This window comes from Brevibacterium salitolerans, assembly GCF_039531405.1.
GTDB lineage: Bacteria > Actinomycetota > Actinomycetes > Actinomycetales > Brevibacteriaceae > Brevibacterium > Brevibacterium salitolerans.
In genome coordinates this window covers 193,635-235,884 of the sequence record NZ_BAAAPZ010000003.1, presented here as the reverse complement: position 1 = coordinate 235,884, position 42,250 = coordinate 193,635, and the positions used below count along the sequence as shown (strand labels likewise).

The window sequence follows — 42,250 nt, the reverse complement described above, 5'->3', positions numbered from 1 at the left end:
GTAGGGGAAGTTCCAGGGCATGATGCCCAGGATCGACCCGACCGGACGCCGGCGCACGAACGCCTGGTCTTCCGGCGCTGTCCCCCGCAGGGGTTCATCGGCCATGAATGCTTCAGCGTGCTCGGCGAAGTACCGGTAGATGAGTTCGCAGAGCTTGAGCTCGCCCTTGGCCTCGGCGATCTTCTTGCCCATCTCGAGGTGGATGATCTCGGCAAGCTCATCAGCACGCTCGGCGTAGATGTCCGCAACCCGGTTGAGGATCGCGGCACGCTCGGCCACGGGGCGTGCTGCCCACGGGCCGAAGGCGTCGTGCGAACGCTGCTGAGCCTCCGCGATCTGCTCATTAGTGGCGGTGGGGTATTCCTCGACGACCTCACCGGTCGCAGGATTGAGAATCTGATAGATCGACATCGAGCTCTCCTTCTCCATAGGTGGCGTCTGCACGGTCGTGAGACCCGCCGTCCAGCCGGCGGCTCTGCCAGCTAGTGTGGTTCCCACGTTATGCGGGTCACAGCCCGCAAGGCAAAGGAGTCCGTCCGCTGTTGAGACTCGTCTCAGGTTGCGTCCCCTGCAGGCTGCCCGGGTCTCTGGACCAGCCAGGTCTCAGGACCAGCCGGGTCTCAGGATCCGCCTGGCCTCCGGTTCCGCCGGGCACCCCGTTCAGCCAAGTACCCCGTTCCGCCAAGCCGCAGCCCCGAGGAGAGAAGCCATGTCCCAGTTCCAGCCCGCCTCCCGCACGGAGGAGCGTGCCCTCCACTACTACGCCACCGTGGACGCCGGAGACGCGGAGGCCACCGTCGCCCTGTTCTCCTCCCATGCCGTCTACGACCGCCCCGGGTACCCCACGCTCACCGGCGAGGAGGTTGCGGAGTTCTACCGCGGCGCGCGCGTCATCTCCTCCGGCCGCCACACCGTCACGGAGATGGTCTCCAGCGGCAACCGGGTGGCCGTCCGCGGCACCTTCGACGGCGTTCTCAAGGACGGGACCGAGGCGCACGAGGGCTTCGCGGACTTCATGCGCTTCGATGAGGCCGGTCTCATCGCCGCACGCACCACCTACTTCTTCCGCGCGGCGGTGTGAACTGAGCACGCCCTGACGCCGGAGGCTCGTTGTGCATCCGGCACCGCGGACGGGCCCGGTGCGGCGCCTCGGCCATTCCGGGGCGTGACCTCATACTTCCCCCGCACTGGGCCTCCGCCGCTCCGCACAGCGCCACCATGCGGCACCGCGCGTCTCCCGCCCGGGCCGTCAGCCCTCCTGCGGCTCGCCTCGGAGGCGGAGCACTCCCTCCTGGAAGCGGTCACGTTCCGCGGCGATCTCCGCACGGGGCGGCATGCCGTAGGCGGCCTCCGTCTGTGCGAACACCGGTTCCATGCCCTCCGCGGACATGTCCGGTTCGTGGAGGTCGATGGCGGCGAAGGACGGCCCGATGTGCTCCATGAGCCCGCGCAGACCCTGCGCCCCGCCGCCCGGGTGCAGGCCCTCCAGAGGTCCGACGGCCGCCCAGCGCAGCCCCAGCGAGTTCTTCACCGCGGTATCCAGGTCTGCCGCGTCCACCACACCACTCTGCACCAGGTGCACGGCCTCGCGGAGCACCGCGTTCTGGAGGCGGTTGCCCACGAATCCCCGCACCTCCTGCTTGAGCACGATCGGCGCGCGCCCGTAGGAGCGGTACATCTGCACGGCGCGCTCCACCGCCTCCGCTGCGGTCCGCTCCCCCGGCACCACCTCCACGAGCGGCATGATGTGGGGCGGGTTGAAGGGATGACCCACGAGCACACGGGCAGCCGCGGCCTCGGGCAGATCCGCGGCGAACCGACTGGCCGGGATCGCCGAGGACGAGGACAGCAGCAGCGCGTCCTCCGGCGCCGCTTCCGCCAGCTGCGCGAACAGCGCGGCCTTGGCGTGCGGCTCCTCCGGCCCGCTCTCCTGCACGAACTCCACACCGTCCACGGCCTCGGCCGCGGTGCTCGCCCGGGTGAGCGCGCCCTCCGGAAGGCCTGCGTCCGCGGTGAGTGCCGCCAGGACCTCTGCGAGGTCGTCCCGCGGATCGAAGACCGTGACCGCGGTGCCCGCCGCCGCGAACAGTCGCGCCCAGGACAGTCCGATGGTGCCCGCACCCACGACGGCGGCACGCGCAGGCACCCCCGCCGAGGCAGCCTCGGGCGGGGCGGGTGTGCTCACCTGTGCGGAGGCAGGGGTTCCGCCCTCCGCGGCGGCTGCGGCAGCCGGGGCACCGGACACGGGACGGGAGGCATGCGGATCGTTCATGCTCGCCACTCTACGACCGCCGACCTGCGCAGACACTCCCCCACCGCCCGCCCGAGTGGCAGAATGTCGCCATGGATGCAGCAGCAGGAATCAGCCCCCAGACCATCGAGGCGGCAGAGCACGAGCTCGAGCTGGCGCAGGAGCGCGCCGGGGTGGAGCTGCGCCTCATCCACGACCCGGCATCCGCCGCCGAGGCCTCGCTCCTCCTCGACGAGGTGTGGAACGTGGGCGCCGCCGGCACCACCGTCATGGAGCCCAGCCTCCTCATGGCGCTGGCGCACGCACAGAACTACGTGGGTGCGGCTGTGGACCCGGAGACGGGCGAGCTCATCGGCGTGACGGTGGGCTTCTTCTCCTCGCCGCCGGAATGGGCGATGCACTCGCACATCGCCGGTGTGCGCCACGACGAGGTGGGCCGCGGCACGGGAGCGGCGATGAAGCTCCACCAGCGCCTGTGGTGCCTGGAGCGCGGCATCACACAGATGACCTGGACGTTCGATCCGCTCATCAGCAGGAACGCGTACTTCAACATCGGCCGTCTGGGGGCACGCGTGGTGGAGTACCACGAGGACTTCTACGGCCAGATGCGCGACGGCGTCAACGAGGGAACCGCCTCGGACAGGCTGCTGGTGTCCTGGGACCTCGAGCGGTCCGCGGGGTGGGGCGGCGTCCGGCTGGGTGAAGGGGCGGCGGAAAGCGTGGACGCGGCAGGAGAGGTTGCCGCGGACCGAGGTGCCGGCGGGGTCGGTTCGGATGGGCGCGCGGATGCGGCGGGCGCTGCCGGCGGGGCGGATGCGGCGGGTGCTGCCGGAGGGGCGGCTGCCGTCACACGCGGACGGGCAGGTGCGGGCGGGCGTCCGCGGCTGGAGGATGCGGTCCCCGCGCTCAGCATCGACGACTCCGGCAGGCCGCTCGAATTCGACGTGCCGCGGGAGGCCGAACTGGTCAGCCTCGCGATCCCCAGCGACATCGAGACGCTGCGCGGTACGGACCCGCAGCTCGCCGACGCCTGGCGGCACGCACTGCGCCGCGGCATCACGGAGCTCATGGCGGACGGCTGGGAAGTCGCGGACTTCCACCGCTCCGGCGCGTATCTCCTCACCCACCCCTGAGCGGGGCTGCGCGCGGTGCGGTGCGCATGGCGCACAGCGCCCGCACCCGGGGCCCCGCACCGGACTCTGCGCACCTCGCACCGGACCCCGCGCCTAGCGCACCACACCCGGCGCACAGCGCACCGCACCCCGGGGCGCCTCGCACCACACCCCGCGCGCCTCACACCGGACTCGGCGCACCTCGGACCACACCCCACAAATCCTCTTTGCCGCCCACGTATAGGTGGGCGGCAAAGAGGATTCGCGGTCTTTCCGAAAACCGCACCCCGTGAATGCTTTGAGCCACCCACGTATAGGTGGGTGGCTCAAAGCATTCGCGGTGCCGGTGCTCCCAGGGACAGCTACCGCTCAGCGCGCCAACACTCGCCGCACCACCGCGGCACCGCGCACAGCGCCTCACCGCGTCAAGTGCGCCGCTTCCGCGCTCACCGCCTCACCGCGCTCACCGCCTCACCGCGCTCACCGCGGCACCGCGCACAGCGCCGCACCGCGGCAAGCACACCAGCACTCTCCTCAGCGCTCCAGGGCGGTGAAGAGGTCGGTGCGCAGCTCGGCCGGGTCCATGTCCGGTCTGGGCTCCGTCACGTAGACCTCCCAGAACGGCACGGCGGGCGTCTCACCCTGCGACTCGAGCGCGGCGACCAGGGTCTGCCATGCCCCGCTCAGACCATCGAACCCGCCCAGGTATGTGGCAGCGGCGATGCGTCCGCCTGGGACAGCGGAGGCCACCGCACGCAGTTCGAACACGCGCCCCTCCGCACCACCGGCCTCGGCACCGGGGCTCGCACCGGCCTCGGCGCCCGTGCCAGCCGGCCCGACCTCGGCACCCACCGGCCCGGCGTCCTCACCGGACGAGGCACCCATCTGCGCGGCACCCACCGGTCCAGCACCCACCGGCACCGTGCCCAGCAGCGCCTCGCCCTCGAACACGCGGTCCACCGGGATCCCCACCTCGATGTCCACCGTCTGCGCGGGAGCGGAGGTGTACAGCGAATACGCGGGGCCTGCCGGCCGCACCCCGGCCTCGGCGAGCGCGGGGAACAGCCCGGTGAACACGGTGTCGAACAGCGCCGGCAGTGCGGCGGTGGGGTATCCGTCCACCCGCACGGCCACCGTCACGGTCTCGTCCGCGGTCACGATGTCCGGATGCTCCGGAGCACCGTAGGGTCCGGGCACCACGGCACCCTCCCCGCTCATCACGCGTCCTCTGCGGCCCGCTGACTGCGGATCGCCTTCTTGTCGAGCTTGCCCACGGAGGTGCGGGGCAGCTCGTCGACGAAGACCACCTCGTCCGGCAGCTGCCACTTGGCGAAGCGCTCGGAGAGGCCGGAGCGCACGTCGTCGGCGGTGAGTGTCTGCCCCTCCGCGGCGACCACGTAGGCCACGGGACGCTCGTCCCACTTCTCGTCCGGCACGCCGATCACGGCGGCCTCCTTCACCCTCGCGTCGTCGAGGATCGCGTTCTCCATGTCGATCGAGGAGATCCACTCGCCGCCGGACTTGATGACGTCCTTGAGGCGGTCGGTGAGCTTGACGTAGCCGTGCGCGTCGATGACGCCCACGTCGCCGGAGCGCCACCAGCCGTCGAGGAACCGGTCCGCATTGTCGTCGAGCTTGTGGTAGGAGGACGTGATCCACGGGCCGCGCATGATGAGCTCGCCCATCGACTTCCCGTCCCGCGGCAGCTCCTCACCGGCCGGATCCACCGCCTTGATCTCCACGCCCAGGAGCGGGAGGCCCTGCGCGCGCTTGAGGTCCCAGCCTGCATCCTCGTCCAGCCCGGCGAGCTCCGGCTTGAGACGCCAGTTCAGCGTGGCGAGCGGGCTCGTCTCCGAGGCGCCGTAGCCGTGGATGATCTCCGCTCCCGTGAGGTCCTTGAAGCCCTTCATGAGGGAGACCGGGGGCTCCGTGGAGCCGCTGACCATGCGGACGTGCGAGAGGTCCGGGATCTCCGGCTGGGCCCTGAGGTACTGCAGCAGGCCGGAGAAGATCACGGGGGCGCCGTTGGCCACCGTCACCTTCTCCTCCACGAACGCCTGCGCGATCGCGCTCATGTCCTCGGCGGAGAACCGGCCCGGCAGCACCAGCTTGGCGCCCACGGAGGTCGCGGCCTGAGGGAAGCCCCAGGAGAGCACGTGGAACATGGGGGTGATGGGCATCGTCACGTCCGTGAACGTGAGGCTCAGCCCCGCGTCCACGCCCAGCGAGTGCAGGTAGGAGGCGCGGTGCGAGTAGTAGACGCCCTTGGGCCGCCCGGTGGTCCCGGTGGTGTAGCCGGCGTACGCCGCGGTCTTCTCGTCCACCTCCTCGAACGGGTAGTCCTCACGGGCCCCGCTCATGAGGTCCTCGAGGAACACCGCACCGGGCAGGCTCGTCTCCACCTCTGCGGCGGGGCGGTCCGAGGCGACGATCCACTGCTTGACGTAGGACTCGCCGGCGAGCTTCTCCGCGATGGGCAGCAGCGACTCGTCGACGATCACGTATTCGGCCTTGGAGTGGTTGACCACGTAGGCCAGGTCCGCCTCGCCCAGGCGCAGGTTGAGCTGCACCATCGTCGCACCCAGGCTGGGGACGGCGAAGTACGCCTCGTAGTGACGACGGGAGTTCCAGTCGAGGACGCCCACGGAGCTGCCCGCCTTCACGCCCAGCGAGGCCAGCGCATCCGCCATGCGTGAGACGCGGGCGAACTCCTCGCCGTAGCTGCTCCGGCCCCAGCTGCCGTCCGAACGCCGGTGGACCACCTCCGTCTCCGCGAAGGTGGTGGCCGCGTAGCGCAGCAGGGAGAGGACGTTGAGCTGATAGTCGTCGCCCATGGTCGAGGGGATTCCGTGGAGCATTCTTCGCCTCCGTCATGTGGCCCGCAGTGGGGCGTCGGTCCTGAGCCGGGCACCGCCGGCCGCTGCGGAAGTCCCCGCTCGGCCGACGGTGCCCGGGTGCGCAGCCCAGTGTGAGCTGCGTCTCGAATCTCAGAATACGGTGTAACCCCCGTCGATGACGAACTGCTGCCCGTTGACGTAGGAGGAGCCCGGAGAGGAGAGGTACACGGCCGCCGCCGCGAAGTCGTCGGGCGTGCCCCACCGGCGCTCCGGCACCCGCGAGATCACCTTGCGGGTGAACACCTCGCTGTCCTGCGAACCCTGCGTCATGTCCGTGGCGATCCAGCCCGGGAGTACCGCATTGGCGCGGATGCGCTCGCGGCCGTACTCCACCGCGATGGCCCGCATGAGCGAGAGCACCGCGCCCTTCGTCGCGCCGTAGAGCGAGTTGCGGCCGGCGCCCTCGATCCCCGCCAGCGAGGCCAGCAGCACGAGCGAGCCGCCCTCGCCCTGGTCGAGGAACTGGCGGAGGGCCGCCTGGCAGCTGGAGATGACGCCCTCCACGTTGACGGCGGAGACCTTCCGCCACGCCTCGAGGTCCAGCTCGTGCAGCCGGCCGTACATGCCGGACACGCCCGCGTTCGCGATGAGCGAGTCCAGCCTGCCGAACCGCTCCAGCGTGCCCTCCATCGCCCGGTTCACCTGCGCGGGGTCCGCCACATCGCAGACGAAGGAGGCGACCCCCGGAACCGGTGCCCCGGCCTCGGCGGATCCCGCACCGGAGGCGCCCGCACCGGCAGCCCCCGCGGCCGAGGCCCGGCTCGCCTCCGCGAGCGCGCTCAGCTCCGCCGCGGCCGCCGCGTTGGTCTCCTCGCTGCGGCCCCAGATGGCCACGTTCGCGCCGGCCTCCACGAGGCCTCGGGCCATGCCCAGGCCGATTCCGCGGTTGCCGCCGGTGACGACCGCCGTGCGGCCGGTGAGATCGAATGCGCTCATGTCAGCCCTCCGCCTTCACTTCGAGGAGCACCTTGCCGCGCACGGAACGCGTCTCCAGTTCGCCGATCGCCTTCGATGCCTGCTCCAGCGGGTAGACGGCGTGGATGACGGGGTCGAGCCGGCCCGCCTCGAGGTGCTCCCACATCGCCTCCCACTGGCGGCGCACCAGATCGCGGTCCTTGGCGAAGGCCGCGCCCCAGCCCACGCCGGCCACGCCCACGTTGTTGAGCAGCAGCCGGTTGACCTTGACCTGCGGGATGGCGCCGGCGGTGAAGCCCAGGACCAGGGCCGTGCCGAACGTCGCGAGGCAGCGCAGCGAGTCCGTGAAGCGGTCGCCGTCCTGCGGGTTGCCCACCGGGTCCGCGACGAGGTCCACGCCGTCCGGGAAGAGCTCCTTGACCGCGTCCTTGAAGCCGTCGCTCAGCACGGCGTGCTGTGCGCCCAGCGCACGGACGGTCTCCGCCTTCTCCTCCGTGGAGACGACGCCCACCACGGTGGCGCCCATCGCCACGGCGATCTGCACGAGGGCGGTGCCGAGGCCGCCCGCGGCACCGTGGACGAGCACGGTCTGTCCGGCCTCCAGCCGGCCCCGCACGCGCAGGGCGAAGTCCGCGGTGAGGAGGTTCATGGGCATGCCCGCGGCCGCTTTGAGGGAGACGGAGTCAGGCAGCTTCACGGTGGCGTTCGCAGGCGCGATCATCGTCTCCGCGTAGCCGCCCTTGTTGGAGATGGTGGCGATCCGGTCGCCCGGTGCGAACCCCTCGACGCCCTCGCCCACCGCCGTCACGATGCCGGAGGCCTCGGCGCCCAGCGTGAACGGCGGCTCGTGCTTGAGCTGGTACAGCCCGCGGGTCTGGAGGAGTTCTGGGAAGGTGACGCCGGAGTAGGCGACGTCGAGCTGGATCTCTCCGGGGCCCGGCTGCGGTGCCTCGACCTCGCGCAGCTCGATGGACTCCGGACCGTCGAGTGTGACTACCTGTACGGCTTTCATGTGTTCCTTTCCTCGCTCCGCGGACGGGGCCGCGGGGCGCTGGGGGTAGGAGTGCTGGGGCTGTGACCGGGAATGAGCGGAAGGCGCGCCCGAGGTGCCGGCTCAGCGACCGGTGAAGGTCGCCGCGCGCTTCTCGCGGAAGGCGGTGGTGCCCTCCACGTAGTCCTCCGAGCTCAGGAGCATGCCCTGGCCCACGGTCTCGCGGTCGAGGACGTTCTGCAGGGTGCCGAGCGTCTCCGCGTTCACCGCCCGGCGGGTGGCCGCCAGCGAGAGCGGGGGGCCCGCGGCGAAGGAGGCGGCCACCTCGGCGGCGCGCTCCAGCGGGGTCTGCTCGGAGACGAGCTCGCTCGCCAGACCCCATTCGAAGGCCCGCTCTCCGTAGACCCGCTCGGCGGTGAGCGCCATGCGCATGGCCCGGTGACGCCCCGCCGAGGCCGCCACGAGGGCGCTCGCGCCGCCGTCCGGCATGAGGCCGATCTTGGTGAAGGCGAGCATGAGGAACGACTTCTCGTTCATGATCACGTAGTCGCATGCCAGCGCCAGGGAGCAGCCCACGCCCGCGGCCGCGCCGGAGACCGCCGCGATGGTGGGCACGGCGGAATCGCGCAGGAGCACCATGATCTGGTTGATCTCCGTGAGGATCGAGCCGGTCTGCGCCGAGTCGCGCTTGGCCTGGAGATCCGCGCCGGAGGAGAACGCCCTGTCCCCGCCGGTGAGGACGATCGCCCGCGAGCCGTCCGTCTGCGCCGTGCGGAGAGCGTCGAGGAGTCCGAGCGCCACCTCCTTGCTCAGCGCGTTGAGGGTCTCCGGGCGGTTGAAGCGGATGGTCGTGATGCCGGCGTCGTCGGTGGTGACGACGAGCGGCTGTGCGTCTGCGGGCTGTGCGTCTGCGGGGGCCTGGTCTGTCATGGTCCTCTTTCTCTGTTCGTCTTCAGGCCCCGGATGTCTTCCGAGACCGGAGGTCTGCCGGAGGGGTCACCGTCCGGCGCGGATCCCTCTGCGGCGGCGACGCCGGCAGATCGCGCGGCGATGCGGCCGCGCAACGGCCCGGCGGTCAGCTCCGCGCGAGCTCCGGATCCAGCTTCCGCTTGACCAGTTTGCCCGTGGGCGTGCGCGGAAGCGCGTCGATCACGCGGATCCGCCGCGGAATCTTGAACTTCGAGATGCGGCCGTCCAGCCATTCGAGCACCTCGGCACCCAGGTCGCGCTCCGGCGAGACATGGTCCTCGGCCTCCACATAGGCCACCGCGATCTCGCCGAGCTCCTCGTGGGGCTCCCCCACCACCGCGACATCGCGCACGTCCGGGTGGAGGGCGAGCGCGTTCTCGATCTCCTGCGGGTAGATGTTCACGCCGCCGGTGATGATGAGGAAGCTCGTACGTTCGGCGAGGTACAGGTAGCGGTCCTCGTCGATGTACCCGAGGTCTCCCGTGGTCGCCCAGCGCGGGTGGTCCGGGTGCCGGGAGGCGGCGGTCTTGGCTTCGTCGTGGAAGTAGCTGAACATCGACTTGGCGGGATCGATCTCGAAGTAGATGGTGCCCACCTCGCCCGCGGGCAGCTCCTCACCGTCCGGGCCGCAGATGTGGACGGTTCCCATGTAGCCGTCCCGCCCCACGGAGCCCGGCTTGGCGAGCGCCTCCTCCGAGTCGATGAGGGTGAGTCCGGGGGCCTCCGTGGACGAGTAGTACTCGTAGACGACGGGGCCGAACCACTCGATCATCTGCCGCTTGACCTCCGCCGGGCACGGAGCCGCGGCATGGATGGCCGCCCGCAGCGAGGAGACGTCGTAGGACTCCCGCACCTCGCGGGGCAGCTTGAGCATCCGGATGAACATGGTGGGCACCCACTGCGAGTGCGTCACGCCGTACTTCTCGATGGTGGCGAGCGCGGCCTCGGCGTCGAACCGCGGCATGATCACGGCGGTGCCGCCCCGGGCGTGCGTCGTCATGACGAAGCGCAGCGGAGCGGCGTGGTAGAGCGGCGCCGGCGAGAGGTAGACGGTGTCCTCGCCGAAGCCGTACACGGAGGTGAACAGCTGGACGAGGGGGACGTTCGGATCGTCGACGGACTGCTCCTTGGGCTCCGGCAGGATGCCCTTGGGACGTCCCGTGGTCCCGGAGGAGTAGAGCATGTCGTCACCGCGCGGCTCGTAGTCCGGCTTCTCCGTCGAGGCGGCGGCGAGCACCTCCTCGTAGGAGTCGAATCCCGGCAGCGGCTCCCCCAGCCAGATCCGGTGCTCCACGTCCGCGCACAGCTGGGCGAGCTGGGCGGCGTTCTCCAGGCTGCCGGAGACGAGCACGACCTTCGCCTCGCAGTCGTGGATGATGTAGGAGCTCTCCTCCGCCGTGAGGTGGGAGTTCACGGCCGTGATGAGAGTGCCGGTCCGCAGCGCCGCCCACATGGCCTCGACGATCTCGAAGCGGTTCTCCGCGACCACTGCGAGGTGGTCCCCCGGCTGCAGGCCGAGGCTGCGGAAGTGGTTGGCCAGCCGCAGCGAGCGCTCCTCCAGCTGCGCGTAGGTGAGGACCGCGCCGGTGTCCGCCATGATGAGCGCGGGTTTGTCGGGGTGCTGGGTGGAATGGGCTCCTGGGTACATCGGATCACTTCCTTGTGACGAGGCGATGCGGGTGCGCAACGGGCGGACAGCGACAGCCTCGCCGCTGCACCGCTCACCTGCGGCGCTACACTGCGGACAGTGGAAGCGCTGACTGAACGTTTGCTAAGGACCCTAACCGGATCCCCTTCCGCAGACAAGATCGCCACCCCGGCGGCACCGCTGCCGGGCAGATTCGGACCAGAGAGGACGCAGAGTGAGCGTCTCCCCCTTCGCAGAGCACACCACCCGACTCACGCGCAGCCTCATCAATGCGCTCGTCTCCGAGCATGACGATGCGGCCCTCGCCTCCCGCGTGCGGGAGATCGCCGCGGATCTGAGCGCCGCGGCGGAGGATCCCTCCGTGGTGGAGATCCGCGACCCCATGCGCCCGCGCAGCCGCTTCCGCCTGGACCTCACCCCGGCGTCCTCGGCGCGCAACCCCATCGCTCCGCCGCTCGAGATCCGCCACCGTGTGCGCGGCGCGGCAGAGGACGACGGGACCGCAGAGTCCTATGCCGACGTGGTGCTCCCGTTGCAGTACCAGGGCCCCCCGGGGCGGGTGCACGGCGGGATCGTCGCGCTCATGCTCGACCAGGTGCTCGGGGATGCCGCGCACGCCTCGGGCCTGCCGCCGGCCTTCACCCGCGAGCTGACCCTCACCTACGATGCGGGCACACCGCTGAACTCCACCGTGCGCGTGAGCGGCCGGATCAGCAGGATCGAAGGCCGCAAGCGCTTCATGGAAGGGGAGATCACAGCGGACGGAGTCGTCACCGCCCGAGCACGCGGCCTGTGGATCTCGCCGCGGGAGCAGAGCGCACCGGCATCGTCCCGGAGCTGACTCCGCACCAGGCGCTCGGCCTCGGCGGCCTCCGCCCGCACCTCTCCCGCACACCATCCCAAGCTGCGTACATGACGCCCCACCCGTCCTGTACGCAGACGCAACTTGCCGGGGAGCAGCTCCGCCCGGCCGCTCCCCGGAGCTGTTTCCGCCGCGCCCTCCGGGTTTCCGGACTCCGCTGAGACGTTTCCCACCTGCGGCGCTCTGCGGTGGGTTCCTCAACCCCTCTTGTGGTTGACTGTTGCGCTGCACATGAGGCGAGCCTGACGGCTGACGGAGACGCTCCGGATCCCGCTCGCCTCGACGCCTCTGAAGCGCCGTGCAGCGCTTCCGCTGCGCCTCAGGCATCCGGCCGAGCGCACAGTGCACCTCAACGTTAGCGAGACCCGATGCCCGAGCGCTCCAGCGCCGCGTCCCCTCAGCCCGTACATCCCTCAGCACCTTCAGCGCACACAGCACCTCCAACACCCCCAGCGCCCTCAGTGCTCGACCGCAAGGTCGCCTTCATCAGCATCGGCATCCTGGCCGTCTTCATCCTCCTGGCACTCGTGTTCCGCGACGCCGTCACTCACAGCATCGACACCGCGTTCGCGGCCTCCTCGCAGTGGTTCGGCGGCTACTGGCAGTACCTGCTGCTCGTCACCTTCCTCGTCGCGATCGTCCTGGCCTTCACCCCCTATGCCCGTGCGCGCATGGGCGGCACCGCCACGGTGGAGTACAGCCGCTTCAAGTGGCTCGCGATGATCATGTCCACGCTGCTGGCCGGCGGCGGCGTGTTCTGGGCGGCCGCCGAGCCGGTGGCTCACTACCTCGACGAGCCGCCCCACTTCGGCACCGCGGCGACCGCGCAGGAGCGGGTCACCAACGCACTCGCGCAGAGCTTCGTGGACTGGGGCTTCCTCGCCTGGGCGATCCTGGGCACCCTGGGCGCCGTCGTGATGTCCTACGCGCACTCCAAGGGCATGCCGCTGCGCCCGCGCACCCTGCTCTACCCGGTGATGGGGAAGAAGATCCTCACCAGCTGGGTGGGCACCGTCGCGGACATCGTCTCCGTCCTCGCCGTCGTCGCGGGCACGGTGGGCCCCATCGGCTTCCTGGGCCTCCAGGTGTCCTACGGGATCTCCGCACTGACCGGGATCCCGGACGGCTACCCCATGCAGCTGACCATCATCGCGGTGCTCACCGGCGTGGCGGCGCTCTCTGTCTCCTCCGGCCTCAGCAAGGGCATCCAGATCCTCAGCCGCGTGAACATCTGGATGGCGCTGATCCTCATGGCCGCGGTCCTGCTCCTGGGCTCCGCCGGCTACGTCCTGCGCGCGTGGGTGGGCGGGTTCGCCACCTACGTCGCCGACTTCTTCAGCCTCTCCCTCTACCAGGGCGACCAGGCGTGGCTCTCCGGCTGGACCGTGTTCTTCTTCGGCTGGTTCGTGGGCTACGCCCCGCTCATGTCCGTCTTCGTCGCCCGGATCTCCCACGGCCGCACCCTCCGCGACCTGCTGCTCAGCAACGCTGTGCTCGCGCCCGTCGTGACCACCGACTGGTTCACGGTGCTGGGCGGCACGGGCCTCGCCATGGAGCTGCAGAATCCGGGCAGCGTCACCGGGGCCTACGCCTCCGACGGCGTCCCCGCCGTCGTCATGTCGATCTCCGCGCAGCTGCCCCTCTCACTGCCCGTGGCCGTGTTCTTCCTGATCCTCACCACCATGTTCGTCACCACGACGACGGACTCCATGTCGTTCGCGATCGCGCAGTCCTGCACCGCCTCGGGCGAACCGTCCACGCGCATGCGGGCGACCTGGGCGGTCATCATGGGCGTCGCCGCGGCGGTGCTCATCTCGATCGGCGACGGCGGGATCGGCGCTCTGCAGTCGTTCATCGTCATCACCGCAGTGCCGGTGGGCTTCCTCATGCTTCCGTCCGTGTTCGCCGCTCCGGTGTTCGCGCGCCGCATGGCAATCGAGCAGGGAGTGGTCACCCCGCGCGGTGGGACCGCGCGTGCGGCTGGGGAGGGTTCGGCAGAGCCCGCGCCCGAGGCCGTGGCGGGCGCTGAAGCCCAGGCCGGGAAGGTGCCCACCGGCGGATCTCCGTACGAGGCAGAGATCGGGCTCGCCACCGCTGATGTGCCGGAGGCAGAGCCTGCGGTCACGTCAGCAGGCCGGTCCGCAGAGCGCGGCTGACTCCCGCAGCCGGCCTCGCTGCAGCGCAGCAGACAGCGAAGCCGTGCCTCCCGGCATCCGGGAGGCACGGCTTCGTGCATTCGTTCAGGTCTCAGCCCCAGCCGCAGAGCCGGGCCGCCGGTTGCAACGTGGTCCCGCTGGATGCAGACACGGGACCCTCGGAGGCATTCGCCAGGGGCTCATCCGCCCGGTGCGGCGATGCACGGTCGTCCGCAACGCTCAGACTTCCACCGCGCTCAGGCTTCAGCAGCACTCAAACGTCCACCGCGCTCAGTCCTCTGCGTCGTCCTCCACGTCCAGCAGCACGCGTGCGGAGGCGAGCCAGGTGGCGCGCATCGGCTCGGTGTCCATCGGCCTGCCGGAGAACGCGTAGGTGAGCGCCATGCCGCGCATGCTGGTGAAGAGCAGGTCCAGCACCTGCGGGAACCGCGGATGCGCACTGAGCTGCGGTCCCGCGAGCACATGGGCGTTGGCCCGCACCCTCCGGAGCACGCTCCGCTCATGGTCGACGATCTGCCCCGCGAGCTCGGCGTCCGTGCGCGCGGCCACCCAGGTCTCCACCGCCGCCCAGAAATTGGGTTCGGAGAAGCTCGACCACAGCCGGTCCAGCATCCAGGCGAGGCGGGCGGCCCGGTCCTCGGCGGCCGGCGCACCGGCGAGCTCACCGAAGGAGCCTCCGCGCGCACCGCTGCCGCCCGCAGCACCCTCCGGCGCCTCCGCGACCGCCCCGCCCCCGGCCTCGGCACCGACACCGGCAGCGTCCTCCTGCAGGTGCACGGCGGCCAGGCGGTCCTCCGTGAGCCTGCGGGTGGCCGCGGCGAGGAGCTCCCGCTTGGACGGGAAGTGGTGGAGCAGCTTGCCGCGCGAGACCCCTGCACGCTGCTGCACGCGCAGGGTGGTCGTCGCCGCGTAGCCGTCCTCGAGCAGGCAGTCGATCGCGGCGGAGAGGATGGCGTCCTTGGCCTCCCTCCCCCGCCGCTGACCGCCCTGCCCGCCCTGCGCCTGCGTCTCCACGTCGCGGCTGCTGATCAGCGCGGCGCCATGCGGATAGAGCCGTCCAGGCGGATGGTCTCGCCGTTGAGCATGGGGTTCTCCACGATCTGCGCAGCCAGGAGGCCGTACTCGGACGGCTCGCCCAGACGCTTGGGGTGCGGAACCTGCTCGCCCAGCGACTTGAGCGTCTCCTCGGAGGCGCCCAGCATGAGCGGGGTCTTGAAGATGCCGGGGGCGATCGTCATGACGCGGATCTTCTGGCTCGCGAGATCGCGGGCGGCGGGCAGAGTGAGACCCACGATGCCGCCCTTGGAGGAGGAGTACGCGGCCTGGCCGATCTGGCCGTCGAAGGCCGCGGCGGAGGCGGTGTTGATGATGACGCCGCGCTCCTCGCCCGCCGGCTCGATCTCCGCCATGAACGCCGCACCCAGGCGGAGCACGTTGAACGTGCCGATGAGGTTGACGCTGATGACCTTCTTGTAGGCGTCGAGCGGGAAGACCCCCTTGCGGCCCACGATGCGGTGCGAACCGCCGATCCCGGCGCAGTTGACGACGACGCGCAGGTCGCCCAGCTCCTTCGTCCGCTCGAGCGCGGCCTGGACGGCGTCCTCGTCCGTGACATCGCCCTCGACGACGATGACGTCGTCGCCCAGCGCATCGGCCTCGGGCGTGGTCCTGAGGTCGAAGACGACGACCTTGGCCCCGCGGCTCAGGAACTCCTTGACCGTGGCGAGGCCGAGTCCGGACGCGCCTCCCGTGACGAATGCGACCTGATCCTTGATCTGCATGTGATGACTCCCCTTCGAGCGAGTGTGTCTGCGAATCTGCGGCGCCTTCCACCGCACCAGTCCATATTGACTGGTTTGAGGCGATATGTGAAGCTGAACGCACGATAAGTACCGTCTCGACAGGTGCGTCGCCAAGCATGCCGGGCGCGGAGGCGTCCGGCCCATTCGAAGGAGAATCCCATGCAGGACGCAGTCATCGTTGCCGCCCGCCGCACCCCCACGGGGAAGCGCGACGGCGTGCTCTCCGGCATCCACCCCGCAGACCTCTCCGCGCTCGTCCTCGAGGACATCGTCGCCACCACGGGCATCGACGCCGGCCTCGTCGAGGACGTGATCTGGGGCTGCGTCACCCAGGCCGGCGAGCAGACCGGCGACATCGCCCGCACCGCAGCGCTGTCCGCCGGCTTCCCCGAGTCCGTCACCGGCGTCACCGTCGACCGCCAGTGCGGCTCCTCGCAGCAGGCAGTGCACTTCGCGGCCGCCGGCATCGTATCCGGCCAGTACGACATCGCGATCGCCGGCGGCGTCGAGTCGATGTCCCGCAATCCCATGGGCTCCTCCTCCCAGGGGAAGAGCCCCTACGGCGAGAAGTTCAGCGCCCGCTACGACGGCGCCCGCCCCAATCAGGGCATCGGCGCGGAGATGATCGCGGAGCAGTGGGGCTTCTCCCGCGAGCAGCTCGACTCCTTCGCCCTCGAATCGCATGCCAAGGCCCAGGCCGCCACGGAGGCAGGCCGCTTCGAGAGCCAGATCATCCCCGTGGAGACGGAGCACGGCACTGTCACGAAGGACGAGGGCATCCGCGCCGGCGGCACCCTGGAGAAGCTCGCCAAGCTGCCCACCGTCTTCAAGGAGGACGGCGTCATCCACGCCGGCAACGCCTCGCAGATCTCCGACGGCTCCGCCGCGCTCCTCATGATGAACGGCGACCGGGCGAAGGAGCTGGGGCTCAAGCCGCTGGCCCGCGTCCACACCGCCGTGCTCGCCGGCGCGGACCCGAAGATCATGCTCACCGCACCCATCCCGGCCACCCAGAAGGCGCTCGAGCGCTCCGGCCTGAGCATCGACGACATCGGCGTGTTCGAGGTCAACGAGGCCTTCGCCCCGGTCCCGCTGGCCTGGCTCAACGACCTGGGCGCGGACGCCTCCCGGCTCAACCCCAACGGCGGTGCCATCGCCATGGGCCACCCGCTGGGCGGTTCCGGCGCGCGCCTCATGACGACGATGCTTCACCACATGCAGGACAACGGCATCCGCTACGGCCTGCAGACCATGTGTGAGGGCGGCGGCCAGGCCAACGCCACCATCCTCGAGCTGCTCTGAGAGAGGACGAGACGTGAAGAGGAATCTCTACACCCAGGACCACGAGGACTTCCGCACCACCGTGGCCGCCTTCCTCGACAAGGAGGTCGTGCCCCACTTCGAGCGGTGGGAGGAGGCCAAGATCGTCGACCGCTCCATGTGGAAGGCGGCCGCCGAGGCCGGTGTCATCGGCTTCTCCCACCCCGAGGAGTACGGCGGCGGGGGCATCGAGGACTTCCGCTTCGAGATGGTCCGCGCGGAGGAGGTCGCCAAGCGGGGCGTGGGCTCCGCGACCGGCGGCTGGGGCGTGTCCGACGGGATCGTGCCCGGCTACCTCACAGCCTTCGGCTCCGACCACCTCAAGGAGAAGTACCTGCCGGGGCTGGCCTCGGGCGACCTGATCTCCGCCATCGCGATGACGGAGCCCGGCGCGGGCTCCGATCTCCAGAACATCCGCACCCGCGCCGTGCGCGACGGTGACGACTGGGTCATCAGCGGCGCCAAGACCTTCATCACCAACGGCCAGAACTGCGACTTCGTCGTCGTGGTCGCCCGCACGGATCCGGACGCCAAGGGCTCGCGCGGCACCTCGCTGTTCATCGTGGACGCGGATGCGCCCGGCTTCACGAAGGGCCGCAACCTCGACAAGGTGGGGCTGGCGGCGCAGGACACCTCGGAGCTGAACTTCGAGGACGTCCGCGTGCCGGAGTCGCAGCTGCTGGGCGAGCTCAACAAGGGCTTCATCCATCTCATGGTGAACCTGCCCTACGAACGGCTCACCATCGCCTCCGGTGCCATCGCGGGAGCGCGCGCCGCACTCGACGGCACGGCGGAGTACGTCTTCAGCCGCGAGGCCTACGGCCGCACCATCGGCGATCTGCAGAACACGCAGTTCGAGCTCGCGGAGATGGAGGCCCGCCTGGATGCGGTCGAGGCCTACGTGGACAAGTGCGCACTCGCCCTCAACGACGGCGACCTCACCGCGGTGGACGCCTCCAAGGCGAAGATGGTCGCCGCGGAGCTCCAGCTGGAGATCATCAACCGGTGCCTCCAGCTGCACGGCGGGTTCGGGTACATGCTCGAGTACCCCATCGGCAGGGCGTTCCGCGACAGCCGCATCCAGACGATCTACGGCGGCGCCACGGAGGTCATGAAGCACATCATCGGCAAGGACATCAAGTCCCGCCACCACTGAGGCCCTCCGCCCACCCGGGCGCAGGAACCGCACCCCCAACTCCCCACGTTACGTCTGCGTAGCGGCCGCCCACCGCGGCCGCTACGCAGACGTAACTTGCATATGGGCGGGTTCCGCGGGGCCTGGATGCAGGCCGCCTGCGGCACAGGCACCGGGCCGCTTCGGTTCCCATGAATTTCCGCGGCACGGTTCCCATGGATGTCCACGGCGCGGGACCCTTCGCCTCCCCGGCACGAGCCCCTTCACAGCCCCGGCTCCAGACCCTTCCGTCGCACTCTAGAGTGTTGCCTGAATCACAAATCGAGAACTTCCTCAGATTCTCCTGACACGGCATTGCAAGTGTGATGATCATTCGATAAGTTCATCCACGTCGTCCGCGGCCTGACCCCTTCGGTCCGCGACAGAACAGTTGAAGGCAAAGGTGGCTTCTCATGCACAACCTGAATCAGCTCATCGACCGGCTGCTGTCCGCCATCACCGGCGTCGCAGTCATCGCGATGATGCTCCATGTGGTCGCGCACGCGCTCATGCGCTTCTTCTTCAACGCCCCTCTCTACGGCACCAACGAGATCGTCGCCTTCTGGTGGCTGCCTGCCGTGGCGCTCCTGGGAATCCCTGCTGCGCATCTGCAGAAGGAGCACATCACGGTGACGATCATGCTCGAGAACCTCAACGCCCGCACAGCGAACGTCTTCCGCATCTTCGCCTGTGCCGTGGGTGCGCTCATCAGCCTGGGCTTCGCCTGGTTCGGGCTGGAAGAAGCCATGAAGAACACCCAGATCGGATCTACGGCCGGCGTCACCGACATCATCACCTGGCCCGTGTACTACCTGGTCCCGCTCGTCTTCCTGATGCTGCTGGTCCTCTACATCCTCGACATCGTCGTCATCGCCCGCACGGGCCGGTCCGATGTCGATCCGCTCACGGGTGAGACCGTGAGCAATGAGCCCACCGAGGCCCCGCTGTGAGCCGCATCCCGACTGACACGGCAGACGAACGGAACACCATGACCGAAACCTCCTCCGCTCCGAGCGCAACGACGCCCTCGCTGTTCCCCTCCGCACGGCGGGGCTCGCAGAAGCTCAGCCTCAAGGCCCTCCTCATCTGCTTCGGCCTGCTGGCCGTGACTCTGGTGGGCTTCTTCACCTCCTCTTCCGGGCCTGCCGCAGGTATGTGGTGCATCGGCATGATGCTCGTCCTCATGTTCATGGGCGTCCCGGTCGCCATCTCCTTGGCGATCCCCAGCCTCGTCGGCGTGTACGGGCTCGCAGGCATCCCGGCGACCGTCAACATCCTCTCCACCGCACCCTTCAACTCGGTGTCCAAGTGGTCCTACTCCGTCCTGCCCATGTTCATCTTCATGGGCATGCTCCTGGCTCAGTCGGGCATGGCCACTCGCATCTACCGTGCCACGGACCGCTGGTTCTCCTGGCTGCCGGGCGGCATCGGCATCGGTACCACAGCCGCCGGCGCGGGCCTGGCCTCCGTCTCCGGTTCGACGATCGGCATGACCTACACCCTGGGCCGGGCGGGCATCCCGGAGATGCTGCGCGCCGGCTACGACAAGCGCGTGGCTGTGGGCACCGTCATCGTCTCCGGTCTGCCCGGCGGCCTCATCCCGCCGTCGATCCTGCTGGTGGTCTATGCGGGCATCGCCTCCGTACCCGTGGGGCCGCAGCTCATGGCCGGCGCAGTCCCCGGCATCCTCATCGCCGTCACATTCGGGCTCTTCATCTTCTGCCTGGGCGTCTTCGCTCCCAAGCTCGTGGGCCGCGGCAAGGATGCCGGAGGCGAGAAGCGGGTCATCACCTGGAAGGAGCGCTTCCAGTCACTCGGCGAGATCTGGGGCTTCCCGGTCATCATGCTCGTGCTGTTCGGCGGCATGTTCTCCGGCGCCTTCACCCCCACCGAGGCCGGCGCCGCCGCTGCTCTCACCGCGCTGCTGCTCACGATCTTCTACACCCGCAAGGACAAGCCCGTCTCCAAGGTGGGGCATGCGGCCATGTCAACGGTGTCCGCAACCGCAGCGATCTTCTTCATCATGATCGGTGCGGAGATGCTCACCCGCCTGCTTGCCATCACCGGCCTCGCTCCGGTGATCACGGACTTCATCGTGGGTCTGGGCCTCAACCGCGTGGGCTTCCTGCTCATCCTGGTGCTGCTCTACCTCGTCATGGGCATGTTCTTCGACACTCTGTCGATGATGCTGCTCACCATCCCGATCCTCCTGCCCACGCTGGCGGAGATGGGAGTGAACCCCCTTTGGTTCGGCGTGTTCGTCGTGCTGCTGGGCGAGCTGGGCATGATCACTCCCCCAGTGGGCATCCTGTCCTTCATCGTCCACAACATCTCGAAGAACCCCGAAGTCAATCTGGGGCAGAACATCACCCTCAAGGACGTGTGGACCGCTCTCGTCTGGTTCCTGCCGGTCGCGGTGCTGTTCCTCATCATCATGATCGCGGTACCGCAGATGACGGAATGGCTGCCGGCACTGCTGGAACGGGCAGCCGGAGCCACAGCGACGGAGTAGCCACCGGCTAATTCCGCCGCGGAACGCGGGCGAGTACGGTGAGTCCGCCCTCGCCCGCGTTCCGCGCGCGGGGCGGCCGTCCTGGCCAGGCCAGGCCGGGCCACCTTCTCCCGAAGACCACCCCCAGACCGCGCGCTGCGCAAGCCGCGGGCACACAGAAACAGAATCCAGAAGGCGAACCCACACCATGTCACTGCACACATCCTCTCCGCGCACTGCCCCGGCCGCCGGCCGTCTGGCAGGCGCCACGGCCGGCATCGCCGTCCTCTCCCTTGCTCTCTCCGCCTGTGCCGGGTCGGCTGGCAATGCCGGCTCCGGCGGAGCCGGCGGCGGGGAAGGCTATGAGGTCGGTGCGGACCAGGCCGAGATCGACGCGGCGCTCGCAGATCTCGATCCCATCGAGATCATCTATCAGCCCTCGGCAGCCTCGCAGGCGTCCGTCCAGTCCCCCTCCGGCACCGTGCTGGCGGAGGCCATCGAAAAGCGCTCGGGCGGAAAGATCAAGGTCGACATGGTCTGGGGACAGGCCATCGCCCCCTACGGCGAGCTCGACTCGGCGCTCGCGGACGGACGAGTGGACCTCGCCTACTCGCTGCCGGTGTACAAGCCGGCGGAGTACCCGGCGGTGAACGCCCTCGGCGACGCCCTGGGCGGCACCAACCCGTCCCCGTTCGTAGGCGAGCTCATCACCAATGCGACGGCACTCGACGTCGCATGGAACACGCCGGAGATCCTTGCCGAGTACGAGGACAAGGGCATCCGCCCCATCGCCCCGCTCACGGCCTCGGGCGGCTACTACTCCGTCTGCAACGACACCGGCATGTCCCAGGAGGACTTCAAGGGCCGTCAGGTGCGGATCGCTTCGAAGACACAGGGCGAGCTCATCTCGCACATGGGGGCCTCACCGGTGTCGATGGAATACACGGAGACCTTCGAAGCGCTCCAGCGCGGCACTGTCGACTGCACTCTCGGCCAGCTCGTGCCGTCCGCGGAATCCGGCATCTTCGAGGTGGCCCCCAACGTGGGCTACATGACGGAGACGAGCTTCTCCCGTGCTCCCGGTGCCCTCGTGGTGGGCTCCAAGTTCGAGAGCATGCCGCTTGCCTACCAGCAGGTCATCTTCGACTCCTACGCCGACTACTTCCAGGGCCAGATGATGACGACCATCGGCGGCAACGCGGACGGCATCCGGCAGGCAAAGGAAGCCGGTGGTGAGATCGAGCAGTTCCCGGAGGAGTTCCAGTCCGAGATCGCCTCGTTCAACGAAGAGAACCTCGCGGCGATCAACGAGGCCGGCCCGATCGAGGGCGATCTGGAGGCCGCTGTCCTGGACGCCCAGGAGAAGTGGACTGCCAAAGCCGAGGAACTGGGCTACGAGGACGGCGGCACCACCGCTGACATGGACGAGTGGTACGACCAGGAGTCCGACTTCCGCCCGATGGGTCAGGCGATCTTCGACGAGGTCTTCCTCCCCCACCGTCCGTCCTGACGCACTGCGCGGACCCGAGACCGAGGCACTCGACGGAGTCCTCGGAACTCCCGGATGTGCGTCGTCGCACACGGCGGCGCACATCCTCCCCACAGCTTCCGGCGCGACGGAGCAGTCGCCCGGCCTCAGCGCGACAGGTTCGCTGAGACCCCGGAGCACCTCGGTGCTCGCACATGATCGACTCAAAGGAGAGCCGAGATGACGACAGTGAAGATGTCCCATTCGATCCTGCCACGTGCCGTGACCGCGGTGGCCGGCGGCGCAGCCCTCGCACTCACGCTGAGCGCCTGCGCCGGATCTGCCGGAAGCGCCGGTGGCGGAGGCGGCGGGGAGTCCGCGGGCTTCGCCTACGACGCACCGCAGGAGGAGGTCGACGAACTCCTCGCCGACCTCGACCCCGTCACGATCAAGTTCCAGCCCTCGTCCGCGTCCCCCGACTCCGTCATGGCACCGGCGGGCACCGTCTTCAAGGAGTTGGTCGAGGAGCGCTCCGGCGGCAAGATCGAGGTCGAGATCGTCTGGGGTCAGGCCATCGCGAGCTACGGTGAGGTCCACGACGCGCTGGCAGACGGCCGCGTCGACGTCGCGTTCACCCTGCCTCCCTACGACCCGGCCGAGTTCCCTGCGATCAACGATCTGGGAACAGCGATGGCTGCGTTGCCTGCTTCCCCTCTCGTGGGTGAACTGGTCGCCAACGCAGTGGGCAACGAACTCGGCTGGTCGAATCAGTCGGCCCTCGACACCTACGAGGAGAAGGGGATCACCCCCCTCACCCCGCTCGCGGCCTCGGGCGGCTACTACACCGTCTGCAACAAGGAGGTCCATGGCACAGACGACTGGAAGGGGCTGCAGGCTCGCGCCGGCTCCAGCGCCCAGGGTGCGATGATCCAGAGTCTGGGCGGCACCCCTGTCTCGATGGAGTACGCCGAGACCTTCGAAGCCCTCCAGCGCGGCACAGTGGACTGCACCGTGGGCCAGCTGGTCCCGTCCGCGGAGTCCGGCATCTTCGAGGTCGCTCCGAACTTGGGCTATACGACTACGGCGAGCATCCCGCGCCTGGCCGGCGCCTACCTGGCCGGTTCCAAGTACAAGGAGCTCCCGCTCGCCTACCAGCAGATCATCTTCGACTCCAACGCGCTCGCAGGCTCCGGTGGTATGCAAGCTGTGATCGGCGGCAACGCCGCCGCGGTCGCGCAGGCCAAGGAGGCTGGCGGAGACGTGTCCGCGTTCGACGACGAGCTCCAGGATGCCATCGGAGAGTTCTCTCAGAAGGCGACCGAGGAAGCCATCGGCAATGGCCACATCGACGAGAACATCCTCGCCACCATTGCGGAGGGAGAAGAGCGCTGGGCCGAGGAATTCGCAGAGCTGGGCTACGAGGACGAGGGTGAGGTCTCCGACTTCGACGAATGGTTCGACCCGGAAACCGACTTCATGCCTTACGCCAAGGCCAGCTACGAGAAGGGTCAGGCGATGGAGCATCGCCCCAGCTGAGCGGTTGACCGTATGAGCCGCTCCCTCACTATCGCGTCCCATGGCTGTCCGGCGCTGGACAGCCATGGGACGCGATCAGGGCGCACTGAACGTGGGCAGCTGCGGGAGCATGCAGAAGCCGCGGGAAGCGCGGGAGCGCAGGAGTGGCACTTCACTTCTCATGCTCCCGCGCTTCTCTCCCGCCACGCTCCTCCCCGCGCCCAGCCAAGTTACGTCTGCGTAGCGGCCGCCCGCCACGGCCGCTACGCAGACGTAACTTCACGGAGGGCGCAGGGGTGACGTGCATGCGAAAGACCCCGGGTATGTGCTTCGCCGCCCATCTGCATGTGGGCGGTCAAGCGCATACCCGGGGTCTCCGTGTCTTCAGCAGCCCAGCTCTCGGCCCCCAGCTCTCAGCTGCCCAGGCCCCAGACGCCCAGGCCTCAGCTGCCCGGGCCTCAGATGCCCAGGTCCGCCACGACTCCGAGCAGATCCTTCGCACGGGTGTCCACGTCCTCGCTCTGCATCTCGTTGGTGAGCAGGGAGAACGCGAGGCCGCGCTCCGGCCAGGCGCCGTGCAGTCCCCCGCCGGCACCGGTGTGGCCGAATGCAGGGCGCACGGGCCCATAGGTGCCGATGGGGTCGTCGAGCTCGTAGCCCAGCCCGAAGCGCAGCGGCCTGTCGTTGACCGCGTCCGTCCCCTCGGACCAGGTGCGGGTGTAGAGCGCGAGCGTCTCCGCGGACACGAGCGGGGCCTCCGGGGCGATGAGCAGGGAGTAGAGCTTCGCCATCGCGTCCGCCGTGCCCACCGCCCCGCCGGAGGCCAGTTCCGCGGCATGCCACAGGCGCGAGTTGTAGAGCGGCTCGTCCCCCGTCAGCAGCGCGCCGTACATGCGGTCCACGACGGCGCGGCGCTCCGGGTCGTCCCGGAGGAACGTCTGCACCCGATAGCCCGGAGCCTGGTGGATGGGAGCCACCCGCGGCTCCTCCGATTCCGGCAGCCCGAGGTGCAGGTCGAGCCCCCACGGCTCGCTCAGCTCGGTGCGCACCAGTTCGCCGACGCCCTTGCCCGTGATCCTGAGCAGGATCTCCGCGAGGAGGTAGCCGTAGGTGGTGGCGTGGTAGGCGACCTTGGTGCCGGGCTCCCACAGCGGCGCCTGCGCGGCGAGGATCTCCGCCATGCGCGCGTTGTCGACCCGTTCCTCCACCGCAGCCGGTTCCGGGTCCGCGTAGAGAAGGCCGAGGGTGTGGGACAGCACGTGGTGGACGCGCACGTCCGCCTTGCCCGCCGCGGCGAACTCCGGCCAGTACTCGGCCACCGGGACCTGCGGGTCCAGCTGGCCGCGGTCCGTGAGCTGTGCCGCGAGCGTGGCAACGACCCCCTTGGTGCCGGAGAACAGCACCGCCATGGTGTCCTCGTTCCAGGGCTCCTCACCGTCCCGCTCCGTCACGCCCCCGGTGAGGCGCAGCAGCGGCCTGCCCTCCCGGTAGAGGGAGAACGCCAGCCCGCCGGAACTCTCCCGCACGTGTGCGGAGAACACCTCGGTGATCCGTTCTGCGGCTCCGGCCGGGAGACCGTCCGCGGCGTGTGCCGTGGTCCGCTGGTGCGGGGCTGCCGAGGTCGTCTCAGAGCGTGGGGACATTCGCGAGGAGCTCCTTCGTGTAGGCGTGCGTGGGATGGGTGAGGACGTCGTCCGTGGGGCCCTCGTCCACGATGACCCCCTGGTTCAGCACCGCCACACGCGCGGCCACGTGCCGGGCGAGGGCGATGTTGTGGGTGACGAACAGCATGGACAGTCCGCGCTCCTCACGGAGGCGGGTGAGGAGGTCGATGATGCTCGCCTGCACCGAGACGTCCAGGGCCGAGGTGATCTCGTCGCAGATGAGCACCTGCGGCATATTCACCAGGGCGCGGGCCACGGCGGCGCGCTGGCGCTCACCGCCGGAGAGGTCGCCGGGCCTGCGGGAGTAGAACTGCCGTCCCAGCCGCACGGAGTCCAACGCCTCCTCCACCCGCTCGCGCCGCTGCGCACCGCTGAGTCCGCCGGCCATCTCCAGCGGCACGCTCAGCGACTCACCCAGCGTCCTGCGGGGATTGAGCGAGGAGAACGGCGACTGGAAGATGTACTGGATCTCGCGCCGCTGGTCCAGCGTACGGCGGCGGGTCGAGGTCGCGAGCTCCTCTCCGCGGTAGGTCAGCGAACCGGTCCAGGAGTCGAGGATGCCCGCGAGCGACCGGGAGAGGGTGGTCTTCCCGGAACCGGACTCGCCCAGGAGCATGGTGCACTCCCCCGCGCGCAGGTCCAGATCGATGCCGTCCAGCACCGTCTTCTCGCCGTAGGACAGTGACAGTCCGCGTGCGGACAGGACTGCCTCTCGTTCAGCCTCCTGCGGTGCCGGAGAACCCGCGCCCGAGGCCGGCTCACGGGCCGCAGGCGTCCCGCCGGCCGCAGGCGTCCCGCCCGGGCGCTCGCGGACCGTCGCCGGACCGGCGGCCGCGGGCTCGGCGGCCTCTGGCGGTCGGGTCTCTGCCGCACCCGGGGCCTCCGCATCCGGGGCCTCGGCGCCCTCCGCATCCGCGGCAGCCAGCACAGCGGCACCGCCGGGTGCCTCCGCACCGGCGGCCGCGGCCTCGGCGGCCTTCCGCCGCGATTCGAACTCGCTGATCCGGTTCCGGCCGGCGAGGTCCGGGACAGCTGCGATGAGGGTCTTCGTGTAGACGTGCCGGGGTGCGCCCAGCACCTCGGCGGCGGGCCCCTCCTCCACGAGTTCTCCGCGCAGCATCACCGCCACCCGGTCCGCGATCTCCGCGACCACGGCGAGGTCGTGCGTGATGTAGAGACCGGCGACGTTGTTCTTCAGCACCATGTCCCGGATGGTGTCCAGCACGAGCGCCTGCGTGGAGACGTCCAGGCCGGTGGTGGGCTCGTCGAGGACGAGAACGTCCGGGTACATCGCGAACGCCATCGCGATGCCGATCCGCTGCTGCTGACCGCCGGAGAGCTGATGCGGCCAGCGTCCCTGATAGGCGTCGTCGTCGGGCAGGCCCACCTCGCGCAGCACGCTGCGCACGCGCTCCGTGCGTTCGGCGGCGCTCGTGCCGAACTCGTGGATGTCCAGCACCTCGCGGATCTGCTCCCCCACCCGCATGCTGGGGTTGAGCGAGAGCGCGGGGTCCTGCGGGATGTAGGACACCCGGGAGCCGCGCAGACGGCGCAGTGAGACGTCGTCCAGCTCCGTCATCTCCGCCGGCTCCGTGGCATTGGAGGGATGCAGCGTGACGGAACCGCCGGAGTGGACCAGTCCTCTGCGGAAGTGGCCCAGTGCGGCAAGCCCCGCTGTGGTCTTGCCGGAGCCGGACTCGCCCACCAGCGCCAGCATCTCCGCCTGCCGCAGGTGGATGTCGACGCCCTTGAGGATCTCCGCGCCGCGTGTGGTGGAGATGCGCAGCGCGTCGATGTCGAGGATCGTGTCACCGGCGGCCACCCTGTCGTGCCAGGCGGAGCCCTCCACCATGGGCGCGCCGGTGGCGGTGCGGGTGCCGGTGGCCGTGCGTGTGCCGGAATCAGTGCTGCGCGCCATCATTCGTCCCCTACGTTGGCTGTGGCCGAGGCCCGTGCGATCGAGTCCGCGAGCAGGTTCGTGCCGATGGTGAGCACCGCGATCGCGAGGACCGGCAGCATCACGCCCCACGGCTGGACCGCGAGCGCGATGCGGTTCTCGTTGATCATGAGGCCCCAGTCCGCCGCCGGCGGCTGCATGCCCAGGCCCAGGAAGGACAGCGAGGCGATGGCGCCGATCGAATACGTGAGGCGCAGGCCGGCCTCCACCGTGAGCGGCCCGGTGACGTTGGGCAGGATCTCCCGGAACAGGATCCGGGTGCGCGGCATCGCGTACATCTCCGCCGCACGGATGTAGTCCTCGTTGATGACGCCCAGCGCTGCGGCCCGCGTCACCCGGGCGATGCGCGGAGCGTGCGTGATCGCGATGACCGTGACGAGCACCCACGGCTGGGGGCCCAGCACGGTGATGGCGAGCAGCGCGAAGACCAGCTGCGGAACGGCCAGCAGCACGTCGTTAGCGCGCATGAGCAGCGAATCGAGCCAGCCGCCCACGTAGGCCGCGACCATGCCGAAGAACACTCCCAGGAACATGCCGAGAGCCGTGGCCAGCACCGAGTAGACGAGCAGTGTGAGACCGCCGGCGAGGAACCGTGAGAGCACATCGCGGCCGAGGTTGTCCGTGCCGAAGAGGCCGGAGCCCTGGAACGGCCGGTCTGCGAAGTCCGTGGCCGTGAAGCCGGTGACCCCGGGCAGCAGGAGCGGTCCCACGAGGGCGGTGACGAGCACCAGCGCCGTGAGCGCCGTGCCGATCTTCGCCTGCCGCTGCGCCCAGAAGCGGGTGACGACGGTGTTCCTGGGAGAGGGCTTCTCCGCCGGAGCGCCCGAGGCCGCGGTCCCCTGCGGCACGGGCGCTCCCTGCGATGTGACTCCCTGTGCGGCGGCCTGTTCAGGAGAGGGTGTGTGCGCGGTCATCGCTTCTCACCTCCGATGCGGAGCTTGGGATCGGCCAGGATGCCGACGATGTCCGCCAGCAGGTTCACGACCATGTAGATGACGGCCACGAGCATGGTCAGCGCCTGCACGACCTGGACATCGCGGTAGTTCACCGCGTCGATGAGCGCCTGCCCCAGGCCCGGATAGCGGAAGAGGAACTCGACGACGACCACGCCGCCGGCCATCCAGGCGAGCTGGATCGCGGCGACCTGGGCGACGGGGCCGATCGCGTGCGGGAGCGCATGGCGCAGGATCACGCGGCGCTCCGGCACGCCCTTGAGCCGGGCCATCTCCACGTAGCCGGAGTCCAGCACCTCCAGCATCGTGGCACGCATCATCCGGGCGATGTAGGGGGTGACGACGAGGACGAGGACCGCCGTGGGCAGGATGAGCTGGCTGGGGAAGTCCCAGACATTGGTGCCCGGCGGGGCCATCGTCACGGCCGGCAGGAGGTTGAACACCGTCGTGGCGAAGATCGCCACGAGGGCGATGCCGATGACGAACTCCGGCAGCGCGGCGAGGACGAGGGCGATGCCGGTGATCGTCGAGTCGACGGCCTTCCCGCGGCGCAGCGCGGACCAGATGCCCAGCAGGATGCCCGCGGGGACGGCGATCACCGCGGCGATGACCATGAGGAACAGCGAGGCGCCCGCGCGCTCCCCGATCATCTGGGACACCGGCAGACCGGAGGCGGCCGAGGTGCCCAGGTCGCCCGTGAGCAGGCCTCCCAGCCAGATGAGGTAGCGCTGCCAGGCGGGGTCGTCGAGATTCATCTGCGCGTGCAGGGCGGCGATCCGCTCCGGGGTGGCCTGCTGGCCCAGGATCGCCCGGGCCGGGTCGCCGGGCAGCAGCAGCGTGGCGCAGAAGATCAGCAGCGAGACGGCGAGGAGGATGACGATGCTGATCGCCAGCCTCCTGACTATGAGCTTGGCGATCATCTGACCTCTCCGATCCAGACCTTGTGCAGCTGGAAGCCGGAGAGCGGCACACCGCTCCGGTCCTCCTCCAGTCCGCCCACGTAGCTCTGATAGGCGTCGATCTGATTGGCGAAGCCCCAGATGATGAGACCGCCGCGGTCGTAGAGGATCTCCTGCGCCTGGCCGATGAGCTCCTGGCGCTTCGCGTCGTCGGTCTCCGAGCGGATCCGCCCCACCAGGTCGATGTACTCCTCGTCGTCCCAGTGCGTCTCGTTGAAGGGCGCGTCCGGCATCATGCCGGCGTTGGACTGGCCCAGGAAGTCACGGGTGTACCAGAACGTCTGGGAGAAGTCGTAGTTGAGATAGTCCGTCCAGTAGGTGGTGAGGTCCATCCGGTTGATCGTCACGGTGATGCCGGCCTCCGCGGCCTGCTCCGCGAACACCTGCGCCGCTTCGACCACGCCGGACTGGATGGGTGCGGTGACCAGCTCCACCTCGAGCCCGTCGGGATAGCCGGCCTCCGCCAGCAGCCGCTTGGCCTCCTCGATGTCCTGCTCGCGCTGCGGCAGGTCCTTCGGATATCCCTCGCCGAACACGGCGAACATGTCATTGCCCACCGTGCCGCGGCCGGAGAGCACCTGTTCGAGCATGCCGGGCCGGTCCACAGCCAGCCGGAAGGCCTGCCGCACCTTCACGTCGTCGAACGGCTCGCGGTCCACCCGCATGGTGAACGGCATGTACATGCCGGTGACGGAGTCGAGGATGTTGATGCGCTCGTCCGCGCCGATCACTTCGACCAGCGCCGGCGGGATCTGTGCGATCGCATCGACCTGGTTGGACAGGAGCGCGTTGATGAGCGCGTCCGTGTCGTTGAAGTTGAGGAGGCTGACCTCGTCGAGGTAGGGGCCCTCGTCGCCCCAGAAGTGGGGGTTGCGCACCATCACCGTCGACATCGCCGGCGTGAAGCTGTCGAGCATGAACGGGCCGGTGCCCACCGGAGCCGCCGGGTCGAAGTCCTCCGGCACGATGATGTTGCTGTAGGAGCCGAAGTTGTTGAGGAACGCGGAGTCCGCCACGGAGAGCCGGAACTCGATCTCGTTCTCACCCGTCTTGGCGATCTCGTCCAGATGGGCGAGCGAGGCCGCGCCGGACTTGGGGTCGTCCGGGTCGATGATCCGCATGTAGCTGGCGATCACGTCCTCCGGTCGCAGAGGTCTGCCGTCACAGAACTTCACGCCCTCGCGCAGCTGGACGGTCCAGACGGTCGCATCGTCGTTGGGCGTCGCGGCTGTGGCCAGCATGGGCTGCAGCGTGTAGTCGTGGTCGAAGTACATCAGCGTGTTGTACAGGTTGATGGCGCGGGCGATGTCGCCGAGGTTCGTGGCGACCGCGCCGTCCAGGGTGTCCGAGGCGCCGCCGCCCACGAACCCCACGCGCAGCTCGCCGCCGGAGACGGGCGGTCCCTGCACGTTCACCTGCGGCGCCGCAGCGGGCCTGCCGCCGCACGCGGCCAGCAGGATGCCGAGGCCCAGCCCCAGCCCGCCTCCGAGCACCGTGCGTCTGCGCAGCTCCGATCGACCGGAATGCTCCGGTGGGATCATGGCTCATCGCCCCCTGTCCTGTGTTGGGATGTACGTCACAGTAAGAGGCTTGTTGCAATATGTGCAACTTCAGACGAGTTTCGCGACGTGGAACCCTGCGCTCTCAGGGCAGGCGCGCTCCGCACTCTCAGTGCTGGTGAGGAGCCTCCCGCAGCGCCAGCTCGAGATCCGCCCAGAGATCCTCCACGTGCTCGATCCCCACGCTCAGCCGCACCAGCCCCTCCGGCACCGTGGCCGGCTCCGCCGTGTGACGACGGCGGCGCTCGATGAGGCTCTCGACCCCGCCCAGGGAGGTCGCGGGAGTCCACAGGCGGCACGCGCCCACGACCGCCTCGGCGACGCCCGCCGGCCCCAGGTCGATCGAGATGATCGCCCCGAAGCCGCTCATCTGCGCACGGGCACGCGCGTGACCGGCATCACCCGGCAGTCCCGGATAGCGGACGGCGCGCACCGCGGGATGACCGGCGAGGCGCTCCGCGAGCACCTGCGCGTTCTCGCACGCCCGCTCCATGCGCAGCGCGAGGGTCCGCAGACCGCGCAGCGCCAGCCACGCCTCGAAGGGGCCGGCGATCGCACCGCGGATCGAGCGGTCGTGGTGCAGCGCCGCCCGCACCTGCGGGTCGCCGGTGACCACGGCACCGAGGACCACGTCGGAGTGACCCGCCAGGTACTTCGTCACGGAGTGCACCACCACGTCCGCGCCCATGTCCAGGGGCCGCTGCAGCAGCGGTGTGGCGAAGGTGTTGTCCACGATCACGAGCGCGCCGTGCGCATGCGCTCCGGCCACCAGCGCGGGCAGGTCCGCGACCTCCAGCATGGGGTTGGTGGGGCTCTCCACCCAGAGCACCACGGGATGACCACCCAGGATCCCAGCGCGCTCCACGCCCGTCTTCGCCTTAGCGGCCGCGAGGGCTGCGAGGACGGCCTCGGTGTCCGCGATGTCCACCGTCACGAGGTCGAACCGGCCCTTGGCGGCGGCCTCCTCCGCCCCCACCAGCGCACCCTGGTAGGTGTGGGCGGGCATGATCACGGTGCCGCCGGGGGCAGTGAGCTCCAGCGCGGAGGCGATGGCCGCCAGACCGGAGCCGTAGAGCAGGCCGGGGAGCTCGCAGCCCTCGAGCCGCGCGAGCGCCTCCTCGAACGGATCCCAGGTGGGATTGGAGAACCGGCCGTAGCCGCGTCCGCCGTCGGCCAGCTCCCCCACCCCCACGAAGGTCGAGGACACGGTGATGGGCAGGTTCACGGGCGCGTCGTCCTCCCGCGCCGGTCTCGCGGTCTCCACGACCACGGTCTCCGGACGAAGGGACGGCGGCGCCGCGGAGTGCGGGGGCTGCACGGAATGCGGGGCGGCGGGATTCGCTGTCTGCGGAGTGCGGGGATCTTCAGGGAGCGACATGGGAACAGGGTAGACCGCGCCCGAGGTGCATCGACGGGCCGTTTCACCCCCGCCGGCTGCTGCTCACCTCTGGCGGACGAGGTCCAGCAGCTCCGCCGCGGCTCCGCGGGGGCGGGTGCCGGCCGGCCAGAGCGCGCGCAGCGGGCGGGTGAGGCGCACCTCGGGCGCGTGGGCCACCTCGACGAGGGCACCGGAGTGCACCGCCTCGTGCAGCGCCAGGCGGGAGAGCGCGCAGGGAGCGATCCCGGCGCGTGCGGCGACCCGGATCGCCGCATTGGAGGAGTGTTCGGCCGCGATCGCCGGCCCGCCCCAGCCGGCGAGCGCACGGTCCACCGCATCACGCGTGCCGGAACCCGGCTCCCGGACCAGGAGCGGGGTCGCGGCGAGCTCGGCCGCGCCCACGGGCGCACGCCTGCGGGCCCAGGGGTGGCCGGGGCTCACCGCGACGATGAGCTCGTCCTCGCCGATCACCTGCGACTCCACCCCCTCCGGCGCTCCGGGGGACTCGATGAGGCCGAGCTCCACGCGGGAGGCGCGGACGGCCCGGGCCACCTCGAGCGAATTGGCCACCTCGAGGGCCACGCGCGCTCCCGGCCGAGCGGCGCGGAAGCGCTCCAGCCAGACCGGCAGGAGGAATTCCGCGACGGTGAGGGAGGCGCTCACACTCACCTCGACCGCCCGTTCCCGGCGCAGCGCGGTGAGGCCGTCGCGCACCCGCACCAGCCCGTCGACCACCGGCTCCGCCCAGGCGGCCACCGCCCGGCCCTGCTCCGTGAGCACGGTGCCGCGCGGGGTGCGGACGAGCAGCCGCAGACCGGACTCCGCCTCGAAGGACCGCAGTGCGCGCGAGGCATGGGGCTGGGCGAGGCCGACGGCCCGCGCCGCCTCGCCGATTGAGCTCATCTCCCCGTCCCTGCCGGCGCGCAGCAGGTGGACGAGGAGGACGAGGACGCGGGTGTCCGGCAGCTCGTGGACGGGAAGGGGCATGCCCGCATCCTCCCACAGCCCATACCGATTCTGTATGCATATGGCCGGATCCGCCGTCTACCGCGGGCTCTTCCGACGGCGGAGAGTGGCGGACATGCCCACAGCTTCCCTCCTCAGACCCGTCAGCGCAGCCCTTCCACGGCGTTCCTCCGTGCCCGGCCTGGCCGTCGCCGCCGCGGCCACCGTCGTCTCCCTCCTCCTGGGCTCCCTCGCCGAGGCCCTCAGCCCCATGCTCGTCGCGATCGTGCTGGGCGCCGTGCTCGCCAACACCGTGCATCTGCCGGCCGCCCTGGAGCCCGGGCTCGGCTACGCGGCCAAGACCCTGCTGCGCGGCGGCGTGGTGCTGCTGGGCGCACAGCTCGCGCTGGGCGACGTGCTGGCGCTGGGCGGCGGCGGAATCGTGCTGGCGGTCCTCGTCGTGGGCCTCGGCTTCGGGGCCGCGCTGCTCAGCGGCCGGCTGCTGCGGGTCCCCGCCGGCCTCACCCTCCTCATCGGCGCCGGCTTCTCCGTCTGCGGGGCCGCCGCGGTCGCCGGGGCACAGTCGGCGGTGCGGGCGAGCAAGGAGCACGCGGCGGCGGCAGTGGCCCTCGTCGTGGGCTTCGGCACCCTCATGATCGCCTTCGTCCCGCTGGCCGGTGCGGCCCTGGGCCTCGACCCGCACACCACCGGCGTCTGGGCCGGCGCGAGCACCCACGAGGTGGCGCAGGTGGTGGCGATCGGCGGGATCGTGGGCGGGGGCGCGCTCGAACCGGCGGTGGTCGTCAAGCTCGCCCGTGTCGCGCTGCTCGCGCCCCTCGTCGCGATCCTCGCCGTGGTCGGCGCACGGGCCGTGCGCCGCGTCACCTTCCCCGAGGACGGGGCCGAGGCCGCACACACCCGCCCGCCGCTGGTCCCCGCCTTCCTCCTCGGCTTCCTCGCGCTGGTGGCCCTGCGCAGCCTCGGCTGGATCCCCACAGGCTGGCTCTCCCCCGTCCAGACGGTGCAGACGGTCCTCCTCACGGCGGCGATGTTCGCGCTCGGCAACCAGGTGCGCCTCACCCAGCTGCGCGCACTGGGCGCCGGTCCGCTCCTCGTCGCGGCGATCACCACCGTGGTGGTCGCGGCCGTGGGCCTCGGCGGGGCCGTGCTGCTGGGCTGAAAGGGCGGTGCTCCGGCGCGTCGCGCGGGGGCCGGGACCGGGGCCGGCAGTACTGTTGCTGCGACAGCAGCCTGCGACGAGGCTCACGGGGCGCGCACCCACTCGAGGAGGAGTGAGCACAGTCCTCCCCGCACGGCTTTGTCGCCGGACACGCAGATGCGACGCTCCCCGCCCTCCCTCAGGTTAAGGTACTGCGTCGCCCCCTGCGGGGCAGCCCATCGTCCCACTCTGAGGAACCATGACAGAACAGCTCATCGCCCTGGCGGTCTTCATCGCCATGTTCGCCCTCGGCGCGATCCGCGGGATCCCCATCGGCGTGCTCATGCTCGCCGGCGCCGCCGGAAGCGCCCTCCTGCTCACCGACCTCCCGCTCGACGACGTGATCGCGGGATTCCCGCTCGACATCATGGTCCTGCTGGCGGGCGTCACGCTCTTCTTCGCGATCGCGCAGCTCAACGGCACCATCGACAAGCTCATCGACCGGGCCCTGGCCAAGGTGGGCTCCAATGCGCTCCTGCTGCCGTTCGTCTTCTTCCTCATCACCGGGGCGATCGCCTCCATGGGAGCTCCCCTGGCCGGCCTCGTGATGATGCCGGTGGGCATGCAGGTCGCCCGCCGCTACGGGATCGACTACGCGCTCATGGGGCTGTCGATGTGCTTCGCCATCGGCGCCGGCGGCTTCGCTCCCACCAGCCTCTACGGCATCGTCACCTATTCCACCGCCCACGGCGCGGGGATCGAGCTCAGCCCGTTCCTCCTCTTCGGCATCGCAGTGGGCGTGTACCTGCTCATGCTGGCCTTCTCCTACGCCGTGTGGGGCCGGAGGAAGGCCTCCGCTCCCGTGCCCGCGGCAGCCGGGACCCTCTCGCGCGGCTCCGCCTCGACCTCCTCGATCGAGTTCGGCGAGGGCGATGACGACGACGCCCGCTTCTCCGCGGACGAGGCCGGCGAGGGCTTCTCGAAGGTGGAGCCGTTCACCGGCATCCAGTGGGCCACCGTGGCCGCGATCCTGGTCCTGCTCGCCTCCGTCGTGGTCATCGCGGCCACCGGCGGCGATCCGGACATCGGCATCCTCTGCTTCGCGCTCTCCGGCATCCTGCTGCTCATCGACCCCTCCCAGAGCAGGGCCGCGGTGACGAAGATCGACTGGTCGACCGTGCTGCTGGTGGGCGGCATCATCACCTTCGTGGGCCTGCTGGAGGAGATGGGCGCCGTCGAGATGCTGGGCGACGCGGCGAAGTCCGTAGGCTCCCCGCTGGTGTCCGCCTTCGTACTCTGCCTGGTGGGCGGGCTGGTCTCCGCCTTCGCCTCGACCACCGGCATCCTCGCGGCCCTCGTCCCGCTCGCGCTCCCGCTCATCGCCGACGGCAGCCTGCCCGGCTGGGCGCTCATCGCCGCCCTGGGCGTGTGCTCCGCCGTGGTCGACGTCTCGCCGTTCTCCACCCTGGGCGCGACCGTGGTCGCCACGGCGCCGGAGGAGCAGAAGTCCCGCCTCACGCGCCTGCTCGTGCGCTTCGGCCTCTCGATGGTCGTCGTGGGGCCGGTCCTCCTCGTGGGCGGCCTGGTGCTGCCCGCGATGCTGGCAGGCTGAGGCCGCTCGTCCTGAGGCTGCTCGTCCTGAGGCGCCCGCTCCGCGACCGTGCGGGGCGAGCGCCTCTTCCGTTCCACGGCCGGCTCTCCTACGGTGGAGAGAGGAGGCTCGACCGCCGAGGAGGACGCAGAGGAGGCAAGCGCGATGAGGGGGCGCAGGGATCCGATCCGCTGGAAGGGGACGCTGCGGCACCGGCTGATCTGGACGGCGCTCACGGCGGTCGCGATCGCCGTGATGTTCGCCCTCAACTGGTCCGAGCAGCACACGAGCTTCCCCGGTGCGGCACAGCAGCGCTCCTACCTGCTCCTGTGGCTCATCAGCGCCGCCGGCCTGGTGACCGGCGCGTGGATCGACCGGCCGCGCACACTGCGGAACCTGCTGCTGGCGGCTTCGACGGCCCTCCTGCTCGGGGCCGCGCTCGGTACGGCTGCCTGGCCCGAGGCGAGTGTCCAGATCAGCACCTCCCTCCCCCTCCTCCTCGGGGCCGCCATGGTCCTCTGGCCGGACAGCCCCGGGTGGATGCGCCGCCGGGAGGCGGAGGAGTCCGCCGCGAGGGGAACCGCGCACCGGCCCGTGCACCGCACGCGGTGAGACGCCCCTGCGGGCCGCTCAGACGCCCGCGCCCTTCACCAGCTTCATCGTGAGGTGCGAGTCCACGCGGGCCACTCCGGGGAGCGCACTGAGCGTGTGCGAGATGAAGCGCTCCGCCGCGGCGAGGTCCGCCACCGCGATCCGCACCAGGTAGTCCGGCAGACCGAACATCTGCCGCAGCTCGATGACCTCCGGACAGGGGGCAAGCGCGGATTCGAAGGCCTCCGCGCTGTCCTTCGTCTTCAGCCCCATCTCCACGAAGACGAGCACTTCCAGGCCCCGCCCGAGCTTCGCCGCGTCGACGCGCGCGTGGTAGCCGGAGATGATCCCGGCCTCCTCCAGACGGCGCACCCTGCGCAGACAGGGGCTGGGAGTGAGCCCCACGGCGTCCGCGAGTTCCGTGTTGCTCAGTCTGCCGTTCTCCTGCAGGAGGCGGATGATGTCCTCATCGATGGAATCCATGAGCAGATCATGCCACGTCAGGGCTTGGATGAGGCATTATCGGCAATCGCCTGCTTCAGGGATTTCCATAGCATTGCGCCATGACCACCGTTCCCCACACCACACGCACCCTCGGAGCCCGCACAGCCGCGTCGCTCCCGCCTCGCCCGGCAGCGCCGCTCCTACCCCGCACGGCAGCGCGCACCGCAGGAGGATCTGCGGGGGCCGCGGGAACCGTCACCGGTGCACTGCAGGTGACGGCGGCAGCGGTCCTCTGGGGCGTCGGCGCCGCGGCAGCCGCCTTCGTCTTCGCGATCTCCACGCTCTCACCGGCCGCGCTCTCCTTCTGGCGCTTCGCCCTGGCCGCCGCGATCCTCCTCGCACTGCACACCCTGCGCCGCGTATTCCGGGGAGGGCCCGGCCTCTTCCGGCTCCTCCGCTCCCAGGGGCCGGCTCTGCTGCTCACCGGCGCACTGCTGGCGGCCGCGCAGACGCTCATGTACGCCTCGGTGGCGAGCATGGGCGCGGGCCTGGGCTCCACCCTGGTGCTGGCGACGGGGCCGGTGGTGATGGCGCTGCTGTCCATTCCGGTACTGGGTCTCACGCTCAACCGGGCAGGATGGCTGACGATGGTCCCTGCGCTCGCGGCGATCACCGCACTGCTGCTGGTCAGCGGCGAGGAGGCGAAGCTCACCGTACTGGGCCCGGTCTTCGCCGTGGCCGCGGCGACCTCGCACTCGCTCATGACCCTCGTGTCGAAGAAGCTCGCGGGGAGCGCTCCGCCGCGGGCGAGGGACGCGGAGGAGGCTTCGGGCGACTCCGACCTGCTGGGCCGCACGGCCCTCACCTTCGTGGCGGCGAGCCTCGCGCTGCTGCCCGTCGCCGCCGCACAGGGTCTGGCTCTGGGGACTGCGCGCCCCGGTCTGGTGATCGCCCTCATCGCAATGCTCGCGGTGTGCATGACGGTCGTGCCCTATCTGCTGTACTTCGACGGGGTCACACGGATCGCTCCCGCCACCGCGGGCGTCCTCATGATGTGCCAGCTCGCGGCGGCGAACATCGCGGGCGTGGTGCTGCTGGGCGAGAGGATCAGCCTGCTCTCCGGGCTGCTGCTCTGCGCGCTCATCGCGTCGATCGTCCTTCACGTGCGGCTGAGCCGCTCCCGCCCCACCCGCGCCGCGCCACGCTGACCTGCGAGGCCCCAGACCGGAAGCCCCGCACCTTCCCTCCCGTCTGCGGATTCGCCGCGCATCGGTGTTGGAAGCGGCGAATCCGCAGACGGGAAGCCGTGGAATCCGGCTTCCCGTCTGTTCCGCTTTTCGCCTCACTCAGTCCAGCGGCTTCTCCAGCACCACGAACTCGAGGTCGTCGCGCTGCGGCAGACCGAACTGCTCCTGCCCGTAGGGGAACGGCTCCGTCTCTCCGGTGAGCTCGAATCCGCGCCGGCGGTAGTAGGCGATGAGCTCCGCGCGCTGACGGATCACCGTCATGCGCATCCGCCCGGCTCCCCACTGCTCGACGACGTGGGCCTCCGCCGCCGCCATCACCGCGGAACCGATGCCCGTCCCCTGGTTCCCCGGTTGCACCGCGAACGTGCCGAAGTACGCGAGACCGTTCCCCCGATCCGCCAGCTGCACGCACGCCCGCAGCGCCCCGCTCACGTCCTCACCCGCGGCCCCGGGCACGCTCACCGCACCCGCAGTCCCAGCTGCACCCGCAGCGTTCACCTCGCGCGCCGCACGGAACAGCAGCACCACGGTGCCCTCCTCCGCGAGCATCTCCCGGGCCATTCCCGCGTCCATGCGCTGCCCACCCAGCAGGTCCGCCTCCGTGGTCCAGCCCGCCCGGGAGGCGTCGCCGCGGTACGCGGACTGCACCAGGGCGACCAGCTCCGGCACGTCGGCGGGGCCGGCAGGGGCCATCTCCAGCCCCGCTGCGCGCAGACGGGCCGCCGCCGAGGCCGCCCTCCCCGTCGAGGGCTCCGTGCGTTCCGAGGCCTCCCGCGCAGGGCCGCCGGCCGCCTCCGCAGGGTTGCCCACCACCTCCACAGAGCCGCCGCCGGGCGTCTCCGCCGTCTCACCGCCCGCACCCGCGCTGCCGGCCACGGCTTCCTTCTCGCTTCTCACTGCTCCACGTCCTCTCGCCCCGCGCCTGCTTCACCGGCCGCGCCTGCTGCATCGGCCGAGCCCGCGCCCGCGTCCTCTGCTCCCGTTCCCGCACGGCCGGCCGGGTCTGCTCCGCCGCCCGCACCCGCACCCGCCGCGCCGCCGCTCTGCACGACGGCCTCGTAGATCGCGCCGGCCACGGCCACGTCCTCCCAGGACATGCCGGAGGTCTTGAACACGACGGGGCGGTCGTCGCTCAGGGCCGCCTCTCCCTCCGTGACGACCTCGCGCAGGGTGTGCACCTGCTCCCAGCCCAGATGCCCCTCCTCGATGGCGAGGATGACGTCGCCGGCCTCGCGCCGGGCGTTGGCGAAGGTCTCCACGATCACGTGGCTGCGTCCCAGCAGGGCACCGGGCAGCTCGCGTTCGGAGGGTGAGTGCGAGCCCATCGCCACCACGAGCGCGTCCGCGCGCACGGCGGAGTCCGCGAAGAGCGGCTCCGAGGCCGAGGTGGCGGTGATGATGAGGTCGACGTCTGCCAGGGCGGCATCGAGGTCCTCCCCCAGTACGGCCTCGGTCGCGGGCACGCCCTCCTCCGTGAGCGTCCGGGTGAGCTCCTGCGCCCGTCCTGCGGTGCGCACACCGAACACCACGCTGCGCACGGGTGCCACCGCCTGAGCCGCCCGCACATGCGGCAGCGCCTGCGCCCCGGCGCCGATGACGCAGAGACGCACCCCGTCCGGGAAGCGGGCGGGGACGAAGCCGGAGACGCCGGCCAGCGAGAGCGCGGGCGTCCGCAGGTTGGTCGCCGCAGCTCCGTCGATCCGGGCCAGCTGGGTGTGGGTGGTGCGATCGGTGAGGAGCACGCTGCCCTGGATGGTGGGCAGTCCGCGTGCGGAGTTGCCGGGCGTGCGTGTGACGACCTTGACCGCGGCGTAGTCCCCCAGCTCGGAAGGCATGAGGATCATCTCCCCGCCGCTGAGCTCCACGATGGTGCGCGGCACGTCCTCCTCCGGGTCGAAGCCCGCCACCGCGTCGCGGATGGCCGCGATGGCCTCGGCGAAGCCGAGCGCCCCGGCGACCTCCTCCGCGCCGATGTCCAGCATCTCCTGTCCCGCCGCGCCGGTGTGCCGGGCGTCCGCACCGGCCTGGGCCTCGGCCCGCGCTCCGGCGCCCTGCGCACGACCGTCCGTCTTCTCACTGCCTGCCATGTGACTGCTCCTGCTCCTGCAGATGCTCCGCGAGCACCCGGGCGTGGTTGTGCGTCTCGTCCTTGGCACCGTACAGGAGCACGAGCGAGTGCTTGCGCGAGTTCCGGAAACGCTGCAGCAGCGCCTCCCCCGCACCGGATTCCTCGAGCTCCGCACGATAGGCCTCCCGGAACTCCGCGAAGCTCAGCGCGCCGGAGTGGAAGCGCTTGCGCAGCTCGTCCGAGGGAGCGGCGTCCTTGTCCCATTCGTCGAAGGCGAGGTCGTCCTTGCGCACCCCGCGCGGCCAGAGCCGGTCCACGAGAACCCGGAATCCGGTCTTTCCGTGCCTGTCGTCGTAGAGCCGATGGACCTCGATGTCGATGTGCTCGCCCATGACGCCACGATACGTCGTCGGACCCCTCGCGCGCTCTCCCCGGCGGGCGGGGATATGAGGGCGCCCTCCCCTGGCGGGCGGGGGCACGAGGGCGCCCTCCCGGCGGGCGGGGATATGAGACAGCGCACACCGGCCGCCCGCACATGACTAGACTGCACACCAGCCGGTCCGGAGGCCCCCAGAGCACCGGGTCGGCGATGATTCCTTTTCGCACATGAAGTCGTCGCCGACGAAAGAGGAGAAGACGTGGACCTCACCCCCATCATCGAGAAGCTGAACACCGGGGTTTTCATCAACGGACAGTGGCGTGATGCCGAGGGCGGACGCACCCTGGAAGTCCGCAATCCCGCCACGGGCGCGGTCATCACCACCATCGCGGACGGCTCCGAGAACGATGCGCTCGAGGCGATCGCCGCCGCCGGCGCCGCCCAGGCGGACTGGGCCGCCACCGCTCCCCGCGAACGCGCGGAGATCCTCCGCCGGGCCTTCGAGCTGCTCCACGAGCGGGCGGACGACATCGCCGCGATCATGACGGCGGAGATGGGCAAGCCGTTCGCGGAGTCCAAGGGCGAGGTCGCCTACGGCGCCGAGTTCTTCCGCTGGTTCTCCGAGGAGGCCGTCCGCGTGCACGGCGACTTCACGCAGTCCACGGACGGGAAGAACCGCCTCATGATCAGCCGGGAGCCGGTGGGCCCCTGCATCCTCATCACGCCGTGGAACTTCCCGCTGGCGATGGGCACGCGCAAGATCGGCCCCGCGCTGGCGGCCGGCTGCACCGTCGTCCTCAAGCCCGCGCAGCTCACCCCTCTCACCTCGTTCATGCTCGTGGACGTCCTCCGTGAGGCCGGGCTGCCGGACGGCGTGGTCAACGTCGTCACCTCGTCCTCCGCACGCCGCGTGGTGACGCCGTGGATGGAATCGGGCATCGCCCGGAAGATCTCCTTCACCGGCTCCACCGAGGTGGGCGTCAACCTCATGAAGCAGGCCGCGGAGACGGTCATGAAGACGTCGATGGAGCTGGGCGGGAACGCGCCGTTCCTGGTCATGGACGATGCGGACGTGGACGACGCCGTCGAGGGCGCAGTCCTTGCGAAGATGCGCAACAACGGTGAGGCGTGCACCGCGGCCAACCGCCTCTACGTGCAGAGGGGCGTTGCGGAGGAGTTCTCCCGCAAGCTCGCGGAGCGGATCGGCTCCATGAAGGTGGGCGACGGCCTCGCCGAGGGCACCCAGGTGGGTCCGCTCGTGGACCAGGACCAGCTCGACAAGGTCGCTGAGCTCGTCGACCAGGCGGTGGAGGCCGGCGCGACCGTCCTCACCGGAGGCAAGAAGATCGAGGGCGACGGCTACTTCTTCGCCCCCACCGTCCTCACCGATGTGCCGGAGAACGCGACGCTGCGCGTCGAGGAGATCTTCGGTCCCGTCGCGCCGATCGTCGTCTTCGACACGGATGACGAGGCGATCGAACTCGCCAACGGCACCGAGTACGGCCTCGCCTCCTACCTGTACTGCAAGGACATCGACAGGGCGCTGGCACTTGCGGAGCGGATCGAGTCCGGCATGGTGGGCCTCAACACCGGCCTGGTCTCCAACCCGGCCGCGCCGTTCGGAGGCGTCAAGCAGTCCGGGCTGGGCCGCGAGGGCGGCTCCACCGGCATCGACGAGTACCTGGAGCTCAAGTACGTGGCGCTCCCCCGCGCCAACGCACGATGAGACGCTGAGCCAGGCGCAGCGCCGCACTGCGAACCGCGAGGCCCCGGGACGTGTGACAC

At 70.3% G+C, this 42,250-nt stretch carries 36 protein-coding genes; 15 read left to right on the top strand and 21 right to left on the bottom strand.

Annotated elements, in window-relative coordinates:
- A partial coding sequence (locus ABD240_RS05715) for an aldehyde dehydrogenase family protein (RefSeq protein WP_344336059.1) occupies window positions 1-411 on the bottom strand: 411 nt, incomplete at its 3' end.
- Between the two features lie 298 nt (window positions 412-709).
- Between ABD240_RS05715 and ABD240_RS05710 the strand changes: the two genes are divergently transcribed.
- Window positions 710-1,081, top strand: coding sequence for a nuclear transport factor 2 family protein (locus ABD240_RS05710; RefSeq protein WP_291795281.1), 372 nt, complete (start codon window positions 710-712; stop codon window positions 1,079-1,081).
- 168 nt (window positions 1,082-1,249) lie between these two features.
- On the opposite strand, the gene ABD240_RS05705 is transcribed toward ABD240_RS05710, so the two are convergent.
- A complete protein-coding gene (locus tag ABD240_RS05705) occupies window positions 1,250-2,272 on the bottom strand; it encodes a 3-hydroxyacyl-CoA dehydrogenase NAD-binding domain-containing protein (protein ID WP_344336054.1) in 1,023 nt (340 codons plus the stop codon).
- A 71-nt stretch (window positions 2,273-2,343) separates the two neighbouring features.
- Between ABD240_RS05705 and ABD240_RS05700 the strand changes: the two genes are divergently transcribed.
- Complete coding sequence (locus ABD240_RS05700) at window positions 2,344-3,384, top strand: hypothetical protein (protein WP_344336051.1); 1,041 nt, start codon at window positions 2,344-2,346, stop codon at window positions 3,382-3,384.
- 513 nt (window positions 3,385-3,897) lie between these two features.
- Here the strand turns inward: ABD240_RS05700 and ABD240_RS05695 are convergent.
- The 6 genes from ABD240_RS05695 to ABD240_RS05670 form a co-directional block, all read right to left on the bottom strand.
- Entirely contained in the window at window positions 3,898-4,581 is a 684-nt protein-coding gene (locus ABD240_RS05695) for a GyrI-like domain-containing protein (RefSeq protein WP_344336048.1), read from the bottom strand.
- The gene (locus ABD240_RS05690; protein ID WP_344336045.1) at window positions 4,581-6,221 is read right to left on the bottom strand and encodes a long-chain-fatty-acid--CoA ligase; all 1,641 of its coding nucleotides are present in this window, start codon (window positions 6,219-6,221) and stop codon (window positions 4,581-4,583) included. The genes ABD240_RS05695 and ABD240_RS05690 overlap by 1 nt, the downstream gene beginning before the upstream one ends.
- A 129-nt stretch (window positions 6,222-6,350) precedes the next feature.
- The gene (locus ABD240_RS05685; protein WP_344336042.1) at window positions 6,351-7,196 is read right to left on the bottom strand and encodes an SDR family NAD(P)-dependent oxidoreductase; all 846 of its coding nucleotides are present in this window, start codon (window positions 7,194-7,196) and stop codon (window positions 6,351-6,353) included.
- 1 nt (window position 7,197) lies between these two features.
- Window positions 7,198-8,187 carry an NADPH:quinone oxidoreductase family protein gene (locus tag ABD240_RS05680; RefSeq protein ID WP_344336040.1) on the bottom strand — a complete coding sequence of 330 codons (990 nt, stop codon included), beginning with the start codon at window positions 8,185-8,187 and terminating at the stop codon, window positions 7,198-7,200.
- A 102-nt stretch (window positions 8,188-8,289) separates the two neighbouring features.
- Entirely contained in the window at window positions 8,290-9,096 is an 807-nt protein-coding gene (locus ABD240_RS05675) for an enoyl-CoA hydratase-related protein (protein ID WP_344336037.1), read from the bottom strand.
- Between the two features lie 145 nt (window positions 9,097-9,241).
- On the bottom strand, window positions 9,242-10,783 hold the full coding sequence (locus ABD240_RS05670) for an AMP-binding protein (RefSeq protein ID WP_344336034.1): 1,542 nt from the start codon (window positions 10,781-10,783) through the stop codon (window positions 9,242-9,244).
- Between the two features lie 214 nt (window positions 10,784-10,997).
- Between ABD240_RS05670 and ABD240_RS05665 the strand changes: the two genes are divergently transcribed.
- Together ABD240_RS05665 and ABD240_RS05660 are read left to right on the top strand one after the other, a co-directional pair.
- Complete coding sequence (locus tag ABD240_RS05665; RefSeq protein ID WP_291798215.1) at window positions 10,998-11,624, top strand: PaaI family thioesterase; 627 nt, start codon at window positions 10,998-11,000, stop codon at window positions 11,622-11,624.
- Between the two features lie 482 nt (window positions 11,625-12,106).
- Complete coding sequence (locus ABD240_RS05660) at window positions 12,107-13,801, top strand: BCCT family transporter (protein WP_344336030.1); 1,695 nt, start codon at window positions 12,107-12,109, stop codon at window positions 13,799-13,801.
- 270 nt (window positions 13,802-14,071) lie between these two features.
- Here ABD240_RS05660 and ABD240_RS05655 read toward each other — a convergent pair whose 3' ends face one another.
- Window positions 14,072-14,815 (bottom strand): helix-turn-helix domain-containing protein, encoded by a 744-nt coding sequence (locus ABD240_RS05655; RefSeq protein WP_291798221.1) that lies wholly within the window; start codon window positions 14,813-14,815, stop codon window positions 14,072-14,074.
- 14 nt (window positions 14,816-14,829) lie between these two features.
- A complete protein-coding gene (locus tag ABD240_RS05650; protein WP_344336026.1) occupies window positions 14,830-15,582 on the bottom strand; it encodes an SDR family NAD(P)-dependent oxidoreductase in 753 nt (250 codons plus the stop codon).
- 180 nt (window positions 15,583-15,762) lie between these two features.
- Between ABD240_RS05650 and ABD240_RS05645 the strand changes: the two genes are divergently transcribed.
- The 6 genes from ABD240_RS05645 to dctP (ABD240_RS05620) all read left to right on the top strand — a co-directional run bounded on the left by ABD240_RS05645 (window position 15,763) and on the right by dctP (ABD240_RS05620) (window position 23,592).
- A complete protein-coding gene (locus ABD240_RS05645; RefSeq protein WP_344336023.1) occupies window positions 15,763-16,905 on the top strand; it encodes a thiolase family protein in 1,143 nt (380 codons plus the stop codon).
- Between the two features lie 13 nt (window positions 16,906-16,918).
- The gene (locus tag ABD240_RS05640) at window positions 16,919-18,079 is read left to right on the top strand and encodes an acyl-CoA dehydrogenase family protein (protein ID WP_344336020.1); all 1,161 of its coding nucleotides are present in this window, start codon (window positions 16,919-16,921) and stop codon (window positions 18,077-18,079) included.
- A gap of 431 nt (window positions 18,080-18,510) precedes the next feature.
- Complete coding sequence (locus ABD240_RS05635) at window positions 18,511-19,047, top strand: TRAP transporter small permease (protein ID WP_291798235.1); 537 nt, start codon at window positions 18,511-18,513, stop codon at window positions 19,045-19,047.
- Window positions 19,048-19,085: 38 nt separating this feature from the next.
- On the top strand, window positions 19,086-20,609 hold the full coding sequence (locus ABD240_RS05630; protein WP_291798238.1) for a TRAP transporter large permease: 1,524 nt from the start codon (window positions 19,086-19,088) through the stop codon (window positions 20,607-20,609).
- 187 nt (window positions 20,610-20,796) lie between these two features.
- The gene (gene dctP / locus ABD240_RS05625) at window positions 20,797-22,098 is read left to right on the top strand and encodes a TRAP transporter substrate-binding protein DctP (protein WP_291798242.1); all 1,302 of its coding nucleotides are present in this window, start codon (window positions 20,797-20,799) and stop codon (window positions 22,096-22,098) included.
- A gap of 198 nt (window positions 22,099-22,296) precedes the next feature.
- On the top strand, window positions 22,297-23,592 hold the full coding sequence (dctP, locus tag ABD240_RS05620; RefSeq protein ID WP_291798246.1) for a TRAP transporter substrate-binding protein DctP: 1,296 nt from the start codon (window positions 22,297-22,299) through the stop codon (window positions 23,590-23,592).
- 437 nt (window positions 23,593-24,029) lie between these two features.
- On the opposite strand, the gene ABD240_RS05615 is transcribed toward dctP (ABD240_RS05620), so the two are convergent.
- The 7 genes from ABD240_RS05615 to ABD240_RS05585 all read right to left on the bottom strand — a co-directional run bounded on the left by ABD240_RS05615 (window position 24,030) and on the right by ABD240_RS05585 (window position 33,028).
- A complete protein-coding gene (locus tag ABD240_RS05615) occupies window positions 24,030-25,214 on the bottom strand; it encodes a serine hydrolase domain-containing protein (protein WP_344336015.1) in 1,185 nt (394 codons plus the stop codon).
- Window positions 25,198-27,153, bottom strand: a complete 1,956-nt coding sequence (locus tag ABD240_RS05610; RefSeq protein WP_291798252.1) for an ABC transporter ATP-binding protein — start codon at window positions 27,151-27,153, stop codon at window positions 25,198-25,200. The genes ABD240_RS05615 and ABD240_RS05610 overlap by 17 nt, the downstream gene beginning before the upstream one ends.
- Window positions 27,153-28,106 carry an ABC transporter permease gene (locus ABD240_RS05605; protein WP_291798255.1) on the bottom strand — a complete coding sequence of 318 codons (954 nt, stop codon included), beginning with the start codon at window positions 28,104-28,106 and terminating at the stop codon, window positions 27,153-27,155. The genes ABD240_RS05610 and ABD240_RS05605 overlap by 1 nt, the downstream gene beginning before the upstream one ends.
- Window positions 28,103-29,065, bottom strand: a complete 963-nt coding sequence (locus tag ABD240_RS05600) for an ABC transporter permease (protein WP_344336010.1) — start codon at window positions 29,063-29,065, stop codon at window positions 28,103-28,105. The genes ABD240_RS05605 and ABD240_RS05600 overlap by 4 nt, the downstream gene beginning before the upstream one ends.
- On the bottom strand, window positions 29,062-30,645 hold the full coding sequence (locus ABD240_RS05595) for an ABC transporter substrate-binding protein (RefSeq protein WP_344336007.1): 1,584 nt from the start codon (window positions 30,643-30,645) through the stop codon (window positions 29,062-29,064). The genes ABD240_RS05600 and ABD240_RS05595 overlap by 4 nt, the downstream gene beginning before the upstream one ends.
- 127 nt (window positions 30,646-30,772) lie before the next feature.
- Complete coding sequence (locus ABD240_RS05590; protein WP_344336004.1) at window positions 30,773-32,041, bottom strand: trans-sulfuration enzyme family protein; 1,269 nt, start codon at window positions 32,039-32,041, stop codon at window positions 30,773-30,775.
- Window positions 32,042-32,104: 63 nt separating this feature from the next.
- Window positions 32,105-33,028, bottom strand: coding sequence for a LysR substrate-binding domain-containing protein (locus ABD240_RS05585; protein WP_291798267.1), 924 nt, complete (start codon window positions 33,026-33,028; stop codon window positions 32,105-32,107).
- A 94-nt stretch (window positions 33,029-33,122) separates the two neighbouring features.
- Between ABD240_RS05585 and ABD240_RS05580 the strand changes: the two genes are divergently transcribed.
- The 3 genes from ABD240_RS05580 (at window position 33,123) to ABD240_RS05570 (ending at window position 36,348) form a co-directional block, all read left to right on the top strand.
- Entirely contained in the window at window positions 33,123-34,166 is a 1,044-nt protein-coding gene (locus ABD240_RS05580; RefSeq protein ID WP_344335999.1) for a YeiH family protein, read from the top strand.
- A gap of 238 nt (window positions 34,167-34,404) precedes the next feature.
- Window positions 34,405-35,757 (top strand): SLC13 family permease, encoded by a 1,353-nt coding sequence (locus tag ABD240_RS05575; protein WP_291791648.1) that lies wholly within the window; start codon window positions 34,405-34,407, stop codon window positions 35,755-35,757.
- A gap of 144 nt (window positions 35,758-35,901) precedes the next feature.
- Window positions 35,902-36,348: a hypothetical protein gene (locus ABD240_RS05570; RefSeq protein WP_344335995.1), complete on the top strand. Its 447-nt coding sequence runs from the start codon at window positions 35,902-35,904 to the stop codon at window positions 36,346-36,348.
- Between the two features lie 18 nt (window positions 36,349-36,366).
- On the opposite strand, the gene ABD240_RS05565 is transcribed toward ABD240_RS05570, so the two are convergent.
- Complete coding sequence (locus ABD240_RS05565) at window positions 36,367-36,810, bottom strand: Lrp/AsnC family transcriptional regulator (protein WP_291791651.1); 444 nt, start codon at window positions 36,808-36,810, stop codon at window positions 36,367-36,369.
- 80 nt (window positions 36,811-36,890) lie between these two features.
- Between ABD240_RS05565 and ABD240_RS05560 the strand changes: the two genes are divergently transcribed.
- Complete coding sequence (locus ABD240_RS05560) at window positions 36,891-37,979, top strand: EamA family transporter (protein WP_344335989.1); 1,089 nt, start codon at window positions 36,891-36,893, stop codon at window positions 37,977-37,979.
- Window positions 37,980-38,117: 138 nt separating this feature from the next.
- Here the strand turns inward: ABD240_RS05560 and ABD240_RS05555 are convergent, their stop codons facing one another.
- From ABD240_RS05555 to ABD240_RS05545, 3 genes are read right to left on the bottom strand one after another with little or no spacing between them, the layout of a single operon-like run.
- Entirely contained in the window at window positions 38,118-38,915 is a 798-nt protein-coding gene (locus ABD240_RS05555; RefSeq protein ID WP_344335986.1) for a GNAT family N-acetyltransferase, read from the bottom strand.
- Window positions 38,912-40,105, bottom strand: a complete 1,194-nt coding sequence (locus ABD240_RS05550; RefSeq protein WP_344335983.1) for an ornithine cyclodeaminase family protein — start codon at window positions 40,103-40,105, stop codon at window positions 38,912-38,914. The genes ABD240_RS05555 and ABD240_RS05550 overlap by 4 nt, the downstream gene beginning before the upstream one ends.
- Window positions 40,092-40,478 carry a DUF488 domain-containing protein gene (locus tag ABD240_RS05545; protein ID WP_344335980.1) on the bottom strand — a complete coding sequence of 129 codons (387 nt, stop codon included), beginning with the start codon at window positions 40,476-40,478 and terminating at the stop codon, window positions 40,092-40,094. Before ABD240_RS05545 ends, ABD240_RS05550 begins: the two co-directional genes overlap by 14 nt.
- 246 nt (window positions 40,479-40,724) lie before the next feature.
- Between ABD240_RS05545 and ABD240_RS05540 the strand changes: the two genes are divergently transcribed.
- Window positions 40,725-42,191, top strand: a complete 1,467-nt coding sequence (locus ABD240_RS05540; protein ID WP_291794447.1) for an NAD-dependent succinate-semialdehyde dehydrogenase — start codon at window positions 40,725-40,727, stop codon at window positions 42,189-42,191.
- The last annotated feature ends 59 nt before the right edge of the window (window positions 42,192-42,250 follow it).

Bases quoted from the DNA above. Each gene is read 5' to 3' on its own strand.
- ABD240_RS05710 (WP_291795281.1), top strand. From the start codon at position 710: ATGTCCCAGTTCCAGCCCGCCTCCCGCACGGAGGAGCGTGCCCTCCAC.
- ABD240_RS05705 (WP_344336054.1), bottom strand. From the start codon at position 2,272: ATGAACGATCCGCATGCCTCCCGTCCCGTGTCCGGTGCCCCGGCTGCC.
- ABD240_RS05700 (WP_344336051.1), top strand. From the start codon at position 2,344: ATGGATGCAGCAGCAGGAATCAGCCCCCAGACCATCGAGGCGGCAGAG.
- ABD240_RS05695 (WP_344336048.1), bottom strand. From the start codon at position 4,581: ATGAGCGGGGAGGGTGCCGTGGTGCCCGGACCCTACGGTGCTCCGGAG.
- ABD240_RS05690 (WP_344336045.1), bottom strand. From the start codon at position 6,221: ATGCTCCACGGAATCCCCTCGACCATGGGCGACGACTATCAGCTCAAC.
- ABD240_RS05685 (WP_344336042.1), bottom strand. From the start codon at position 7,196: ATGAGCGCATTCGATCTCACCGGCCGCACGGCGGTCGTCACCGGCGGC.
- ABD240_RS05680 (WP_344336040.1), bottom strand. From the start codon at position 8,187: ATGAAAGCCGTACAGGTAGTCACACTCGACGGTCCGGAGTCCATCGAG.
- ABD240_RS05675 (WP_344336037.1), bottom strand. From the start codon at position 9,096: ATGACAGACCAGGCCCCCGCAGACGCACAGCCCGCAGACGCACAGCCG.
- ABD240_RS05670 (WP_344336034.1), bottom strand. From the start codon at position 10,783: ATGTACCCAGGAGCCCATTCCACCCAGCACCCCGACAAACCCGCGCTC.
- ABD240_RS05650 (WP_344336026.1), bottom strand. From the start codon at position 15,582: ATGCAGATCAAGGATCAGGTCGCATTCGTCACGGGAGGCGCGTCCGGA.
- ABD240_RS05645 (WP_344336023.1), top strand. From the start codon at position 15,763: ATGCAGGACGCAGTCATCGTTGCCGCCCGCCGCACCCCCACGGGGAAG.
- ABD240_RS05635 (WP_291798235.1), top strand. From the start codon at position 18,511: ATGCACAACCTGAATCAGCTCATCGACCGGCTGCTGTCCGCCATCACC.
- ABD240_RS05630 (WP_291798238.1), top strand. From the start codon at position 19,086: ATGACCGAAACCTCCTCCGCTCCGAGCGCAACGACGCCCTCGCTGTTC.
- dctP (WP_291798242.1), top strand. From the start codon at position 20,797: ATGTCACTGCACACATCCTCTCCGCGCACTGCCCCGGCCGCCGGCCGT.
- dctP (WP_291798246.1), top strand. From the start codon at position 22,297: ATGACGACAGTGAAGATGTCCCATTCGATCCTGCCACGTGCCGTGACC.
- ABD240_RS05615 (WP_344336015.1), bottom strand. From the start codon at position 25,214: ATGTCCCCACGCTCTGAGACGACCTCGGCAGCCCCGCACCAGCGGACC.
- ABD240_RS05610 (WP_291798252.1), bottom strand. From the start codon at position 27,153: ATGGCGCGCAGCACTGATTCCGGCACACGCACGGCCACCGGCACCCGC.
- ABD240_RS05605 (WP_291798255.1), bottom strand. From the start codon at position 28,106: ATGACCGCGCACACACCCTCTCCTGAACAGGCCGCCGCACAGGGAGTC.
- ABD240_RS05600 (WP_344336010.1), bottom strand. From the start codon at position 29,065: ATGATCGCCAAGCTCATAGTCAGGAGGCTGGCGATCAGCATCGTCATC.
- ABD240_RS05595 (WP_344336007.1), bottom strand. From the start codon at position 30,645: ATGATCCCACCGGAGCATTCCGGTCGATCGGAGCTGCGCAGACGCACG.
- ABD240_RS05590 (WP_344336004.1), bottom strand. From the start codon at position 32,041: ATGTCGCTCCCTGAAGATCCCCGCACTCCGCAGACAGCGAATCCCGCC.
- ABD240_RS05585 (WP_291798267.1), bottom strand. From the start codon at position 33,028: ATGCCCCTTCCCGTCCACGAGCTGCCGGACACCCGCGTCCTCGTCCTC.
- ABD240_RS05580 (WP_344335999.1), top strand. From the start codon at position 33,123: ATGCCCACAGCTTCCCTCCTCAGACCCGTCAGCGCAGCCCTTCCACGG.
- ABD240_RS05575 (WP_291791648.1), top strand. From the start codon at position 34,405: ATGACAGAACAGCTCATCGCCCTGGCGGTCTTCATCGCCATGTTCGCC.
- ABD240_RS05570 (WP_344335995.1), top strand. From the start codon at position 35,902: ATGAGGGGGCGCAGGGATCCGATCCGCTGGAAGGGGACGCTGCGGCAC.
- ABD240_RS05565 (WP_291791651.1), bottom strand. From the start codon at position 36,810: ATGGATTCCATCGATGAGGACATCATCCGCCTCCTGCAGGAGAACGGC.
- ABD240_RS05560 (WP_344335989.1), top strand. From the start codon at position 36,891: ATGACCACCGTTCCCCACACCACACGCACCCTCGGAGCCCGCACAGCC.
- ABD240_RS05550 (WP_344335983.1), bottom strand. From the start codon at position 40,105: ATGGCAGGCAGTGAGAAGACGGACGGTCGTGCGCAGGGCGCCGGAGCG.
- ABD240_RS05545 (WP_344335980.1), bottom strand. From the start codon at position 40,478: ATGGGCGAGCACATCGACATCGAGGTCCATCGGCTCTACGACGACAGG.